This window comes from Clostridia bacterium (assembly GCA_017394805.1).
Lineage (GTDB): Bacteria > Bacillota > Clostridia > Christensenellales > CAG-1252 > RUG14300.
In genome coordinates, this window is the sequence record JAFPXC010000023.1 from 57,672 (window position 1) to 98,654 (window position 40,983).

The 40,983-nt window shown below is 57.2% G+C and carries 34 protein-coding genes and 1 riboswitch (1 of these 35 cut by a window edge); of the genes, 24 read left to right on the forward strand and 10 right to left on the reverse strand.

Translation table 11 applies throughout. From position 1 onward, the window contains the following. Together II896_06015 and II896_06020 are read left to right on the forward strand one after the other, a co-directional pair. On the forward strand, positions 1–304 hold the 3' end of the coding sequence (locus II896_06015) for an ABC transporter permease (GenBank protein MBQ4444188.1). 560 nt of this gene lie to the left of the window's left edge; the window shows 304 of its 864 coding nt (coding positions 561–864); the start codon falls outside the window, past its left edge; its stop codon occupies positions 302–304. A gap of 340 nt (positions 305–644) precedes the next feature. Further along, on the forward strand, positions 645–1,367 hold the full coding sequence (locus tag II896_06020) for a hypothetical protein (protein ID MBQ4444189.1): 723 nt from the start codon (positions 645–647) through the stop codon (positions 1,365–1,367). Positions 1,368–1,845: 478 nt separating this feature from the next. On the opposite strand, the gene II896_06025 is transcribed toward II896_06020, so the two are convergent. Next, the gene (locus II896_06025; GenBank protein ID MBQ4444190.1) at positions 1,846–2,655 is read right to left on the reverse strand and encodes a hypothetical protein; all 810 of its coding nucleotides are present in this window, start codon (positions 2,653–2,655) and stop codon (positions 1,846–1,848) included. Positions 2,656–2,742: 87 nt separating this feature from the next. Between II896_06025 and yqeK the strand changes: the two genes are divergently transcribed. From yqeK to II896_06040, 3 genes are all read left to right on the forward strand, one after another. Continuing rightward, positions 2,743–3,933: a bis(5'-nucleosyl)-tetraphosphatase (symmetrical) YqeK gene (gene yqeK / locus II896_06030; GenBank protein ID MBQ4444191.1), complete on the forward strand. Its 1,191-nt coding sequence runs from the start codon at positions 2,743–2,745 to the stop codon at positions 3,931–3,933. 226 nt (positions 3,934–4,159) lie between these two features. Next, positions 4,160–4,525 carry a ribosome silencing factor gene (gene rsfS, locus II896_06035; GenBank protein MBQ4444192.1) on the forward strand — a complete coding sequence of 122 codons (366 nt, stop codon included), beginning with the start codon at positions 4,160–4,162 and terminating at the stop codon, positions 4,523–4,525. A gap of 246 nt (positions 4,526–4,771) precedes the next feature. Further along, positions 4,772–5,218: a hypothetical protein gene (locus II896_06040; protein MBQ4444193.1), complete on the forward strand. Its 447-nt coding sequence runs from the start codon at positions 4,772–4,774 to the stop codon at positions 5,216–5,218. A 93-nt stretch (positions 5,219–5,311) separates the two neighbouring features. Here II896_06040 and II896_06045 read toward each other — a convergent pair whose 3' ends face one another. Then, positions 5,312–6,538 (reverse strand): iron-containing alcohol dehydrogenase, encoded by a 1,227-nt coding sequence (locus II896_06045; protein MBQ4444194.1) that lies wholly within the window; start codon positions 6,536–6,538, stop codon positions 5,312–5,314. A 174-nt stretch (positions 6,539–6,712) separates the two neighbouring features. Continuing rightward, a riboswitch (FMN riboswitch) is annotated at positions 6,713–6,835 on the forward strand. A 57-nt stretch (positions 6,836–6,892) separates the two neighbouring features. Here II896_06045 and II896_06050 point away from each other — a divergent pair. From II896_06050 to II896_06080, 7 genes are all read left to right on the forward strand, one after another. Then, on the forward strand, positions 6,893–7,732 hold the full coding sequence (locus tag II896_06050; protein MBQ4444195.1) for an ECF transporter S component: 840 nt from the start codon (positions 6,893–6,895) through the stop codon (positions 7,730–7,732). Between the two features lie 238 nt (positions 7,733–7,970). Continuing rightward, positions 7,971–8,381 carry a tRNA (adenosine(37)-N6)-threonylcarbamoyltransferase complex ATPase subunit type 1 TsaE gene (gene tsaE / locus II896_06055; GenBank protein ID MBQ4444196.1) on the forward strand — a complete coding sequence of 137 codons (411 nt, stop codon included), beginning with the start codon at positions 7,971–7,973 and terminating at the stop codon, positions 8,379–8,381. A 98-nt stretch (positions 8,382–8,479) separates the two neighbouring features. After that, complete coding sequence (gene tsaB / locus II896_06060; protein ID MBQ4444197.1) at positions 8,480–9,067, forward strand: tRNA (adenosine(37)-N6)-threonylcarbamoyltransferase complex dimerization subunit type 1 TsaB; 588 nt, start codon at positions 8,480–8,482, stop codon at positions 9,065–9,067. Continuing rightward, the gene (rimI, locus tag II896_06065) at positions 9,057–9,503 is read left to right on the forward strand and encodes a ribosomal protein S18-alanine N-acetyltransferase (protein ID MBQ4444198.1); all 447 of its coding nucleotides are present in this window, start codon (positions 9,057–9,059) and stop codon (positions 9,501–9,503) included. Before tsaB ends, rimI begins: the two co-directional genes overlap by 11 nt. A gap of 65 nt (positions 9,504–9,568) precedes the next feature. Next, on the forward strand, positions 9,569–10,381 hold the full coding sequence (locus II896_06070) for an alpha/beta hydrolase (GenBank protein MBQ4444199.1): 813 nt from the start codon (positions 9,569–9,571) through the stop codon (positions 10,379–10,381). Then, positions 10,378–11,838 carry a UDP-N-acetylmuramoyl-tripeptide--D-alanyl-D-alanine ligase gene (locus tag II896_06075; GenBank protein MBQ4444200.1) on the forward strand — a complete coding sequence of 487 codons (1,461 nt, stop codon included), beginning with the start codon at positions 10,378–10,380 and terminating at the stop codon, positions 11,836–11,838. The genes II896_06070 and II896_06075 overlap by 4 nt, the downstream gene beginning before the upstream one ends. 8 nt (positions 11,839–11,846) lie before the next feature. Beyond that, complete coding sequence (locus II896_06080; protein ID MBQ4444201.1) at positions 11,847–12,866, forward strand: ATP-grasp domain-containing protein; 1,020 nt, start codon at positions 11,847–11,849, stop codon at positions 12,864–12,866. Between the two features lie 213 nt (positions 12,867–13,079). On the opposite strand, the gene II896_06085 is transcribed toward II896_06080, so the two are convergent. Further along, positions 13,080–13,610 carry a type II secretion system protein gene (locus II896_06085; protein ID MBQ4444202.1) on the reverse strand — a complete coding sequence of 177 codons (531 nt, stop codon included), beginning with the start codon at positions 13,608–13,610 and terminating at the stop codon, positions 13,080–13,082. A 143-nt stretch (positions 13,611–13,753) separates the two neighbouring features. On the opposite strand from II896_06085, the gene II896_06090 reads away from it, so the two are divergent. After that, positions 13,754–14,659: a hypothetical protein gene (locus II896_06090; protein ID MBQ4444203.1), complete on the forward strand. Its 906-nt coding sequence runs from the start codon at positions 13,754–13,756 to the stop codon at positions 14,657–14,659. 204 nt (positions 14,660–14,863) lie between these two features. After that, complete coding sequence (locus tag II896_06095) at positions 14,864–22,066, forward strand: hypothetical protein (protein MBQ4444204.1); 7,203 nt, start codon at positions 14,864–14,866, stop codon at positions 22,064–22,066. An 85-nt stretch (positions 22,067–22,151) separates the two neighbouring features. Here II896_06095 and II896_06100 read toward each other — a convergent pair whose 3' ends face one another. Beyond that, the gene (locus II896_06100) at positions 22,152–22,823 is read right to left on the reverse strand and encodes a hypothetical protein (protein MBQ4444205.1); all 672 of its coding nucleotides are present in this window, start codon (positions 22,821–22,823) and stop codon (positions 22,152–22,154) included. A gap of 396 nt (positions 22,824–23,219) precedes the next feature. Between II896_06100 and II896_06105 the strand changes: the two genes are divergently transcribed. The 5 genes from II896_06105 to II896_06125 are packed head-to-tail and all read left to right on the forward strand — an operon-like array spanning position 23,220 to position 28,111. After that, entirely contained in the window at positions 23,220–24,608 is a 1,389-nt protein-coding gene (locus II896_06105; protein MBQ4444206.1) for a hypothetical protein, read from the forward strand. Positions 24,609–24,618: 10 nt separating this feature from the next. Continuing rightward, complete coding sequence (locus II896_06110; GenBank protein ID MBQ4444207.1) at positions 24,619–24,960, forward strand: OadG family protein; 342 nt, start codon at positions 24,619–24,621, stop codon at positions 24,958–24,960. A gap of 9 nt (positions 24,961–24,969) precedes the next feature. Continuing rightward, on the forward strand, positions 24,970–25,332 hold the full coding sequence (locus II896_06115; GenBank protein ID MBQ4444208.1) for an acetyl-CoA carboxylase biotin carboxyl carrier protein subunit: 363 nt from the start codon (positions 24,970–24,972) through the stop codon (positions 25,330–25,332). A gap of 21 nt (positions 25,333–25,353) precedes the next feature. Further along, on the forward strand, positions 25,354–26,706 hold the full coding sequence (locus II896_06120) for a sodium ion-translocating decarboxylase subunit beta (GenBank protein MBQ4444209.1): 1,353 nt from the start codon (positions 25,354–25,356) through the stop codon (positions 26,704–26,706). A 10-nt stretch (positions 26,707–26,716) separates the two neighbouring features. Beyond that, positions 26,717–28,111, forward strand: a complete 1,395-nt coding sequence (locus II896_06125; protein ID MBQ4444210.1) for an oxaloacetate decarboxylase subunit alpha — start codon at positions 26,717–26,719, stop codon at positions 28,109–28,111. 362 nt (positions 28,112–28,473) lie between these two features. Here II896_06125 and II896_06130 read toward each other — a convergent pair whose 3' ends face one another. The 5 genes from II896_06130 to II896_06150 form a co-directional block, all read right to left on the reverse strand. Next, positions 28,474–29,757, reverse strand: coding sequence for a cation:proton antiporter (locus tag II896_06130; protein ID MBQ4444211.1), 1,284 nt, complete (start codon positions 29,755–29,757; stop codon positions 28,474–28,476). 327 nt (positions 29,758–30,084) lie between these two features. Beyond that, entirely contained in the window at positions 30,085–31,170 is a 1,086-nt protein-coding gene (locus II896_06135; GenBank protein ID MBQ4444212.1) for a hypothetical protein, read from the reverse strand. Between the two features lie 21 nt (positions 31,171–31,191). Next, positions 31,192–31,965: a hypothetical protein gene (locus II896_06140; GenBank protein ID MBQ4444213.1), complete on the reverse strand. Its 774-nt coding sequence runs from the start codon at positions 31,963–31,965 to the stop codon at positions 31,192–31,194. A gap of 167 nt (positions 31,966–32,132) precedes the next feature. After that, positions 32,133–32,849 (reverse strand): rRNA pseudouridine synthase, encoded by a 717-nt coding sequence (locus tag II896_06145; GenBank protein ID MBQ4444214.1) that lies wholly within the window; start codon positions 32,847–32,849, stop codon positions 32,133–32,135. Between the two features lie 96 nt (positions 32,850–32,945). Next, positions 32,946–33,344 (reverse strand): winged helix-turn-helix transcriptional regulator, encoded by a 399-nt coding sequence (locus II896_06150; protein MBQ4444215.1) that lies wholly within the window; start codon positions 33,342–33,344, stop codon positions 32,946–32,948. A 70-nt stretch (positions 33,345–33,414) separates the two neighbouring features. Here II896_06150 and II896_06155 point away from each other — a divergent pair, with 70 nt between their 5' ends. The 5 genes from II896_06155 to uvrA all read left to right on the forward strand — a co-directional run bounded on the left by II896_06155 (position 33,415) and on the right by uvrA (position 40,007). Further along, positions 33,415–33,600, forward strand: a complete 186-nt coding sequence (locus II896_06155) for a hypothetical protein (GenBank protein MBQ4444216.1) — start codon at positions 33,415–33,417, stop codon at positions 33,598–33,600. Between the two features lie 191 nt (positions 33,601–33,791). After that, complete coding sequence (locus II896_06160; protein ID MBQ4444217.1) at positions 33,792–34,568, forward strand: hypothetical protein; 777 nt, start codon at positions 33,792–33,794, stop codon at positions 34,566–34,568. An 83-nt stretch (positions 34,569–34,651) separates the two neighbouring features. Then, positions 34,652–35,038 (forward strand): hypothetical protein, encoded by a 387-nt coding sequence (locus II896_06165; GenBank protein ID MBQ4444218.1) that lies wholly within the window; start codon positions 34,652–34,654, stop codon positions 35,036–35,038. Positions 35,039–35,040: 2 nt separating this feature from the next. Further along, entirely contained in the window at positions 35,041–36,999 is a 1,959-nt protein-coding gene (gene uvrB, locus II896_06170) for an excinuclease ABC subunit UvrB (protein MBQ4444219.1), read from the forward strand. Between the two features lie 185 nt (positions 37,000–37,184). Continuing rightward, positions 37,185–40,007 carry an excinuclease ABC subunit UvrA gene (gene uvrA, locus II896_06175; protein MBQ4444220.1) on the forward strand — a complete coding sequence of 941 codons (2,823 nt, stop codon included), beginning with the start codon at positions 37,185–37,187 and terminating at the stop codon, positions 40,005–40,007. 176 nt (positions 40,008–40,183) lie between these two features. Here the strand turns inward: uvrA and yfcE are convergent, their stop codons facing one another. Next, positions 40,184–40,720 (reverse strand): phosphodiesterase, encoded by a 537-nt coding sequence (gene yfcE, locus II896_06180; protein ID MBQ4444221.1) that lies wholly within the window; start codon positions 40,718–40,720, stop codon positions 40,184–40,186. Positions 40,721–40,983 lie beyond the last annotated feature (263 nt).

A 40,983-nucleotide genomic window follows, 5' to 3' on the forward strand; every position in this document is an offset into this window, starting at 1 on the left:
CCTCTTGATGCGCACGTTGCACGCCACCAAATGGCAGACGTTGTGGAAGTTGGTCTTCCCGGCGAATATTCCCACCGTGATGAGTTGCCTCAAAGTGAGCGTGGGCATGAGCTGGGTGGGCACCATTATGGGCGAATACTTGGTGAGCAAAGCGGGTTTGGGGTACCTCATCGTCTACGGCGGGCAGGTCTTCAATCTCAGCCTCGTGATGTGCGCCACCGTCCTACTGTGTCTATTGGCGGCCGCAATGTATCTCGGCGTCGCGCTGTTGGAGAAAGCAGTCAATCGCAAAATAGGACAATAAACGGGAGAGCGAAGGACGGGCCGCAAAACGTCATACGAGGGCCTATCGGGGCGCGTGCGCCTCGGTATGGCCCCGTTTTTTTTGTGCAATCTCGCACTTTTGAGCGCAAGGCGTCCTTGCGGCGGTCGGGGAAAAAGGAGAATAACAGCGCGAAATATCTTAAAATATTAAGAAAATTTAATAAAATTACTTATTTTTTTTGTGCAAATACTATTGTTTTTTTGCTGTACAAAATGATATAATTCTTACATATAAGGCTTCAAAACCTTTCAGATATAGATGTTTCCCGTGGGCTTGTTCTCACGGTTGTATATATAAATGCGACTCGGTCGCGACCATTATGAGCAGAAATTTGTCGATTGTCGAGTGCTTTGATGCCGCCGCAGCAAAGGCGTATCTCAAGCGCTCCCGTATAGAGTTTATTATTTGGGTGGTATCTTTTGCCGTGCTTACGGCATTAGCGGTTTCACTATTTGCGGTTTACGGCGTTAAAACGTCCTCGCGGACGTTGTTTTTGGCGTTGGCGTTGACCTTCGCCGCGGTGGACGTGGGCGGTATCGTGGGCGCTACCATGTCGGGCGTGCGGTATAGCCAGGCCAAGCGCACGGTGCTCGACAGCGCGGAGTATATTCGCGAAGTCGCTTCGCTGCGTGCGTCGGCCGCTTACGACGAACTGTCCAAGGACGCAAAAGAGGTGATTTTCCGCGCGGAAGGGTTCTATTTCAACGATATCGACACCCCCTACCAAATGCGCGTCATCAACGGCAATTCGTTCAGTTCCAACTACCAGATTTCTTTGTTGTATGCGGACGGCAACTACCTCGTCTACAGAAGCGCCGTGTTCAGCCTGACGGGGCAAGAAGAGCGGGTGTTGAACGGAAGTATCCCCTTCGACAAGATAACCAATATCGGCATCATCAAGGCCAACGGTATCGATCTGTTTTGCTCGCAACTGAAGATCGTGTTCGGCTCGCAATGTATGTTGTTTGCGTTGAACAGCACAAGTGACTACCTAAAAGATTTGGACGCGTTGCAAAACCTCGTCTTCCGCGAGGAGGTATAACGGAACGCATGGCAACCTTCCCATAGGGAAGGTTGTTTTTGTATAAATCGCACGATTTGTCGGTTTGTGGCCGTGCGTTCGCGCAAAAAAACGCGTCGGCGGGGCGAAAAATCGCGCGATACGTCAATGGGATAAGGAGGGAAAAAGGATGACTATAGACCAAGAAAAATTGCAAAAATCCATCGACTTCGTGGAGGCTTTGGCGCGGGGCTGTAATCCTTGCGACGGTGAGTACGTGGAGGACGGCGTCCTGAACGACGTGTGCTGGGATTGATATGATCGTCGCACGCAGTCGGGTGTGAGGACGGTAGAGCGCGTACGCGACTGCCGTCGAATCGGCGCAAACGAACGAAACTCGCTTTGACAATGCCTCTATGAGGCATTGTTTTTTCGTCGCGGGGCATAAGAAGCGTTGCGAGGGGCGGGCGCGTATTCGGCGTATCGAGGGATTGCGGCTACGCCGACGGGGTAGGGCGCGTCACTCTTTGACGACCTTTTTGATGATGACGACGGCGATGGAAAGAAGCGCGTTGACAGCGGCGAAGACGTAGTAGTACGCTTTGACGGGCGACCACACGGCAAGCCCCAAAGAGAAGACGGCGGAAAGGGCGAAGAGCGCCGAGTGGCGAAGGGATAAGGAGCCGAGCCACGTTTTGAAGTTGGGCCTATTTTTGGCGGGGAGCGGGGCGAACGTGACGCCAAGCCGAAAAAGGCGGCGAAGTATCTCCTTGGGATGAATAATTATTAATTTTTCGGCGGATCCGGAGAGAATGGACAGGGCCTTGCGGTCTACGTCTACGGCGGCCACGACCATGGTCACCCTGCGCGGTTTGAGCGCGCGATACAGTTTGGCCGCCCATTCCTCGCCCACCTTGCCGTACCCCAAGGCGTTGACGATGAGTTTGCCGTCCGCATCGTAGTATGCGTCGGGGATAGGGGGCGCGGTCGGCGAAGAGTCACCCTGCGCCGCGGTTGTTTCGTCGTGCGCTTTTCGGTCGGGAACGGACGGAAGCGAAGTGGCGTCGGCCCGTTCGGCGGGCGGAAAAATGCGTTGGAGATAGGCGGTGCTCAAAGTCTTGCCTTCGAGCAACAATAGGTCGGTGAATTGGGTGAGCGGAATGCGTTTTTGCCTATAAGGCAAAAGGCGGACGAGGGCAAGCCCCGCCGCTATGCCCAAAAGGGCGAAGACGAGCCCCCATAGAAAACTGTCGGTTACGTATGCGCCGAGCATATACAGTAGTGCCGCCACGGAAAGAAAGACGGCGATGCGGTCGTTGATGCGTGCCATATCCACAGTATCGACCTTTTTGAATTGACGTATGCTCTTTTTGCAAAAGGTATTGAAATAAAGCGTAAAATGATATATAATATGGCTATGGGACGTGAAGTGTTCGAGAGAATAAAAGTAGGCGTGTTCGGCGGGGCGTTCGATCCCGTGCACAACGAGCACGTGCGGCTGATGGAGACAGTGATAGAGCGGCTGGGGCTCGAAAAGTTGGTGCTGCTGCCATCGGGCAACGCGCCGCATAAACGAACGGGCACGCCCTTCGACAAGCGGGTGGCTATGCTCGAGATAGCGACCGCGCATATCCCCGAGGTGGTGATAGACACGGCGGAAGAACGAGTGGAAACGCCCACCTACAGCTCGGAAATGCTGCCGAGATTGCGGGAAAAATACGGCGACTTCGTGCACGTCATCGGGGGCGACAGTATCGTCGCCATGCCGACCTGGCATCTGCCGCAAGAGGTGATGCGCTATCCCACCGTGGTGGTGGCGAGAGGCGCGGTCGACGAAACGCTCGAAAAGGCGGTGCGGTATGCAGAGGTGACCTATAAAGCGGACGTCTTGGTGCTGCCCGTATGTCTCGATGATGTGAGTTCCACCGCCATTCGGCTGGCCTATCGCGTGGGCAAAACGCCCGATGGGCACGACCTTGCGGAAGGGCAAAAGGCGTGGGACGATGGCGGGTATTATCCCATGCGAAACGGGGTGTGCTACGGCGTGCATAACTACATTCGTAGTTATGGTTTGTACGACGAGTACCACGCTATCGTCAACGAAGTGCCCCGCCATATCTCCCAAGAACGGTGGGCGCACAGTCGCGAGGTGGCCTTGATGGCCGTGCGGCTCAACGGACAACTGCACCTGCCCGAAGATAAGGTGATAACGGCGGCTCTGTTGCACGATTGCATGAAGGGGGCGACGCACGTCTATCCCGCCGTGCCCGCGGACGCGAGGCAACCGGGCGTGCTGCACGCCTTTAACGGCGCGGAAGAGGCAAGATACCGCTACGGCGTAGAGGACGATGAGATATTGGCGGCTATCCGCTATCACACCACGGGGAGAGCGGGAATGAGCGATCTCGAAAAACTCATTTACCTCGCCGATTACTGCGAGGCGACGCGCACCTTCGAGGACGCCGCCAAAGTGCGGGAGGTCGCCTTGGCGAATTTTGAAGAAGGATTCGTGCTGGCGGTGAAGAAGACGCACGACCACGTGCACGAAAAGGGCGGCGAGATATGCCCCTATGGGGACGAGTGTTATAGGTACTATTGCAAGGAATAGCCTTGCGGGGAAATCCATGCGCCAAGGCGCAGTGAATTGCGGGCTTAGCCCGCGTGAATTGCGCAAAGCGCGTGAATTGATGCCCATTCGGGTATCGTGAATTGCACCTACGGTGCGTTGTGGACTCGCCGAAAGGCTCGTATAATAGCGTGCTACGCACGAATGATAACGCCCGAACGGGCGAATTTGATGCCAAAGGCATCAAGAAGGAGAAAAAATGGATTTGATGAACTCTAAAGAATTGGCAAGGAAGATCGCGGAGACGTTGGCGGATAGACATATCACCAATATCGTGACCATTGACGTGAGCGAAAAGACCGCGGTGACCAACTACTACGTGGTGGGTACCGCGAGAAACGCGACGGTCGCCAAAACCGCCAGCGATTATTTGCAGGATAAGTTGGAGGGGGAGAATAAGGACGGTATCTTCGCCGCCGGTAAGGAGGGCGAACGCGAAGGACGGTGGATCGTGCTGGATTATGGCTTGGTCATCGTGCATATCTTCCATACCGACCTACGGGATTTCTATGACTTCGAGAAGTTGTGGGCCGAGCCCGACGGGAGCAACGTCGAACGATTTATGACCGTGTAGGGAACCAGCCCGTGCACGCCTGCGGCGCCGCGATCGCTACTTGCGCTCGACAGACGGTTTGGGTGCGTAGGACGGGTCAACGCGTTGTAGAAAAGTAAATAGATGCGTTCGCCTGCGGCGAACGGATATGGACGTACGCCATAGGCGTACGTTTTTTTTGCGGTGACGACGGTCGCGGTTTGGCGGCGCGTGGGCGTATGAACGACGTAGAAAAAGGGAAAACTGATAGGAGAAGGATAGTAGCGTATGATGGTGATAGAATGTGCGGCGGAAATGGAAATACCCATCGCGCATCCCGACGTGGCGGCGTATCAATGCGCCATGACGGACGAGGGGGTGGTGGTGGCCGTGGTGCTACGCCCCGTGTACGGGCGGAACGAGCGGCAACGCGTGTTGCGCGAGGTGGCGCAGTCGGTGCGGCAATATTTGTCGCTGGGGTTGGCGGACGGCTTCGGGCGTGCGGCGGTCTCGGTCAAAGACAGACGAAAGAAAGTCATTCTGGACGAGGAAAGGGATAGTTCGCTACGCTCGAATGCGGACAATGCGCCAAGTGAGCATTGCGCCGTGGACGGCGCGGAGCGGTTGCCTGTCTACGTGTGTGCGGACGTGCATATTTATCAAGAAATATTGCATAAACATACGATAGATATTGATGAGATAAAAGGGCGAACGAGTTGCTTTTGTCTGGAATAAATCGAGCGAAGTCGCCACGCGTAAGGGACGCGGGCGTGGAAAAAACAAGGGTGACCGAACGAACGGTCACCCTTGTTGATGAAGGGAAATAACTCAGGATTCTTGGGGTTTGACCTCTTCCATCAACTCGAATACGATGGCGGACAACTCGTCCTTGTCGAATAGGGTGGGGCAGGGATAGAGGGGATTGGCCTCGGCGTCCGCGCGTTTGACGATCTCGGGAATGTCCGCTTCGTTGATGGCGAATTTGCCGCCGATCTTTTGGGGGATCTGCATCTCGGCGTTCATCGCTTCGACGCGGGCTATGAAGGCCTCGGCTTTGGCTTGGTCGTCCTTGCCTCCGATGCCGACCACATCCGCCAACTCGGCCAAGCGCTTGTAGGCGCTCTTGCCGTAGGCTTTGAGCATGGTTGGCAAAATGATGCTCATCGCCAAGCCGTGGGGAATGTGATAGAAAGCGCCCAAGGCGTGACCGATGGCGTGTACGTAGCCCACGTAGGCGCGGGTGAACGCGCGACCGGCAAGCATGGCGGCGCGTTGCATATTGCCGCGAGCCTCCAAGTTGGTGCCCTCGTGGTAGGCGGTGAGAATGTTGTCGAAAATGAGTTTGACCGCGTCAACGGCGTCGCGCTTGGTGTCCCGCGTGTTGGACCGACCGATGTAGGCCTCGACCGCGTGCGTAAGCGCGTCCATGCCCGTAGTGGACGTGATGTGCGGGGGAAGTCCCACCGTAAGGTTGGGATCCAATACGACGTAGCCGGGGATGAGGCTGGGATCGTTGATGGGATACTTCTCGTTTTTGTCGGGGTTGGAAATGACCGCCGCCAAGGTGACTTCGCTGCCCGTGCCCGCCGTGGTGGGTACCGCGTAGAAGGGGGACAGTTTTTTGTTGATTTTGAGAAGACCTTTCATCTGCTCGACCGACTTCTTGCTGACCGAACGCGCCGCGATGATCTTGGCGCAGTCCATGGGCGAGCCGCCGCCTACCGCCACGACCACGTCGCATTGGTTGGCTTGGTATACCTTGAGCCCGTCCTCGATGCATTGAATGGAGGGATTGGGCACGACCTTGTCGTATAAGGCGTATTTGACGCCTTCCTCTTCCATTTTGGCAAGGAAGGGGGGCAGGACGTTTTTGGACAAAAATTCATCCGTGACGACCAGCACGCCCGCGGCCTTGCGCTCTTTGAGAAGAGCGGGCAAGCGGAGAAGACTGTCCGGCCCTTCGATGACCTCGGCCTTGCGCCAAGGCATCATAAACTCCGCGACGTACATCACGCGTTGATAGGTTCTGCACCAGCATTTTCGTAAAGCGTTCATAACGACCTCCGTAAATATTTGGGAAATTAACTACATTTTACCACAAAAATCCGCGTTTGGGTAGAGGGAAACGAAAGTTTTTTGATAAAAAACGAAGGATAAGCGGTCGAGAGAAAGAAATTGCGAGGAATGTGGCGGGAACGGTTGCAAGAGAAGGGGGAAAGTGATATGATAGAGGTACCTTGAGGCGAAGTGAAAGTCTTCACCGGCGGTATAGGCCGCTAACGCCGCTACTTGCGGCGCCGAGTGGGTGCAATTCCCACCCCGACGGTATAGTCCGGATGGTAAAGGAATAATACGCAACGTTATTCCGCCCAAGAGGCGGTTTTTTGATGGCCGCCGAAGGAGACGCGTATGGAAGAAGAAAAGAAAGAGAACGGGGCCGCAGTGAGGGAGGAGAAATCCGCTCGGGACGCGAGCCGGAGAAATCCGCTTGAACCGCAAGCGGGAGAAATCCGCTCGGAATGCGAGCCGGAGAAATCCGATTTTCGTCGGGGCGCGGACGCACCGAGCGCGAATGAAATGGAGACGCCCGAGGCAAAAGGCATAGAATCCGAGCCAAAGAAGGGAAAGAGAAAGCGGCGGGAATATACCAAGAAGATAGCCGTGACGGGCGTGTTTACGGCGCTGTCCTACGGGTTGTACCTCTTGGGCAAGTTTTGCAAACTGCCCTTTATGTTTCCGTCCTTTTTCGACTTGCAATTCAGCGAGTTGCCCGCCCTCATCGCGGGGTTTATGTTCGGCCCTTTGTGGGGCGCGGCGATCGTCGTGCTGAAATGCCTGTTGAAAATGCCCCTGACCTCTACCGCGTTCGTGGGAGAGGGAACGGATATTATTCTCGGGCTGGCGTTGGTGGTGCCCGCCGCGCTCGTGTACCGCAAGTATAAGAATATACGCGGCGCCGTCGTGGGCGTGGTGATCGGCAGCCTCGCGCTGACGGGGGTGGCCGTACTCGTCAACCGCTTCGTGAGCGTGCCTTTCTATATCCGCTACTACTTCGGCGGCAACGAGGCCGTGCTGGTGAAGATGCTGACGCCGCTCTTCCCGAAAATCACTTGGGAAAACTTCTACACTTACTACCTCACCTTGTCGGTGGTGCCTTTCAACCTCTTGCGGTGCTTGTTGATGTGCTTGATGACTTTCGCAGTGTACAAGAGATTGTCGAGGCTCATAAAGAAGTGGGTGAGCGCGTAGGGCGCGAGATACCGCTATGCGGTACGTAAAAGTGAATTGACGGCGTTCGCCGTCGTGAATTGGCCTGCGGCCGTGAATTGAAGTCTTGCGACTTCGTGAATTGCACCTGCGGTGCGTTGTGGACGCGCGGGGCGCGAGATAGGAGATAGTTGCCGAGGGCAACCGCGAGATACCGCTAAGAGGGGCGAACCCCCTGTGGGATTGGAGGGATACCGCCGTGGGCGAAGAGAATAGACGAATGGAATACGTGTCGAGAAGCGTGGAAGAAACGTATAGGATCGCCGAAGTGCTGGCGAAGAGCCTGTCGGGGGGAGAAGTCGTTCTCCTCGACGGGGATTTGGGCGCGGGAAAAACCACTTTTGTCAAGGGGCTGGCGAAGGCGCTGGGCGTGGAGGACGTGGTGACCAGCCCCACCTTTACGTTGATGAACGAATATAAGGGCGACAAGTTGTGGCTGTATCACTTCGATTTGTACCGCCTGGACGAGGAATCGGCGGCGGAGATGGGCTTCGAGGAGTATTTCCATAGGCCTGACGCGGTGTGCTGTATCGAGTGGAATAAAAACGAATGTTTTTGGGGAAAAGTGATAAGAGTTTGTGCGAGATACGCCGAGGGTGAAGAGAACGGAAGAGTGTACGTAATAGAGTGAATTGACGGCATTCGCCGTCGTGAATTGGCCTGCGGCCGTGAATCGAAGGCTTGTGCCTTCGTGAATTGCGAATGAGTGGGGAAATAGGAGTTGGGATAATGAGTAAGATATTGATAGTGGATACGTCGGTGAGGAGTACGCTCCTTGTGGCGGAGAACGAATGCGCGGTGAAGGTGATCGACAGAGTGCCCGCCGCGGGCGAGAATACGTCCAAGAATATCATTCCCTTGGTGGACGAGGCGTTGGCTTCGGTCGGCTTGACGATGGGGGATCTGGACCTCGTCGCGGTGGCCGTGGGGCCCGGCTCGTTCACGGGGTTGCGCATAGGCGTGAGCGTGGTGAACGCGTTCGGCACGACGGGCGTGAAACTGTTGGGCGTGAATTTGCTCGAAATGCTCCTCGAGGGCGAAGATGACCAAACGACGGCGGCGCTCCCGTCGAGAGCGGGGTATTGTTACACCGACAAAGGGGAGATGAGCGTGGAAGAAGTGGCCGCCCTCGATAGGTCGGTGGGCGTGGAAGGTACGGGCGCGAAAACCGTGCTTGGGCGCGAGGCGTACGCGAGTCGACTGCATACCTACGTAATAAATCACGCGGGGGAAGCCGCGACCGAGCCCGTGGCGCCGTTGTATCTCAAAAAGAGCCAGGCCGAAAGACTGCGCGAGAATAGAAAAGATGGAGATTGAGTTTCGGCAAGCCGTGAGGGGGGATCTGGAAGAGTTGCGCCGCATAGAAGAGGCGTGTTTTTGCGACCCCTGGACGGAGGATATGCTGGAAGAGGAGTTGCGGACGCCGCATAGCAAGTACGCATTGATGATCGTGGACGGCGAGGTGGCGGGCTATTACAGCTATATGCACATATTGGACGAGGCGCATATACTGAATGTAGCCGTCCTGCCCGCGTATCAAGGCAGGGGGTTAGGTAGCCGAATGATGGCGCATCTTCTCGCCGATTTGCCCGAGGACGTGGCGGCCGTGACGCTGGAAGTGCGCGAAGGAAACGCGGTGGCTAGGCATCTGTACGAGAAATGCGGATTCGTGGCCGCGGGTATCCGTCCCAAGTATTATATGGACGGGGAGAACGCCGTCATTTATTGGTACCGAAGGAGTGTAGACTGTTAGCGCACGTCCGTTTGGGACAAGGAAAAGAAATACTGTATTTGCATGGTTGGGGTTGTACGAAAGAGGTGTTTGCCTTGCGGGAAACCCCATCTTTTTGTTTGACCGCCGTGGATTTCTACGGATTCGGCGAAAGCCCCGCGCCCTCGGTGCCCGTGGATCTGCAATACTTCGCGGACGGGGTGGACGAGGTGATGCGCCGCTACAATATGGAAGACGTGGTGGTGGTAGCCCATTCCTTCGGCGCGCGGGTGGCCGTGCGTTTGGCGACGCAATCTACGCGCATAGCGGGGTTGGTGCTGGTGGGCGCGGCGGGTATGAAGCCGAGGCGCACCGCGCGGTATTATCTGCGCATCGCAAGAGCCAAGTGGTATGCGCTGTGGGGATTGCCCCGCCCGCAGGGAAGCGCGGACTACGAAGCTACCTCGGGCGCGGAACGGCGGACTTTTGTGAACATCATCCATACCTATCAGGAAAAAGAGGTGCGCGAAATACGCGTGCCCGTCCTCTTGGTGTGGGGGACGGCCGATAGGGAAACGCCCCCGTATATGCTACGGCGGTACGAGCGACTGCTACGGAATAGCCGAACCGTGCTATTTGAGGGGCGGGGGCATTTTTGCTTTGCGGAAGAGCCGCAACGATTCGACGCCATCGTGAAAGAGTTTGCGCTGTGCACCACCGCGGGGGAGAACCCCTCTGCGGAATGCGGTGAAATCCGAGGCAATGCCTCGGGAAAAATCCGTTCTGCCGCACGGGAGAAATCCGCTCTGACCGCGAGCGGGAGAAATCTGCCTGCGGCGGGAGGCGGACGCCCCGATGGGGCGAACGATCATTCGCTGCACGAAGGTCGCGGCGCAAATGGAGAAGAGGGCGAGTCATGAGGATCGCGGCGGTATTGGTGAGTTACGCGCTGGCGGTCTTGGCGTTGGCGCCCTACCTCGACGGGGTGCAACGGAATAGGTATAAGCCGCTCGGGCGTGTGCGGAAAGGTTGGCCGTGGGTGGACCTTGCCATTGCCGTGTACGCCCTCGCGTTGAGCGCGTCGGCGTGGTTGTGGTGGCCCGACGAGAAGTGGGTGGGCGCGTATGTCTTGGCCGCTTTTCTGCCCGAGACCGTGTGGCTGGCGGTGCGGATAAAGGGGGTACGTCCGAGGCTATCCGCGCGTTTTTGGCGATTGTACGCGGTGGCGGCGGCGCTATTGGCGGCCCCGATGGCGTGCGCGCTCGTCAAAGCCGAATACGTCTATTGGTGGGGCGTGTGCGGGACGATGGGGTACCTCGTGGCGGCGGTGGCGGCGGGAATATGCTATCCCTTGGAAACTCGCCGTAACAGACGATTTGAAAAGAGAGAAGCCGAGACGCTCGCCAAATCGAACGCGTGCCTTATCGGGGTGACGGGCTCGGCGGGCAAGACCACGGTGAAGCGGTTGATCGTATCGGCCCTCGGCGAAGGGGCTTACGCCACCAAAGGAAATTACAATACGCCCATAGGGATTGCCTTGTCCATTCGCGAAATGCCCGCGGGGACCAAGTGGTTCGTCGCCGAAATGGGGGTGGGAAAACCCGACGATATGAAAGAGTTGCTGGCGTTGTATCGCCCCAAAGTGGGGGTGGTGACCTGCGTATTGCCCCAGCACACCGCCAAATTCGACCGCGTGGAGGACATACGGCAGGAAAAGTGCCGATTGCTGGACCAAGTGGAGTGGGGTATATGCCATACGTCCGTGGGGTATCCCGCGCACGCGACCTTCGGCGAGGGGGGCGATTGGTGGGCGGAAAACGTGCGATTGGACAAAGAAGGCGTGTCCTTGACCGTGTGCAATCGTCGGGAACGGGCGGACGTGCGCTTGCCCTTGCCCGGACGGCAAAACGTGGATAACGCCCTGTGCGCCTACGCCGTGGCGCGACACCTCGGCGCAACCCCCGAAGAGATACGGGCGCGGTGGGCGACGGTGAAAGGAGAGCCGCACCGCCTGGAAGTGAAGAAGAACGCGCGCGGCGTGTGGATAGTGGACGACGGGTACAACTGCAATATACGGGGCGCGGAATACGCGTTGGAATATCTGCGTCTGTACGAGGGGCGCAAAGTGGTGGCGACGAGCGGCATTGACGAGAGCGACGACAAGTTGGGGCTCAACGTGCGCTTGGGTGAGATGATCGCGCAAACGGCCGACGTGGCGGTGATCGTGGGCGACCGATATGAAAAGGAATTGCGGCAGGGATTGGGGGGATACGTGCCCGTCTATTCGGTGCCGAATACCGAAAAAAGCGTGGCCTTGTACGCGGGATTGCTGCGGGAAGGCGACGTGCTGTTGATCATGGCCGATTACAAGGAATAGGAGGTAAAATGCGGAATATTTTGATGGTGTACGGCGGAAGGTCGTACGAACACGACGTGAGCGTGATAAGCGCCGTGCAGATAGGCGAATTGTGGACGGGTGAAGACCGCTTGGTGCCCGTGTATATGCGCGAGGGCGAACTGTGGCTGGTGAAAGACTGGAAGAAATACGCCGCCTATACGGGCAAAGTGAAAGGCAAGAGGGCGACCTGGGCGAAGGGCGGCCTGAAAGTGGGCGGCACCTATCTTCGGGCGGCGGCCGCCTTGCTCGTGACGCACGGAGGCGAGGGAGAGGACGGCACATTAGAGGCGGTGCTCGATTATTATCAAGTCCCCTATACCGCGTGCGATACCCTCACGTCCGCCGTGTGTATGGATAAGATATGGTGTAAGCGCGTGCTGGCCGGGTTGGGCTTCCCCGTTGTGGATGGCGGCGAGGCGAAAGAGGGCGTGACGCCCCCTTTGCCCGTGGTGTGCAAACCCGCGAGATTGGGCTCGAGTATAGGCGTTGGGGTGGCGCGAACGGAAGAGATGTACCGCAACGCGTTGGCGCAGGCCGCCGCCTACGACGATAGAGTGCTGTGGGAACGCTACGTCGAAGGGGCGAAGGAATATAATCAGGCCGCTCTTTGGGACGGGAACGAAATACGCCTGAGCGCCATTGAGCGTCCCGCCTATGGGGGCGATACGTACACCTTTGGGGAAAAATATATGCGGGAGTGCGCCCACGAGTTGCCCGCGGCGTTGGCGGACGAACTGCGGGAGGAAATAGAGAAGACCACCCGCGAAGTGTACGGGGCGCTCGGTATGCGGGGCGTGGTGCGCGTGGATTACCTCTACGACGGAGAAAAATTGTACGTCAACGAGATCAATACCATCCCCGGCTCCTTGTCTTTCCGCTTATTTGCGGCGGTGGGAATGCCCGTCGCGCGGTTGACGGAAGTGCTGGTGGAGAACGCGCGGTGCGCGAAAGAACCCAAGGCAAAATACGGGGAATTGCTGGGAGAATTGGTGGGAACGTACAAGTAGAGAGGTGAGGCGAGCGCCTTTCTCTCTACCGTGAGATCGTCGGCAGAGCCGATTCTATACTTTCGACGAAAGCGAATAGGATATATCGCTATGCGGTGCGAGATAGCAGAGGGAAATTGCGCTACCGAAAGCGGGGGAAACGGGTGCAAGGTGCGGAAAGTCGTCCAAAGCGAAGCTTAACGCGCAAATCGTATTGCGTGATGGAAAAAGAGGTTACCGCGTGACGGAAACTTCGACGGAAGAGCGGGAAACGCCGTAGCAGACCTTGTCTGAAACGTAGTAGACGGCGTCTACGAAAAACTTGCGGTTGGCGTCGTCCACCATAGACGAGGACGTGACGGGATAGGTGAGGGCGGGATCTGCGAAGCGCACAAACACGTAGTATCCCGCGTCGTCGGTGGGGAAAGGCCGATTCTTCTCGGCGTTTTGGGTGTCCTCGACGCGGTAGACCATTTTCGGCTCCGAACCCGTGGTGCGCCGCATCAAAGTGGCGATGTCCGCCGTGGTGGTGAAGGTGCCGTTGGAATAGATGGAAACGCCCGAATTGATTTGGTCCAACGCCGCCTTGGCCATGGCGAAATAATTGCGCACGGCGTCTTTGTTGTTGTTGTCCTTGACCGACTTGGCAATGCCGATGACGGCGGAAGTGACCGTACCTGCCAAAATCGCCATAATCGCAATGACTACGACGAGTTCGACGAGGGTGAAACCTCTGCGGTGCAAGTGGGCAAGATAACGTTTCATACCGCTTATTGTAGCATAAAAGCGAATTATTGTCAATATAGGTGATTTGCACTTTGTCTTAAAAGGTCTTAAAAGTGGGGAATGCGGCGAAAACGCCGCTTTTTTTTGGTTGAACGGACGCGGAAACGGGCATACTTCTCTCGATGAGAAGAAGATGGACGGGAAGAGCGAGTAGGGTTTTGTGCATAGTGGCGCAGGGGGTACTTTTGGTGACGTGCGCCACGTCTTTGGCCATGATGAGCGCGGGAAATTGGCGTGAGAAAACGCAAGAGCCGGAAGAGGATACGGCGGCGTTTTTGCCCGTGCCGAAAGAGGACGCGGGCGATATCGTTTGGCCCGAAAAAGAAGAGGACACGAAGGGGGACGACGCGGTGACCGAGAGGGAAGAAGACGGAAAAGAAAACGCGCAAAGCGAAGTGGACGGAGAGGAGAAAAAGGCGCGGGACGGCGAGACGGGAAAGACCGAAACCGCTACGGTATATAAGGCCGATTTGCGACTGCCCGTAGAGGAGCGGGTGCGGGTTTTGTTGTCGAAAACCCCTATACGTACGGGGGAAACCGTGAACTATGCGGCGCTGCTGACGGGGGAAAGGCTCAGTTGGAGCGTGCCATACGCGTTGATACGCTTCGACGAATTGGCATATATCTATTGGGAAGCCATGAAGGCCGAGGCGCCCAAGATGAAAGACGCCGCGTTGACCGCGGTGCGCGCCGCGCTCGACGGGGAGAATTTGACGTTGGAATTGACCGTGGATATCAAGGTGACGAACAGACTGCTGAAGGCGTTGATGGGCTCGGACGAGGAGCGCGCCAAGGTCACGCTGGAAACGCGGGTGGCCGACGGGAAAATCACCGTCCAAGGCGTGACGGCGGCGGGGAGTAAGGCGTACAAGGAGAGTATGCTGAAACTCGGCTCGGACTATTTGTTCGGCACGGAAGATTATTTGGGTTACGTGCGGGAAACCGTGGCGAACGTGGGCAGGTCGCTGGGCGAGGTGAAAGAAGCGTCGAGCGTGCGGTACGGCGTGGTGGTGTGCGGGCGCGGATAGACCCCGAAAAACGGTGATACGCTTTGCCAAAGGCAAAAGCGCGATTATCTTGCCCGTGGAAAGCCGTGATATTCGCTTTGCGAGTTGCGGCGGCGGGCGGGGCGACAGCGTGAAGATTTGATTAAAATAGCGAAAGGGTATTGCAATATTGTAGTATAATGTGGTATTATTGTTGTATCTATGCACATACGCGAGGTGTATACTATGACAAAGACCTATAATAAACTACTACTTGGACTGCTGGTCGTCGTGCTGTTGACGACGGCTTTCGTCGCGGTGGCCGTGACGAAGACGGCCTCTGCCGACAACGCGCTGTTCGTGTACGGCTCGATCGAATTGGATAGAGCGGCCTACCAAGGCGAGGATTACCAAGTGAAGGCGAGAATATGGACTTCGACCGATAAAGCCGAATGGACCTATTTGGCGCTCGGCGAGGCAACCATGAACGCCCAAGTGAAGTATTATCAAGGCGATACCCTCTTGGGGGCGAAGCCCACCGCCGTGGGTACGTATACCGTGAAGATCCTCGTAGGCGAGGGCGGTACGGGTACTTTCCAGAATATGGCGGGCAACGCTTTGAGCGCGGGTAGCACCGTGGCGTCTTTGTCCTATCGCGTCGTGGAGAAAGGCGTCAACGTGCTGTTTGCGCCCTCGTCGGATATCGCGTACGACGGGGCGAACCATTGTGAAGCTGTGAAAAACGGTACCAAAGTGTACGTGGACGGAGAGGATAAGACCGCCGAGTACACCGTGAAAGTGCAGGACGAGAATATGGCGGATACCGCGGAAGTGATCGACACGGGCGTCTATCACGTGGTCGTGCAAAAAGCCGCGGAAACCTATACTTCCACCTTCTACGTGAAGAGAAATCTCGCCGACTGGTTGTCGTTGTCGGCGGACACCCTGTCCCTCTATGAGGGAATGTACACCACCTATAACAAAGGCGTCAGCCCCGACGCGCTCGAAGCCGAAAGAGCCGCGATGCTGGCCGCCCGCGCGGCGTATTATACGCCCAAGTTCGCGGGAGCCGCCGCGAAGGCGAACGGTCAAATCGCGGACGCGTACGCCGACAAGTTGACGGTGACCTATTGGAAAGACGGCTTGCTCCTCGCCGAAGCACCCGTCAAGGCGGGTACCTACGTGTGCCGTGTGACCGCGTCGCAACCCATTGCGGCGGCGGATCTGGCGGTGGGCGACTTCGTGGATCTGACGTATACCATCAAGCCTACGCCCTACGTCGTCAAATGGAATCAAAATATCGACCAAGCGACGGGCGCTATGTATATCGTGCGCGGAACGGAAGTGAAGGTGCGCCCCGCCGAATTCGCCTTGCGGGCGGATGAATCGCAAAAATTGGAGTTGCGCGTGGTCGATAGTTCGGCAACCTATTATCGCGCGAACGGTACCGCCATGAGCAACGAGGAAGTGGGCGACGGATTGACCGCCCTCGGGAAATATACCGTGACCTATTCGTTGGACCTCTCGGTGGGCGAAGGCGGCAAGATAACGGGCAAGGGCTTCTTCGGCGAGGCCGACCAAAACTTCGTGATAAACGCCTCGAATAACGAGATAACGCAGGAATTCGAGATAATCGGTACGTACGAAATAACGGGCGTGCGGCAAGTGTACTACAACGACCAAACGAACGCCGCCAAAGCATACATAGCCGCGCACGCCGGCGCAAGAGCCACCTCGGCCTTGTCTCCCGCCGTCCGCTACAACAGTTCGGCCGCGGATAACCTGACCTTTGCCTATACCTATGAGGGCAGCGCGACCTTCCCCGACGGAGATCCCGTCAATTTGAACACCATCAAAGCCAAGCAACTGCGGGGGCGCTACGAGTGCGAAGTGACCTTCGGCGATTGGATAGGCACCAACAACCTGGGACAATCCGTGCAAGTGGCCGAGGCGGGCGATAAAGCGCACTTCGCCTTCGCCATCGAAACCGTGCCTATGGGCACCATGGCCGTGGACGCGGACGATAAGACGGCGGCGCTGGCGGCCGTGGCGGACGCGATGAGCGAAAAATTCGGCGTGACGGCGGGTGACGTTACCGTGGTCTACTATACCCTCGAAAACGATATCTACAAGGTGACCGCCGAGAACGATATTTGCGCCGAGGTGGGCAAATACGCCGCCTATATCACGATGGGCGCGGGCGCCTACAAGGGGCAAAGTTTCGTGCTGAATATCGAAAAGAAATCCACGGCGACGACGGACAGCATTCGCTTCGATATAGCGGGGCTTTCGTTGGACGCCGCCGACTATACGGGCACGGCCTTTGCGGCGGAGCCCGATTTCGGCGAGTTCGACTCGTCGGGCTTGGCCTATAGCGTGTATTATCAAAAACAAGCGGGCGACGTATGGACGATCTGCGCCTATCCCGTAAATCCCGGCCGCTATCGCGTCGTGCTGCGGTTCAACGAGCCGTGCGTGTATTACAGCGTGGGCTACGGCAAAGAGGTGTACCGCGAATTCACCATCCGCACCCTTCAACTGACCGCGAAGGCCGCCTTCGTGGGGGACAGCGTGTTCGACGCGACCGAAAAAGAAACCGACGTGACCTTCTACGTGGGCGGTAGACCGTTGCCCGCCGCGGACGCCGCCGCTTTCCACTATACCAAGTATTACGCGAAGGCTTCGGACAGCACCGTCTTTACGACGAATAAACCCTTGGACGCCAACCGCTATGCGGTGGGCCTGGTGTTCGGCGAGGATTATCCTGCCTACGGGTACGCGGCGACGGCGTTGACGCCTGCGGAGATTTTGACGACTTATCTCTCGTACGACGGCTATATGCTGGCGTGCGACGGCGCTTTGGTCTTGCCCGCCCTTCGGTTGGACGCGGTGGTGACCTTGCCCGTGGGATATAAGGCAACGTACGCGGGCGACTATATCCTGCCGCGCTACGCGTTCTATAAGGGCAACGAGGGAAAGAGCGGCCTCGCCACCTTGTTGGAGAATATCCAAGGGCAAACGGCGCTGGCCGCGTATGCCGACAGTTTCGACACCTATTTCGAGCATACCTCGTCGAGGACGGAATTCGGCAGCAATATCAAGAAAGAAAATACCGAGCCCATGGAAACGGGGCGTTATGACAGATTGATAACCGTTCGCGCCGCCTATCGGGGCAATATCGCCTTCGGCAGAGTGGTCGTGGTGTACGACGGCGCCCGGGCGGGCGAAACCTATACGGCGGACGCCGCCGTGGTGGAAGGAAGCGATAATTTGAAGCTGAACGTCGTGTACACCGTGAATCCGCTGCCGGTGACCATAAATGCGTTGGACGAGGCCATATTCGCAAAAGCGGGCGATACCTATGCGTCCTACTACGGCGAGGCGAGAATGCGCGCGATAGACGACCTCACCTTCGAGACCGTGGACGAGACGGGGGCGGCGACGCCTTTGATCACGCCCGATTTCAAGCAATACGTGAGCATGACCTATTATAACCGCTTGTCGAGCAACGACAGCCTGTCGGGCGAGGCCACGGTGGGCGAGGACGGTTTGTTCGGCAAGGGCAGTTATACCTTGCGGATACGCTTCCGCGAGCCGCAAACGCCCGAGGAAGTCTTGATTTACAGCCGCTACAGCCTGGTGGGCGGAACGAATACCGCCGCCGAGGGCATACTGCGTAGCAATTGCCGGCTGGACGTCAAATTCGACGTGAAGCAGGCCGAGGCGATGCGCGTGGTGTTCAAGCCCGAATTCGACTCGTACACCTACGACGGCACGGCCAAGACCTTCGACGTGCGCTTCGTGTCGGGCGAGGACGACGTGACCGCCGAATTTGCCGCGAACGTAGACTACCGCGTGACGTACGGCGACGCCTTGGGTTCGAGCGCCGTAGGTACGCAGGATTCGGACACAGCCTACGACGTAAAAGTGACCTTCCTGCGGACCAATTACCACTTCTACGTGGAGCAATACGTGGGTACGTATTCGGACGCGGGCGAGGATATTCGCTATATCCGTGCGGGCAGCACCGTGACCTACGACTTCGTCGTGACGCACGTGCGGTATCTCTCTTGGGCGTTCAACGACGGGGCCGAGAGTACGGATTTTTACTACAACGGTCGACCCATCGGCGCGACCGTCGACTTCGTGTCCGCGACCGCGTATAACGAGCACGCGCCTACCGTTACCCTCGTGAAAGGTACGGACTACGACGTGTGGTACTACGCCAAAGAGAACGACGTCTATAAGAAACTGCGCGAGGCGCCTACCATGGCGGGTAGGTATATGGCCGAAATCGTCTTCTTGCGCGATTTGACCGACTACCGCTATCAATCGGTGGAACTGGTGGTGTACGGCTATCGTACTGCCGACGCCAACTTCGTGCCGGGGAGCGTGGTGGGTACGCCCGGTTATTACTACGGCAGAAGCCTCGCCAATAGCGGTATGGTGCTGAATACCGAGGGACGTTACCTCGAATACAGTATCGTGAAGCCGACCTTGAAGATAACGGGACTCGGCGTGACGGGTACGGTGGAAGGCGGCAAAAAAGGCAAGACGTTCGACAATGCGAAGACCGTCGCGGTGACGGCGCCTTTGCGCATCACGCCCCTCGACAACGCGACCGTGGCGGACGACAAGGTGGCGGGGTTGAGAACCCTGTTGGGTAAGACCTTCGTCGGCGAGTACGAGTCGGTGGCCGTGGGCGCGGATAAGGCCGTGTATTATCGCTTGCAAGCGGGCGAGAACGTCTTGGTGACAGCGCCGCACGCGGCGTTGGTGGCGGCGGCGGGTATCACGGGCGTGGAGTATTTCCTCGCGGCGTTGGACGCCGTCGACCGAGCGGGGCTTGCGGCGGAGACCCTCGCGAATATCGACGAGGCCAAAGCCGTGCTCGAAGAATTGCAAAAGTACTATGACCTCGTGTTCGAGGACGTGAAAGCGGATATAGCCAAAGGCACGGTGACCGTGCTGGCCAAGAGTTACAGCCGTACCTACGATCCCGAATGGGACGATACGGGCGTGCTGTCCTTCAGCCTGTCGGCGGCCGATAAGGCGAAATTGAAGGCGCTCCTGCCCGCGGCGGAGGAGGACGCGGACTTCTTTGTGGGAAGTCTGACGAGAGAGAACGCGGATTCGTCGGCTATCAACGAGAGCGGGTATCTCATCAAGGCGGGCGACGACTTCGGCTTCGTGCCGACCGCGATAACTTTGTCGGACGACACCGCGTGCACTTTGAACGATATCTATATGATAAAGGTGAGCCGCGCCTTGTATTATATCAATCCCTGTCCCATCGTGGTGGGCATAGCGGGGAACCGCGTGACCGCCGTGTACGGTGAGGAAGATCCTATGCTGGAATATACCGTGGTGGCGGGCACCTTGCGCGAAGGCGACGAGTTGGTGTACGTGGGTACGCGCGAGGAACAGCGCAGGCACGATAAGGCCATCGACGACGTGGGTACCTACCCCGTGTCCTTCGCCAAAGTGCGCGTGTATCGTTTCGGTCTGGACGTGTCGGCCAACTACCGCATGACCTATAGAGCCGCCGAATTCGTGATAACGCCCCTCGAGGTGACGCTACGCCCCGTGTATGAGAAAGAGAACGGAAAACCCTACTACGTCAGCGACGAATTCGTGCCGACCAACGTAGGCGTCTCCAAGCGAGTGGGCAATAATATCGTGGGCTTCGACGACCTCGCGAGCCGCTATCACGCGTCGATACAGAGCACGTTCGGCCGCGTGGAAGTCGCCAACGCGGATCCGTCGGTCTATAAGCGTTACCAAGTGACCTTGGGTACCATCAAGGTGACCGAAGAGGGCGGCGCGGACGTGACCAAGAACTATACCTTCGCGTTGAGCGAGAATACCGAGCCCTTCGTGGTGAAGAAGTATATCGTGTATCTGGCCGTGGAGGGCACCGCGCCCGTCAAGTCCTACGGCGACCAAGATCCCCAAGTGCAACTGACCGACTATCGCCATTCGTTGGACGATTTGGGCTTTGCGGTGGCCGAGGGCAGCAAGTTGTCGCGCGAGGAAGGCGAGGACGTGGGCGTGTATAAGTATCTGCCGACCAACGCGGCGGGGACTATCCGCATTTTGAACGAGGAAGGCGAGGACGTGACCGAGTACTGCGTGATCACCGTGTACGAGGGGACGCGTCAACTGTCCGACTTCGCCTTGACCATATCGCCTTTGACGGTGGTGGTGACCGTGCGCAGCGAGACCATCAACCGCACGGGCAGAAGTATCTTGCCCGAGGTCATCTTCCTGACCGAAGAGGGTACCGCGGTGAGTTCGGCCATCACGGCGAAGATGAGCGTCAAGTTCGTGGTGCCGTCCAACTGGGAGCCGAAGGAAGGCCCCAATAGCATTACGCCCATCGCCATCGGCAACTTGGACGCCGAAACCAACTTCGAGTACCGCTGTGTGCCCGGAACGGTGAACGTGGTGTATCCCAACAACGTGGTGGCCGTGTCCGCTCTGGCGCAAGAGGACAGCATCGCGAACGCCAATAGGTACGCCTTCGTGGGCGGCGTGCTGTATAGGACCGTGCAAATCTACGCGACGAATACCCTGGACGGCGGCGCGCCCGATCATACCGTGACCATCAGCCTACCCGTGACCGAGAACTTGTTCGGCGAGGACGTCTATATCATCGCCGTAAGACGGGACGGGAGTTATGCGGTGCGCGAGGCCAAGGTGGAAGGCAGTGAAATCATCATTGCGGACGACCAATTCTACTACGTGCTGGCCGCGCAACCCGAGTATTGGCCGTATTACGTCATAGCGGGAATCGTGGCCTTGATCATTGTTGCCGTGGTGGTGGCGGTGCTACGTGCCCATAAGCGTACCAAAGTGCGCGGAAAGAAAGAACGCGCGAAGAAGGAGAAACCCGAGAAGAAAGCCAAAGGCAACGCAAAAGCGGCTAACGCGCAAGGCGAGAGCGGCGAAGGTCAAGCGACGATGGCCGCCGTGGCGCCCAAGTCGGACGAGTACGCCGTGCCCGAGGAAGAGAACGACGAACTCGGCTTGGAGGAAGGCGAGATCGCTGCCGAAGAGGGCGAAGAAGAGTATCTGCAAGCGGTGGACGCGCCCGAAAGCGCGGAGACGACGGCGGAATCCGTTGCGGAACCCAAAAAAGAAGAAGGGAAGGGCAAAAAAGAGAAGAAAGAAAAGAAGGAAAAGGAAAAGAAGGGTAAGAACGCCCAACCCACGGGGTACGTGCCGGGCGGCATGGCCAAGCCCGCCGCGAAGCCCGAAGAAGCCGCGCCCATCGCGGACGAAGGGGATATGCTGGCGATACCGACCGCGTCGGATGACGACGATATCGTGATAGGCGGCGGAAACGGCGGCGGCGTCGCGTTCGGCGGCGGTGCGCCGACAAGTGGCGGTGACGACGACGAGATCGTCATATCCACGACTTCGAGAAGATTCGAGGACGACGAATAGCAAAAAAAAGAAGCGGGCTTCGGCGAGAGCGTCGAAGCCCGTTTTTTTGGGGTGAAATCCAATATGCGACGCGAAAGGCCCGCTCTCAGGGATTGACCGAGACGATTTGGCCGTCGGGGGAGACGAGTACCGCGTAGTAATCGGTGGGGGAGGCGATAAACGCTACGTACCAATAGTAGTCGGAAGCGGCGGAGTCGGCGTCGTTGATGTATTTGACGTAGATCTCGCGCTCCTTTTGCGAGGCGGCGAGTTTGTCCGCAAGTTGGCGTTGGGCGACGTCCAAAGCGGCCGTGCCCGTGACGCTACCCTTGAGCATATCCGCAAGGTCTATCGTTTGCTCGATCTTGTCCGAGCGCACGGTGACCGATAGGAGCGCACCGACCGAGGTGAGGTCGACGGAAGCCGAGTAGGAAGCGCCGAAACTGTCCTTGTCGAGTTTGCCCGAGACGGTGCCCGCGTCCCCCGTGAGCGTGAAGTCGTAGGCTTCGTTGAAGAGGTCTACGTGCTGGGGTATGACCGTGAGCGTCGTGAAGGGGACGACGTCGACCGTCCGACCGTCCGCTACGAAAAGCGTTTCGGATACGCCGCCCGTGAGGCGCACGGTGAAGTCCTTGGTCTTGCCCATATAGAAAGACTGCTGCATATAGCTGATATGGTCGTCTTCGGGGGTTTCGGCGGGCTTTTGGCAGGCGGTGAAAGCGAGAGTTGCGGTGATTGCTATGAAAATGAAGATGAGGGTGATGACGATTTTTTTCATAATAACTCCTTGTCCTTTTTGCTGTACAATATGCGGGAAGTGCGGGGAATATGCCGTGTGCGGGGCATACGGGAGAAATCTTGCCTCGGCACGGACGAAATCCGCGTTAAAACGCGGGCGGAATCCGACGTGCGGCGGGCTGTGGGCGAACCGGATAGCGGCGTTTTGGCAAGGCGAAGTAAAAAGGTTACGCAGTAAAATGCAAGGCAAAGCCTTGATGATGCGCCCGCGGCAAAGTGAGTCGCGGTAGAGATAGATGGGAGAAAGATGAGAAAAATTACGACCTTTTTTTTGGGGGGAATCGGTGAAAAGGATTGCCATCGCGCGGGCGTTGTACTATAATGTAATTATGGTATAAGTATTAGTGTACCTATTTACCTTTCGGGAGGACTTTGTATGTCACAAATCAATCGTTTGGAAGAAGTGCAGGCTCGTCTGGCGGAAGCGACCAAGGATATTCGCGCCTACGTGGACGGGTTGGTGGACGAGTCTTCGTTCGTGGAAATGAACGCGCAGGCCGAGGGCGTGAGTCGGTTGGACGGCGCACCCATCGCGGGCGAGGGCGTTCTGGTAGGCACGGCGACCTTGTTCGGGTATCCCGTGGTCGTGGTGGCCCAAAACGCGGGGGCGTTGTACGGCAGTTTCGGCCGCGCGACCGCAGATAAAATCTGCCGTGCGTTCGACCTCGCCCAGAAGCGCGGTATCGCCGTCGTGAGCGTGCTGGACAGTAAGGGCGCGCGCGTGGGCGAAGGCGTGGATATGCTGGAAGGGTACGGCGCAGTGCTCAAGAGGGCCTCGCAATTCTACGAGGCGAACGGACTGCACGTCTGTATCGTGAAAGGTCAGGCGACCGGCTTGATGGCGACCTTTGCCGCTATCGCCGATTTCCGCTTGATGGAAGAGGGCGGCGCGTTGAGTATTTTGGCACCCCAAGTGGTGGCCGCCAAGACGGGCAAGCCCCACGAGGCCGTGACATCCGCTTTGGCCAACGCCCAAAAGGGCACCGTGGACTTCGTGTGCGAGAACGGCGAGGAGACCTCGGCCGTGCTGCACGATCTGTGGGATTGGTTCGTGGGCGTGTATCGCTCGGAAGACGACCCCAACCGCGAAGCGCCCGCATTGAGCGAAGGGTATACGGTGGACGCGCTGTTGGACGCCTTGGCGGACGACGGCGACTATCTCGAATGGCGTAAGGAAACGGGAAAAGCCGCTCGGTGCGTGTTGGCGCACGTGAACGGCGTGGCCGTGGGCGTGGTGGCCTGCGATTATGCGGAAAGCCCCGTGTTGGACGCCAAAGCCGCCAAGAAAGTGCTGGATTTTCAAGTGGTGCTTTCGCGTGCGGGAGCGACCTTGATCACCTTGGTGGACAGCGACGGATTCGAGAACAACGAGGACGGTACTTTGCTGGACAGCATGGCGGGTCTGGCGACCTATATGGCCGACGAGGATATTCCGCGCGTGGCCGTGGCGGTGGGTAGAGCCGTGGGTGCGGCGTACACCTTGCTGGCGAGTAAGGGCATGGGATTCGACTACTCCCTCGCGTTCCCCGACGCGGTCATCGCGCCCGTGCGCCCCGAAGCCGCCGTGCATCTGGAATACCAAGACGAATTGAAAGAAAAGGGCAATACCCCCGAAGTGCGCAAAGCCATCGAGAAAGCGTATGCCGAGGACTACGGCAACGCCTTCGACGCGGCGAAGAAGGGCTACGTGGACGAGGTGATCGATCCCTCGACCTTGCGCCCCTACGTGGCGAACGCTTTGCTGGTGCTGGGCGCCGACGAGTAGCGAGGTGGGTATGAACGCCGTATTATCAGCAAATCAATATATTTCTTCGAGCGGCATAGTGACCGTGTACCTCTTGGCCATCGTCTTCTTGGTGCTGGCCTTTTTGGTGGTGGTGCTGTCGATGGGGCATAGAGTGATGCAAGCCGTGACGGATAGCGTCAAAAACCGCAAGAAGAAAGGAAAAGACAAAGAAGAAGCGTTGCCGTCGGCGCCCGCCGCGCCCGCTTTGCCCCAAGGCGAGGACGAGGAAGAAGCGGCGGCCGTGATGGCGGCAATCAGCGTGATATTGGAAAGGGAAGCACCGCAAAAGAAAGCCAAATTCGTGGTGCGTAAGATAGAAAGAGTAAGATAGGAGGCTATTATGCGTAAATTCAACGTGACCGTCAATGGTAAACAATATCAAGTGGAAGTGGAAGAGATCGGCGAGGGCTTGGCCCAAAGCGCAACGCCCGCGGCCGCTACGGCGCCCGTGCAACCCAAAGCGGCTCCCGCACCGCAGGCGGCCCCTGCCGCCGGCACCAAAGTGGTGGCACCTATGCCCGGCTTGGTGTTGGGCTTCAAGGTGGAGAACGGCGCGACCGTCAAGAAAGATCAGCCCATTATGATATTGGAAGCTATGAAAATGGAAAACGATATCGTGGCGCCTTGCGACGGCGTGGTGACTTTCCAACAAGCCAAGGGCACTACGGTGGATACCGGCGCGGTGTTGGCGGTGATCGGCTAAACGGAGGGCGGTATGTTGCAAATGATTTTGGGGGCGGGCAACCAATGGGTTGACAGCCTTAACAAATTGTGGCACAGCACGGGGCTGGTGAATATCGCAAGCTCGGGCTTTTGGCTGAATATCGTGATGATGCTCATTGCGTGCGTCTTGATGTTTTTGGCCATCGTCAAGAAGTTCGAGCCTATGCTCCTGCTGCCCATCGCGTTCGGTATGTTCCTCATCAATATTCCGGGCGCGTACGAGGTGCTGTTCGGTACCAAGGGATACGTCATTACGGACGCCGCGGGCGGGGTGATCGCTTCGGCGACGATGGAGCAGTTGATACAGACCTACCCCTTCCTTTCGGCGGATATGTTCGTGGGCGATTACAGCGCGGTGGTGCAGGCCTTTGCGACCAACGCGGGGGGTAACGTGGCCTGGGAAAGCGTGACCGTGGCTTCGCAGATCGTGGCGAATAAGGGCTTGTTCTACTACCTCTACAAGGGTGTGGATTGGGTCATCTTCCCGCCCCTTATCTTCCTCGGCATCGGCGCGATGACCGACTTCGGACCGCTCATCGCCAACCCCAAGAGTTTGCTGTTGGGCGCGGCGGCGCAGGTGGGTATCATCGTGGCCTTTTTCTTGTCCGTGTTGGTGGGATTTACGCCCGAACAAGCCGCGAGCATCGGCATTATCGGCGGCGCGGACGGCCCCACGGCCATCTATTTGACGAGCAAATTGGCCTCGGATATGGTGCCCGTGATCGCCATCGCGGCGTACAGTTATATGGCGCTTATCCCCGTGATACAGCCGCCTATCATGAAGTTGCTGACCACTAAGAAAGAGCGTATGATCCGCATGGACCAACTGCGCACGGTGTCCAAGACCGAGAAGATCATCTTCCCCATCGTGGTGACCGCTTTGGTGGGCGTGCTGTTGCCGTCGGCGTTGCCTTTGCTGGGTATGCTGATGCTCGGCAACCTGATGAAAGAGTCGGGCGTGGTACCCCGCCTCACCAAGACCGCGAGCAACGAACTCATCAATATCATCACCATTATGCTGGGCGTGGTGGTCGGCAGTAAGACCTACGCGCAGACCTTCCTGACCTTCGATACCTTGAAAATCATCGTGTTGGGCGTGGTGGCGTTCGCCTTCGGAACGGCGGGCGGCGTGCTCTTGGGCAAGTTGATGAGCAAGTTGTCCAAAGGAAAAATCAATCCGCTTATCGGCGCCGCGGGCGTGTCCGCCGTGCCTATGGCGGCCAGAGTGGCGCAGGACGTGGGCGCAAAGGAAGACCCGCAGAATTATTTGTTGATGCACGCTATGGGCCCCAACGTGGCCGGCGTCATCGGTTCGGCAGTCGCCGCAGGCGTACTGCTGGCAATATTCGGATAGGAGATAGACTATGGCTAAATTGCAAATTACCGAAACGATTTTACGTGACGCGCACCAATCGCAGGCGGCTACCCGTATGCGTTTGGACGAGATGTTGCCCGCTTGTCCCATATTGGACAAGGTGGGGTATTTCAGCCTGGAAGCCTGGGGCGGCGCGACCTTTGACAGTTGCTTGCGCTTCTTGAACGAGGATCCGTGGGAGAGACTGCGCGCTTTGCGTAAGGCCCTGCCTAATACCAAGTTGCAGATGCTGTTGCGCGGGCAAAACCTGTTGGGCTACAAGCATTACGCGGACGACGTGGTGGACGCTTTCGTGAAGAAGAGCATCGAGAACGGCATTGATATCATTCGTATTTTCGACGCCTTGAACGATACGCGAAATATGGCGACCGCCATCAAGGCCACCAAAAAGTACGGCGGTACGTGCGAAGTGGCGTTGGCGTATACCATCAGCCCCGTGCATACGCGGGAATACTTCGTCAACGTGGCCAAGGAGTTGGAAGCGATGGGCGCGGACATCATCTGCATAAAGGATATGGCTAACCTCTTGCTACCCTACGAGGCGTACGAATTGGTGAAAGCGCTCAAAAAAGCCGTGCACGTACCCATCCATTTGCATACGCATAACACCTGCGGCACGGGCAATATGACCAACTTGATGGCCGCCAGAGCGGGCGTGGATATCGTGGACTGCGCGTTGAGTCCTTTGGGCGACGGCACCTCTAACCCCTGCACCGAGAGCTTGGTGGCGACCTTGCAGGGCACCGACCTCGATACGGGGCTCGACTTGGGGCTTTTGAACCAAGCGGCGGCGCATTTCCGCACGGTGGCCGAACGGCTGAAAAAGGACGGCGTGCTGAATCCCAAGGTGCTGAACGTCAACGTGAACGTGCTGGTGTACCAGGTGCCCGGCGGTATGCTGAGCAATCTTCTAAACCAACTGAAAGAGGCCAAGGCAGAGGATAAGTACCAAGCGGTGCTGGAAGAAGTGCCGAGAGTGCGCGCCGACCTCGGGTATCCGCCCCTCGTGACGCCTACCTCGCAGATAGTAGGTACGCAAGCCGTGATGAACGTGCTGTTCGGACGGTATAAACGCGTGACGAAAGAGACCAAAGGCCTCTTGAAAGGCGAATACGGCAGATTGCCCGCCGAACCCAACCCCGAGTTGGTGCAGGAAGTGCTGAAAGGCGAAGAACGCATTACCTGCCGCCCCGCTGACCTCATCGAGCCCGAATTGGAGAAATACCGCAAGGAAGTGGCCGAGTTCGCCGAGAGCGAAGAGGACGTGTTGAGTTACGCCCTGTTCCCGCAAGTGGCGACCAACTTCTTCAAACAACGTAAAGCGCAAAAGTACGGCGTGGACGTGACGTTGGGCGACAAAGAGAACCCGATACACCCGGTGTAAACAAGTAGAAACGGGTTGAAACGACCCGGTGAATTGGCGGCTGTGTCGCTTGCCTTAGGCGCAGAGAAATCCAAGGTATAACCTTGGGAGAAATCCGCTCGATCCGCGGGCGGGAGAAATCCGACGTTCGTCGGGATATGGTGGTTCGCCGAGGGCGAACGCGATATAGTTGCGAGGGCAACTGCGATGTATCGGTAGAGCCGATGGGAGATAAATCCCTATGGGGTTTGGGATATACCGCCGACGCGGTGCGACGTGATAAAAACGCTATTTTCGAGGGGGAAGATAGCGTTTTTTGATGATTCGTTTGAAAGGAAGATAGAAGGATAATCAGCGCATAAATACGCGAAAATCCATTTAGTTTAAGCTAAATCGGCGGGTTCTTGGGGGACGTGCTCACTGCGGTAGGTGACCTTGAGAAGAAGGGGAGTAAGCAGCGAGGAGAGGAGAATGATGGCCAGCACGAAGGGGGTGATGGAGGGGGAAACAAGCCCCGACTGCACGCCTTTTTGGGTGCAGATGAGGACCACCTCGGCGCGCGCCATCATGCCGAGCCCTACGCGGAAACTGTCCTTAAAGTCGAAGCGGCAGAGTTTGGCACCCACGCCGCACCCGATGAGTTTGCCCACAAGCCCCACCGCGACGAAGCATACGCCGAACCATATAAAAGCGGGCGTGACCGCAAACTCACCGCGGACGATCTGCATCATCGTGAGAACGCCGATGTTGGCGAAAAAGACGGGGCCGAAGATCATATAGGTGGAAATGTCCGCCTTGCGGTCTATGTAGGAACTCTCTTTGAGCCCCGACAATAGAAGACCGGCGAGGAACGCGCCCGTGATGTCGGCGACGCCGAACCAGGCTTCGGCCGCGTAGGCGTAGAAGAAGCACAGCGCGAAAGCGAAGATGGCGATGCGGCGGAAGTGGTGGTGATGGACGGCAAGAAGGCGGAACAGATAGCGGAAGACGAGGCCTATGCCGATGCCCACCGCGAAGAAGAGGACGATATTGGAAAGAACGAGCCATATTTCGACCGAGGGGGCGACCGTGGCGCCCGCCGCCGAGAGGATGCGCCCCAAAAGCCCCGTGGCGGCACCCGAACCCGCGCCTTTGAGCCCGATGACAAGGCTGAGCAGCGCGATGCCGATGATATCGTCCAAAATGGCGGCCGAGATGATGGCCGTGCCAACCTTGGAATCCAACTTGCCGAGTTCTTTGAGCGTGGCGACCGTGACCGAGACAGAAGTAGCCGTGAGAATGACGCCGTAGAAGAGGCAACTGAAAATATCCTCGAAACCGAAGAACGCGCCCGCCACGGCGAAGCCCGCGCCTAAGGGCACGACTACGCCCAAAACCGTGATGACGATGGCCGAGGCGCCCGTCTGCTTGACCTTTTTGAGGTCGGTGTCCAATCCTGCCGAGAACATGATGATGACCACGCCGATCTTGGCAAGGAAAGAGAGGCCTTCCTCTACGGCGGGGGTGAGGACGGTTTGGTGGGGAATAAAGCCGATGAGACCGACGAGAACGCCCGCGGCGATCATACCGATGACCTGCGGCACGCCGATTTTGCCCAAAAGAACGCCCGCGGATTTGCTGAGGACGAGAATGAGGGCTAAGGGTAATAGTAACGCGTAGTATTCCATAGTGAAACCTTCTTTTACGTGAAGATTGTAGCACGATAAAAAAAGAAAATCAACCTTTTGAGGTTGATTTTAAGGGTGAATTGTACGTTGGGCGCGCCTTGGAGCGGTGAAGTTTCGCCTATGGCGAAGTGAAGTTGCATTCGCAGTGAAGTTCAAGGCACAGCCTTGAGTGAAGTTCGTGCTATGCACGAGTTGTGGTAGTATTAGAAGCCTGTCGGCGGAGGGAAGGGGGGATGCGGCTCTACTTGGGGGATCCTTCCACTACGCTGCGCTTCGGTCAGGATGACGTGCTACCTTGGCGGTTGGCGGTGTAGTGCTACGTAAGCGTTATTTCGTCTTGATGGTTTTGTAGAGAAGGGCGGGATCGTCCGTCATGATGGTGTCCGCGCCCGCGTCGGCGAGGTATTGCATATCGGCGGCGTCGTTGATGGTCCAATATTGTACGGCGATGCCGAAGGCGTGCGCGTACTCGATGATGGCGGGCTTGCCCAAGTTGATGACGAAATCGCGATAGGGAATCTGCAATACGCTGTAACCAACCTTTTTCTTGGAGAGGTCGACGTTGAACATCATGGAGAAGTAGAAGTCCAAAACCTCGCTGATGGAAGCCGAACGAATGATATTCTTGCCGTCCTCGCGGTTTTGGTAGCGCGTGTCGATGTAGGAGGTGACGGCTTGGTGGAAGGTACCCACGATGACTTTGTCCAAAATGTGATAGTCCAACATGGTCTGGTAGAGTTTGTCCGTGGCAAGGTGGCCGCGGTCGCCGTCGTCCTTGATCTCGATGATATAGTTCATCGTTTGTCCCTCGGCAAGGCGGGAATTGACGTAGTCAAGCACCTCTTCGAGGGTGCAGATGCGCGCGTGGGCGGCGTCTAATTGCTCGTCCGTCATGTCTCGGTAGGGATAGTGACCGGGGGCCTCGGGATCGGGAAAATTGTAGCCCATATTGTAGGTTTTGAGTTCGGCCAAGGTCTTGTCTTTGGGGTGGACGTCCTTTTCGCCGCGAAGGGTGCAATCGCTCGTTCGGTCCAAGGTGTCGTCGTGGAGAAGAATGAGATGCCCGTCCTTGGTGAGGTGCAGGTCAAACTCCAACGTATCGAAACGATAGCCGTAGGCCGCCACGTTGTCGAAGCATTTGGCAAAGGCGGCGATGGTGTTTTCGGGGGCGAGGGTGCGGCCCGCACGATGGGCGCAGACCAAGGTCTTGGACGTGCCCTCGGCATTGGCGGCGCCGTCGTTGACGATATGGGGGTTGGCCGTGACCGCTTCGGCCGTCCAGTCGGTGCGATAGCCGCGCGGTATGTAGGTGGACAGCATCAACCCGACGATGATGGTGACGATGACGGCAATGACGATGAAGACGATGACGATCGCCTTGACTGCTTTGTTGAGAGGTTTCGCTTTGCTCATAAAAACTCCTTTTGGGCTGCATTATATGGCGTCTTCTGCGGGACTGTCGGGCGCGTCGTGCACCTCGAGAACCGTGAGTGACGTCAAATCCACGAAGTAATCGTCGGGGGCAGATGGCACGACGTAGACCGTGACGTTACCCTCGAATTTGGACACGGGGCGGTAAAAACGCTCGCTGGTGAAGAGCCACACCGAGGCCTGACCGCTCTCGCGTTGTTGGGCGGCGGGAGAAGTGGGGTAGTAGGCGCAATCCAAGCGGCTGTAGCGCCGTCGGGCGGCTTTGGTGAGCCCCGTGTAGTCTTTGTAGACGTTGAGAACGGTGGCCTGTACGGGTACGCCATCGCGCCGGACGCGCCCCCAACGAGCGCGCTTCTTGCGCTCCTCGTGCCAGATGGACGAGGCGACCGCGACCAAGAGTAACCCCGCTACGCCCAAGAGCGCACCGAGGACGATGGCGTCCGTGTAGGGAACGACCACGTCGGGATCGTCCGCACGGTAGCGGAAGTAGAGCGTTTGGCCGTCCCGAACGTCCCGAATGGGCACGTTGGAACGCTTGACGTAAACGTGCGTGCCGTTCTCTACGGGGAACGTGAGGGAATAGGCGTATTGGTCTATCATCTCCACCTTCGCCTGTGCGCGGCGCCACCCGCCGATGGGCGCGGTGAGTAGTACCGAGACCAAAACGGCGGCGACGAGGAAGACGACACCCGCCGTGAGTTGCCAAAAACAGGCGCGGCGCCATAGGGGCGCGGGCGCGGGTATGGGGGCGATGGGATTGGGTGAGGTCTGGTCCATAGAATTATTATACAACTTGATAGATATAATTGCAATATATAAAAGATTATTGCTTTGTCGCGTGTGAAATCCAAGGCTGTGCCTTGGGAAAAATCCGTGTCGAAGCGCGGGAGAAATCCGACGTTCGTCGGGATGTGGTTTCGCCGAGGGCGAATGCCAACGGGTGATTAGTCTTTGGTGAGGGTTTTGAGATAGGCGACTTCTTTGGACGTGAGGTAGCGGCTGGCGCCACGGCCCAAACCGCCGAGTTTGAGATCGCCTACCGCCGTGCGTTTGAGGAAGGTGACCGTCTTGCCCAAGGTCTCGGCCATACGGCGGATCTCGCGGTTTTTGCCCTCGCGCAAAACGATCTCCAAACGGGTGAGGTTGCCCTCGGTGGAGAGAACATTGACCGTAGCGGGCGCGGTGCGGGTGCCGTCGGCAAGCGTAAGCCCCTCAGACCAGCGTGCCTTCTCCTCGTCGGAGAGGGTGCCCTCGATCTTGACGATATAGGTCTTGGGTATCTCGTAGGCGGGGTGGGTGAGACGGTGCAACAATTCGCCGTCGTTGGTGAGAAGGAGAAGCCCCTCGCTGTCGTAGTCCAAACGCCCCACGCAGTCCAACTTTTTGTTGGTGCGCACGTAGTCGTAGACCGTCTTGCGGCCGAGTTCGTCCGAGGCCGAGCAGATGCAACCTTTGGGCTTGTTGAGCATAAGATAGGTGTAGCGATTGATGGGCTTGATCTTCTTGCCGTCCACCTTGACGGTATCGTTTTCTACCACCACGTCATACCCCAATTCGGTCATTATCTTGCCATTGACGGATACTCTGCCCGCCTTGATCATTTCGTCGGCGGCTCGGCGGGAGGCCACGCCGCATTCGGCCAGATATTTGTTGATGCGCATAGTTTTTCTCCTCGTTGATATGGGTATATTGTAGTATATCTCGGAGAAAAAATCAAGAGAAAAAGATAGGCAAATATTATTAGCCAAAAGCGAACCTCATGGTTTGGCGTGGAGGAAGTCGGCGCCTACCTCCAGCGTGCGGGCGACGTAAGGTGAGGCAATCGAATAGTAGATGACTTTGCCGTCCCTGCGGGTGGTGACGAGACCTTGCCGACGGAGTAACGCCAGCTGGTGCGAGACCGTGCTTTGTTGCATACAGCAATGTCGGGCGAGGTCGGTGACGCACAGTTCGGCAAGGGAGAGGGCGGTGAGTATTTTGATGCGGGCGGGATCGGAAAAGACGGAGAAGAAGGTCGACAGGCGGTCGAGCGTGGCGACGGAAGGCAGATAGTAGTGAATAAGACTGTCCTGGTGACGGTTGGTTTTGGGTTGCACGGCGTATTCTCCTTTGGGCGGCGCGGAAGCTCGGCGGCACACACTTGAATGGTAGCGCATATATTGACAGTAATCAAGCCGTTTTTTGAGAGAAACGGCGCTGTTTTTGACGAAAATAAAGGAGGTATGAATGTTTTCGGATAATAACGGGATATTGCTATTGTTGATACTGCTGTTGGTCTTCGCCACGACGGGGCAAAACGGGATCTCGGGAGGGGAAAGCCTGCTGTTGATCTTGCTGGCGTTGGGCTTGCTCATCATATCCAACGGGAGCGGTCTGCTGGGCGGCGGCTGTAGAGATAGACAACTGCAATGAAAATCGCGGCGTGAATGCCGCGATTTTTTTGTCGCAAGTAGTCCCGTGGGCGCAAGGAGCGAATGAGGTATCGCTACGAGGGCAAGACGCGACGTAGCGTTGGACGACGGCGACGGGACGGGGAAGAAAGAAATACAAGGGGAAGATAAAATTGCATTGCTTTTTGCGCGGGGGCGTGGTATACTCGTAGTATGGATAGTAAATCATTCGTGTTGTTGGAACGATTGTACGATCTCGCGGGCGACCGTCCTTTCGCGATATTGGAAGCGGAAGAGATGAGAGGGGACGCCGTAAAAGAGGACGAACTCGCCGCCTCGGTGGAATCGCTGGCGGGCGAGGGGTACGTCGCGGTCAAATACGCCGACAAGGACGAATACTGCTTGGGCGTAACGGCGCAGGGACGGGCCTTGGTGGTGGAAGTGCGCGATGAAAGAGAACGTCGCAAACAGGCGGCCGAGGAAGCCAAAAAGGCCGAAGCGGCGAGAAAAGAAGCCGAAAGAAAGGCCGCGGCCGAACGGAAACGCGCGGAAGAAGCGCGGCTGAAAGCCGAGAAAGAGAAGAAAGAGGCCGAGGAAAGGGCCGCAAGGGAAAAAGAAAAACTCGAACGCGAACTGCGCGAGGCGCGGCAAGCGTTGGAAGAGGAGCGTAAAGAAAAAGAGGCGACCGTCTTTGGCGAAAACGAGCAAAAGACGGCGGAACGCGAAGTGGCGGCAGACCGTACCGTGGCACTGCGTGCGCCCTCCGAGGCGAATCTCGCCGACCAAAAGGGACAAGCCCCCCAACAAACGGACAGTAGCGAAAAAGAGGGGGACGTAGTGCGGGAAAACCTGCCGACCGCGCAAAACACGGGCGTGAACAAGGAAGGGAAAACCGCACTTCTGGTGTGGCTGGCGGCGTTCTTCGGCGCGCTATTGGGCGGCGGAGTCGTGGGCCTCGTGATGTATATATTACATATCACGCTGAAGTGAGAGGCGCGAGATAGTTGCCGAGGGCAACGGCGAGATAGCCTTGCGGGACGCGATATGCCCGAGGGCGGGCAGAGGAGATAGGTATGCTCAGTAAGAAGGAAACGGTCATAATGCGCGAGATATACAAACGCACGACGAACAACAACGGGAAGTGCTTGGTGCGTCCCGTTGATTTGATGGCCGCCATTCCGTACAACGTGGAGTTGACGCTGGACGAGTTGCCGCCCATTCTGCAAAACCTTGCCTACGACGAATATTTTGATTTGGTGGAGACCGAGAAGAAGGGAGAATACTATTTTTGTATCACTTTGCTACATAAGGGATTTGCGTTTCAACGCGCGGAAGAACAGCGCATCCGCAACCGTAAAAACAGCATTATGGCCAAAATCGGCTTGACCTTGCTGGGCGTGGGGTTGGCGGCTTTGCTGCGCTGGTTGATCGGTTTGATCATCGAATCGGCCAAGCATTGAGTATGGAATATCGCGACTTCGTTTTGCATTCGGAGTATGCCCCGATGGGCGATCAACCGCAAGCCATCGAGGGGTTGGCGGAAGGACTGCGTAACGGCGAGCGTACGCAGGTGCTGTTGGGCGTAACGGGCAGCGGCAAGACCTTTACTATAGCGAACGTCATCGCCAAAGTCAACCGCCCCGCGTTGGTCATTGCGCACAACAAGACCTTGGCCGCGCAACTGTGCAACGAATTGAGAGAGTTTTTCCCCGAAAACCGCGTGGAGTTTTTCGTGTCCTATTACGATTACTATCAGCCCGAGGCCTACGTGCCGCAGACGGATACCTATATCGAAAAGGAACTGGATATCAACGACGAGATAGACAAACTGCGCCACTCGGCGACGGCCTCTTTGATGAGCCGTCACGACACCATCGTGGTGAGTTCGGTGAGCTGTATCTACGGCCTCGGCGCACCCGACGAATACTTCCGCAACACCGTCCACGTGCGGGTGGGGGATACCATCGAGCGGGACGACCTCATCGAAAAGTTGGTGGCCATCCAATACGTGCGGGCGGATATCGACTTCGAGCGCGGCACTTTCCGCGTGCGCGGGGATACCTTGGACGTATTCCCCGTGAGCCAAAGTAATACCGCCGTAAGGTTCTATTTCTTCGGAGACGAGGTGGAACGGATAGCCGAGATCAATACCACCACCAACGTGCCCGTGGCCGACCTGAAATTGGTGACCGTCTTCCCCGCCACGCATTACGTCATAGCGGGAAAAGAAGAACTCGACCGCATTATCACCGAGATATTGGCGGATATGGTGAAAGAAGAGAAGGCCTTTTTGGACGCGGGAAAGTATGTGGAAGCGCAACGCCTGCGGCAAAGAGTGACCTACGATATGGAGATGATACGCGAAATAGGGTACTGCTCGGGCATAGAGAATTACAGCCGCTATTTCGACGGGCGCGCCCCCGGAACGCCCCCTTATACCTTGCTCGATTTCTTCCCCGACGACTTCGTGGTTTTCGTGGACGAGAGCCACATGACCATACCCCAGATACGCGGTATGTACAACGGCGACGTGGCGAGGAAGAAAAACCTCGTGGATTACGGATTCCGCCTGAAAGCCGCCTACGACAACCGCCCCTTGAACTTCCGCGAGTTCAACGACCGTTGGTCGCAGATGATCTGTATGTCCGCGACGCCCGCGGACTACGAGATGAAAGAGGCGGGCAACGTGGTGGAACAGTTGATACGGCCTACGGGATTGGTGGATCCGCCCGTCGTGGTGCGCCCCGTGGAAGGACAGGTGGACGACCTGATGGGCGCGGCGCGAGAGGCCATCGAAAAGAAGGGCAGAGTGCTGGTGACGACCTTGACCAAGCGCATGGCCGAGGACTTGACGGGGTACTTGAAAGAACACGGTTTCCGCGTGAATTATATGCACACGGACATAAAAACCCTCGAACGTATCAAACTTTTGACGGCCTTGCGCAACGGGGACTTCGATATTTTGGTGGGAATAAACCTCTTGAGAGAGGGGCTCGACCTGCCCGAGGTGAACCTCGTGGCCATATTGGACGCGGATAAAGAGGGCTTTCTGAGGTCGGACACCGCTTTGATACAGACCATAGGAAGAGCCGCGCGAAACGCCGAAAGCAAGGTCATTATGTACGGCGACGTGGTGACGGACAGCATGAAACGCGCCATCGACGAGACCAACCGCAGACGGGAAAAACAAATGGCCTATAACCGCGAGCACGGCATAACGCCCAAGACCATCTATAAGAAGGTGAAGGATACCATCAAGATAACCGAAGCCGTGAAGGAAGAAAAGGGCCTGTCGAAGAAAGAGACACTCGAAGAGATAGAGATGCTGACCGGATTGATGAAAGTGGCCGCTACGGGACTTGACTTCGAGACGGCAATCGAGCTGCGCGACAGGATAGCGAAGCTGAAAGCGTCGCTTTGACAAAGGCAAACGCCTTTGGGGTGAAGTTTTTGCAAGGCGAAAGTGAAGTATGCCTATGCAAGTGAAGTTCAAGGCATAGCCTCGAGTGAAGTTTGCGCAAAGCGCAAGTTGCGGTGAGATGGAAACGTGAATTGCACCTACGGTGCATCGTTATATTGGAATAGAAGAGAAGGACGTAGAAAGATATGGGAGATTATATATTCGTAAAGGGTGCGAAGGAGCACAATTTGAAAAATATGGACGTCAGGATACCGCGCAACAAGTTGGTGGTATTCACGGGGTTGTCCGGCTCGGGCAAGTCCTCTTTGGCGTTCGATACCATCTTCGCCGAAGGACAGCGGCGGTATATGGAGAGTTTGAGTTCCTACGCCCGTATGTTCATCGGGCAGATGGAAAAGCCCGACGTGGAGTTTATCGAGGGCTTGTCGCCCGCTATCTCCATCGACCAGAAGACTACCTCGAAAAACCCGCGTTCGACCGTGGGTACCGTGACCGAGATATACGACTATCTGCGCCTTTTGTACGCCAACGTGGGCAAGCCGCATTGCCCCAAGTGCGGTAAACCCATCGAGGAGACCACCATCGACCAGATAGTGGACGCCATTATGACGCACGAGGGCGCGAAAGCCGTGATAAAGGCCCCCGTGGTGCGTGCAAAAAAAGGGGAGTACGGCAAGCAGTTGGAAGGATACCGCAAGCAGGGATTCGTGCGGGTGGAGATAGACGGCGTGGACTATATGCTGGACGAGGAACTGCCCGCCCTCGACAAACAGATAAAACATACCATATCCGTGGTGGTGGACCGTATCAAGATAGCGGACACCGCAAGGCGGCGGCTGACCGATTCGGTGGAAACCGCCCTGAAACTGGCGGGCGGTATCGTAGTGGCGAAACTGGACGAAGAGGAAGTGCTGTTCAATACGCGCTATTCCTGCCCCGACTGCAATATTTCGCTGCCCGAGATCACGCCGAGATTGTTCTCGTTCAACAGTCCGTTCGGCGCGTGCCCCGATTGCAACGGCTTGGGCGTGCGGTACGAGGCCGATCCCGACCTGTTGATACCCGACCAAAGCAAGAACTTGATGGACGCTATCAAGATACCCGGTATGACCTTCGACCGCAGTATGGTGAAAAATCAGTTCTTGGGGCTTGCCGAATACTACGGGTTTTCGGTGCATACCGCCGTGCGGGATCTGCCCGAACGCATCCGCAATATGATCTTTTACGGCAACGGGGGCGAGGTGATCCCCATGCCCTACAGTTCGCGCACCTTTTCGGGGACGTATATGTCGGCGTACGAGGGGTTGGTGCCCTTGGCGACACGGCGGTATAACGACACCGAAAGCGAAATGATGAAGCGGGAGTACGAGCGCTTTATGCGTGAAGTGCCCTGCAAGACCTGCGGGGGAGACCGCCTCAATAAGGACGCCACGTCCGTGACCGTGGGCGGGAAAAACCTCGTGGAATTGTGCAAGTTGTCCGTCAAGGACGCTATCTTTTTCTTCGACAACCTGGAACTATCTGACCGAGATAGACAAGTGGCGCGGCTCATTTTGAAGGAGATCAAGGCGCGGCTCAATTTCCTGTTGAACGTGGGGTTGGGCTATTTGACCTTGGCGAGAAGCGCGTCCACCTTGTCGGGCGGTGAATCGCAGAGAATACGCTTGGCGACGCAGATCGGCTCGGGATTGGAAGGCGTGCTGTATATCCTGGACGAGCCGAGTATCGGCCTGCATCAGCGGGATAACGGACGGCTTATCGAGACCTTGAAGCGACTGCGCGACCTCGGGAATACCCTCATCGTGGTGGAACACGACGAGGAGACCATGATGGCCGCCGACCATATCGTGGACATAGGCCCCGAGGCGGGCGTGCGCGGGGGCGAATTGGTGGTGCAAGGTACGCCCGAAGAAGTGATGGCGTGCGAAGAGTCCATCACGGGACAATACCTGTCGGGCAAAAAACGCATAGAGATTCCCGAAGTGCGCAAGGCTTCGGACGGGCGTTGGCTACGGGTGTTGGGCGCAAGACAGCACAACCTGAAACATATCGACGTGGCCTTCCCCGTGGGATGCATGACCGCCGTGACGGGTGTGTCCGGCAGCGGCAAGAGCAGCCTGGTAAACGGGATATTGTACCCCAAATTGGCAATGGAATTGAACCGCGCGAGGCTGACGACCGAGGGGAAATGCGACGCTATCGAGGGCATAGAATACTTCGACAACGTGATCGATATTGACCAAAGTCCCATAGGACGTACCCCCCGAAGTAATCCCGCGACCTATACGGGTGTGTTCAACGACATACGCGCTCTGTTCGCCAAATCGCCCGACGCGGTGGCGCGCGGGTACGATCAAGGACGGTTCTCCTTCAACCTGGCGGGCGGACGGTGCGAGAATTGCAAGGGCGACGGCATATTGAAGATAGAAATGCACTTCTTGCCCGACGTGTACGTGACCTGCGACGTGTGTAAGGGTCGGCGGTATAACCGCGAGACCTTGGAAGTGCGCTATAAGGGGAAGAATATCAGCGACGTGCTGGATATGACCATCGCCGAGGCGTGCGAGTTCTTTAAGGCCGTGCCCAAGATTTACAACAAAATCAAGACGATGAACGACGTTGGATTGGGGTATATCACGCTGGGGCAACCCGCGACTACCTTGTCGGGCGGCGAGGCGCAACGCGTGAAATTGGCGACCGAGTTGAGCAAGCGCTCGACGGGGCGTACCGTGTATATATTGGACGAGCCTACGACGGGATTGCATTCGGCGGACGTGAACAAGTTGCTGACTATTTTGAGACGGCTGACCGCGGGCGGGAATACCGTCATCGTGATAGAGCACAATCTCGACGTGATTAAAGTGGCCGATTATATCGTCGACCTCGGCCCAGAAGGCGGCGACGAGGGCGGTACGGTGGTGGCGCAAGGTACGCCCGAAGAAGTGGCGGCGGTGGAGAAGAGCTACACGGGACAGTATTTGAAAAAAATACTCGGCGGGCGGAAATAGCCCGCGGCAAGATCCGCGCAAGCGGGGTGTGAAACGCGAGGATAGCCTTGAAAAATCCGCGCCGAAGCACGGGAAAATCCGGACTGCGTAACGCGAAAAGTGGCGCGGTAAAGCGAAAGAAAAACGGTTTCTTCGTTGAGAAAAAACCGTTTTTTTGTTTGAAAAATGGGGGTACGTCAGAGGGAAATGCGGTCAAATTCGCCTGAGTCGAGGTCGATAAATCGAATGGAAGTTTCGTCCGCTACGATATAGGCGCGGCGGCCATCCTTGGGTAGGCTCAAACTGCCCGGATTGAGTACGCGGATGCCGTCCGCTTGGACGTTGGTGACGACGTGGGTGTGACCGTGCACGAGTACGGCGCCCGTAGGAACGGCGGGAAGACGCTCGGCGTTGAAGACGTGGCCGTGCGTGAAATAGAGGGGCGTGGCGCCCAAGTAAACGACGGCGCTCTCGACAAAGTGGAAGCGGCTGATCATTTGATCGACCTCGCTGTCGCAGTTGCCCTTGACGACCAAAAGACGGTCGGCTACGGCATTCAAAAGGGAAGCAACCGCCATGGGGTCGTATTCGGCGGGGAGGGGATTGCGCGGGCCGTGATTGTAGACGTCGCCCAAGAGAACGACGAGGTCGGGCGACTCGGCGCGAACCGCGTCCAGTAAGCGGCGGGTATAATACGCCGAGCCGTGAATATCGGAAGCAATAATCAATTTCATAGGGCAAACTCCTCTTGGAAAAAGAAGAATACTTGGAGTAGGTTCACGGCGAGGCGCAACGAATTGGCGGTAGCCGAACCGGTGACGCGTACAGTGAAGCGAGACGTGGCACCGAGAGGACGGCCCGACCAAAAGGTGAAGCCGCGAAGAAGTTTTTGTACCTCTACTTAGGGGATCCTTCGACACGAAGCCTATTGCTTCGGCTCAGGATGACGTACTATTCACGTTAGGCGCAACTCTACTTCGCGGCGAACAATGGGGCG

Excerpts from the sequence above, each read along its gene's own strand:
- II896_06020 (MBQ4444189.1), top strand. The coding sequence starts at position 645 with ATGAGCAGAAATTTGTCGATTGTCGAGTGCTTTGATGCCGCCGCAGCA.
- II896_06025 (MBQ4444190.1), bottom strand. The coding sequence starts at position 2,655 with ATGGCACGCATCAACGACCGCATCGCCGTCTTTCTTTCCGTGGCGGCA.
- yqeK (MBQ4444191.1), top strand. The coding sequence starts at position 2,743 with ATGGGACGTGAAGTGTTCGAGAGAATAAAAGTAGGCGTGTTCGGCGGG.
- rsfS (MBQ4444192.1), top strand. The coding sequence starts at position 4,160 with ATGAACTCTAAAGAATTGGCAAGGAAGATCGCGGAGACGTTGGCGGAT.
- II896_06040 (MBQ4444193.1), top strand. The coding sequence starts at position 4,772 with ATGATGGTGATAGAATGTGCGGCGGAAATGGAAATACCCATCGCGCAT.
- II896_06045 (MBQ4444194.1), bottom strand. The coding sequence starts at position 6,538 with ATGAACGCTTTACGAAAATGCTGGTGCAGAACCTATCAACGCGTGATG.
- II896_06050 (MBQ4444195.1), top strand. The coding sequence starts at position 6,893 with ATGGAAGAAGAAAAGAAAGAGAACGGGGCCGCAGTGAGGGAGGAGAAA.
- tsaE (MBQ4444196.1), top strand. The coding sequence starts at position 7,971 with ATGGAATACGTGTCGAGAAGCGTGGAAGAAACGTATAGGATCGCCGAA.
- tsaB (MBQ4444197.1), top strand. The coding sequence starts at position 8,480 with ATGAGTAAGATATTGATAGTGGATACGTCGGTGAGGAGTACGCTCCTT.
- rimI (MBQ4444198.1), top strand. The coding sequence starts at position 9,057 with ATGGAGATTGAGTTTCGGCAAGCCGTGAGGGGGGATCTGGAAGAGTTG.
- II896_06075 (MBQ4444200.1), top strand. The coding sequence starts at position 10,378 with ATGAGGATCGCGGCGGTATTGGTGAGTTACGCGCTGGCGGTCTTGGCG.
- II896_06080 (MBQ4444201.1), top strand. The coding sequence starts at position 11,847 with ATGCGGAATATTTTGATGGTGTACGGCGGAAGGTCGTACGAACACGAC.
- II896_06085 (MBQ4444202.1), bottom strand. The coding sequence starts at position 13,610 with ATGAAACGTTATCTTGCCCACTTGCACCGCAGAGGTTTCACCCTCGTC.
- II896_06090 (MBQ4444203.1), top strand. The coding sequence starts at position 13,754 with ATGAGAAGAAGATGGACGGGAAGAGCGAGTAGGGTTTTGTGCATAGTG.
- II896_06095 (MBQ4444204.1), top strand. The coding sequence starts at position 14,864 with ATGACAAAGACCTATAATAAACTACTACTTGGACTGCTGGTCGTCGTG.
- II896_06100 (MBQ4444205.1), bottom strand. The coding sequence starts at position 22,823 with ATGAAAAAAATCGTCATCACCCTCATCTTCATTTTCATAGCAATCACC.
- II896_06105 (MBQ4444206.1), top strand. The coding sequence starts at position 23,220 with ATGTCACAAATCAATCGTTTGGAAGAAGTGCAGGCTCGTCTGGCGGAA.
- II896_06110 (MBQ4444207.1), top strand. The coding sequence starts at position 24,619 with ATGAACGCCGTATTATCAGCAAATCAATATATTTCTTCGAGCGGCATA.
- II896_06115 (MBQ4444208.1), top strand. The coding sequence starts at position 24,970 with ATGCGTAAATTCAACGTGACCGTCAATGGTAAACAATATCAAGTGGAA.
- II896_06120 (MBQ4444209.1), top strand. The coding sequence starts at position 25,354 with ATGATTTTGGGGGCGGGCAACCAATGGGTTGACAGCCTTAACAAATTG.
- II896_06125 (MBQ4444210.1), top strand. The coding sequence starts at position 26,717 with ATGGCTAAATTGCAAATTACCGAAACGATTTTACGTGACGCGCACCAA.
- II896_06130 (MBQ4444211.1), bottom strand. The coding sequence starts at position 29,757 with ATGGAATACTACGCGTTACTATTACCCTTAGCCCTCATTCTCGTCCTC.
- II896_06135 (MBQ4444212.1), bottom strand. The coding sequence starts at position 31,170 with ATGAGCAAAGCGAAACCTCTCAACAAAGCAGTCAAGGCGATCGTCATC.
- II896_06140 (MBQ4444213.1), bottom strand. The coding sequence starts at position 31,965 with ATGGACCAGACCTCACCCAATCCCATCGCCCCCATACCCGCGCCCGCG.
- II896_06145 (MBQ4444214.1), bottom strand. The coding sequence starts at position 32,849 with ATGCGCATCAACAAATATCTGGCCGAATGCGGCGTGGCCTCCCGCCGA.
- II896_06150 (MBQ4444215.1), bottom strand. The coding sequence starts at position 33,344 with ATGCGCTACCATTCAAGTGTGTGCCGCCGAGCTTCCGCGCCGCCCAAA.
- II896_06155 (MBQ4444216.1), top strand. The coding sequence starts at position 33,415 with ATGTTTTCGGATAATAACGGGATATTGCTATTGTTGATACTGCTGTTG.
- II896_06160 (MBQ4444217.1), top strand. The coding sequence starts at position 33,792 with ATGGATAGTAAATCATTCGTGTTGTTGGAACGATTGTACGATCTCGCG.
- II896_06165 (MBQ4444218.1), top strand. The coding sequence starts at position 34,652 with ATGCTCAGTAAGAAGGAAACGGTCATAATGCGCGAGATATACAAACGC.
- uvrB (MBQ4444219.1), top strand. The coding sequence starts at position 35,041 with ATGGAATATCGCGACTTCGTTTTGCATTCGGAGTATGCCCCGATGGGC.
- uvrA (MBQ4444220.1), top strand. The coding sequence starts at position 37,185 with ATGGGAGATTATATATTCGTAAAGGGTGCGAAGGAGCACAATTTGAAA.
- yfcE (MBQ4444221.1), bottom strand. The coding sequence starts at position 40,720 with ATGAAATTGATTATTGCTTCCGATATTCACGGCTCGGCGTATTATACC.